Annotated in this window: 43 protein-coding genes and 1 tRNA gene (2 of these 44 running past the window's edge); 34 read left to right on the top strand and 10 right to left on the bottom strand. The window is 64.9% G+C overall.

Annotated elements, in window-relative coordinates; all coding sequences use genetic code 11:
• The 16 genes from topA to uvrB all read left to right on the top strand — a co-directional run.
• On the top strand, positions 1-1,016 hold the end of the coding sequence (topA, locus tag IPI56_08515) for a type I DNA topoisomerase (protein MBK7545767.1). The gene continues 1,171 nt to the left of window position 1, outside the view; only the last 1,016 of its 2,187 coding nucleotides appear in the window; its start codon lies off the left edge, out of view; it ends in the stop codon at positions 1,014-1,016.
• Positions 980-1,921 carry a tyrosine recombinase XerC gene (locus IPI56_08510; protein MBK7545766.1) on the top strand — a complete coding sequence of 314 codons (942 nt, stop codon included), beginning with the start codon at positions 980-982 and terminating at the stop codon, positions 1,919-1,921. The genes topA and IPI56_08510 overlap by 37 nt, the downstream gene beginning before the upstream one ends.
• Positions 1,914-2,870, top strand: a complete 957-nt coding sequence (locus IPI56_08505) for a hypothetical protein (GenBank protein ID MBK7545765.1) — start codon at positions 1,914-1,916, stop codon at positions 2,868-2,870. The genes IPI56_08510 and IPI56_08505 overlap by 8 nt, the downstream gene beginning before the upstream one ends.
• Positions 2,822-4,936, top strand: coding sequence for a hypothetical protein (locus tag IPI56_08500; GenBank protein ID MBK7545764.1), 2,115 nt, complete (start codon positions 2,822-2,824; stop codon positions 4,934-4,936). The genes IPI56_08505 and IPI56_08500 overlap by 49 nt, the downstream gene beginning before the upstream one ends.
• Before the next feature lie 140 nt (positions 4,937-5,076).
• Entirely contained in the window at positions 5,077-5,502 is a 426-nt protein-coding gene (gene mraZ, locus IPI56_08495; GenBank protein MBK7545763.1) for a division/cell wall cluster transcriptional repressor MraZ, read from the top strand.
• A gap of 57 nt (positions 5,503-5,559) precedes the next feature.
• Positions 5,560-6,399 (top strand): 16S rRNA (cytosine(1402)-N(4))-methyltransferase RsmH, encoded by an 840-nt coding sequence (rsmH, locus tag IPI56_08490; GenBank protein ID MBK7545762.1) that lies wholly within the window; start codon positions 5,560-5,562, stop codon positions 6,397-6,399.
• A 232-nt stretch (positions 6,400-6,631) separates the two neighbouring features.
• Positions 6,632-6,913: a hypothetical protein gene (locus IPI56_08485; GenBank protein ID MBK7545761.1), complete on the top strand. Its 282-nt coding sequence runs from the start codon at positions 6,632-6,634 to the stop codon at positions 6,911-6,913.
• Between the two features lie 8 nt (positions 6,914-6,921).
• The gene (locus IPI56_08480) at positions 6,922-8,634 is read left to right on the top strand and encodes a penicillin-binding protein 2 (GenBank protein MBK7545760.1); all 1,713 of its coding nucleotides are present in this window, start codon (positions 6,922-6,924) and stop codon (positions 8,632-8,634) included.
• Positions 8,631-10,130 carry a UDP-N-acetylmuramoyl-L-alanyl-D-glutamate--2,6-diaminopimelate ligase gene (locus IPI56_08475; GenBank protein ID MBK7545759.1) on the top strand — a complete coding sequence of 500 codons (1,500 nt, stop codon included), beginning with the start codon at positions 8,631-8,633 and terminating at the stop codon, positions 10,128-10,130. Before IPI56_08480 ends, IPI56_08475 begins: the two co-directional genes overlap by 4 nt.
• Positions 10,127-11,506: a UDP-N-acetylmuramoyl-tripeptide--D-alanyl-D-alanine ligase gene (locus tag IPI56_08470; GenBank protein MBK7545758.1), complete on the top strand. Its 1,380-nt coding sequence runs from the start codon at positions 10,127-10,129 to the stop codon at positions 11,504-11,506. Before IPI56_08475 ends, IPI56_08470 begins: the two co-directional genes overlap by 4 nt.
• A gap of 3 nt (positions 11,507-11,509) precedes the next feature.
• Entirely contained in the window at positions 11,510-12,598 is a 1,089-nt protein-coding gene (locus IPI56_08465; GenBank protein MBK7545757.1) for a phospho-N-acetylmuramoyl-pentapeptide-transferase, read from the top strand.
• Positions 12,599-12,614: 16 nt separating this feature from the next.
• Positions 12,615-13,973 (top strand): UDP-N-acetylmuramoyl-L-alanine--D-glutamate ligase, encoded by a 1,359-nt coding sequence (gene murD, locus IPI56_08460; GenBank protein MBK7545756.1) that lies wholly within the window; start codon positions 12,615-12,617, stop codon positions 13,971-13,973.
• Positions 13,970-15,094, top strand: coding sequence for a putative lipid II flippase FtsW (gene ftsW / locus IPI56_08455; GenBank protein ID MBK7545755.1), 1,125 nt, complete (start codon positions 13,970-13,972; stop codon positions 15,092-15,094). Before murD ends, ftsW begins: the two co-directional genes overlap by 4 nt.
• Before the next feature lie 384 nt (positions 15,095-15,478).
• A complete protein-coding gene (gene murG / locus IPI56_08450; protein ID MBK7545754.1) occupies positions 15,479-16,582 on the top strand; it encodes an undecaprenyldiphospho-muramoylpentapeptide beta-N-acetylglucosaminyltransferase in 1,104 nt (367 codons plus the stop codon).
• On the top strand, positions 16,569-17,327 hold the full coding sequence (gene surE, locus IPI56_08445; GenBank protein MBK7545753.1) for a 5'/3'-nucleotidase SurE: 759 nt from the start codon (positions 16,569-16,571) through the stop codon (positions 17,325-17,327). Before murG ends, surE begins: the two co-directional genes overlap by 14 nt.
• Positions 17,328-17,336: 9 nt before the next feature.
• Positions 17,337-19,379 (top strand): excinuclease ABC subunit UvrB, encoded by a 2,043-nt coding sequence (gene uvrB, locus IPI56_08440; protein ID MBK7545752.1) that lies wholly within the window; start codon positions 17,337-17,339, stop codon positions 19,377-19,379.
• On the opposite strand, the gene IPI56_08435 is transcribed toward uvrB, so the two are convergent.
• Complete coding sequence (locus IPI56_08435) at positions 19,365-20,543, bottom strand: HD domain-containing protein (GenBank protein MBK7545751.1); 1,179 nt, start codon at positions 20,541-20,543, stop codon at positions 19,365-19,367. The two genes, uvrB and IPI56_08435, sit on opposite strands and share 15 nt — an antisense overlap.
• 92 nt (positions 20,544-20,635) lie before the next feature.
• Here IPI56_08435 and nadC point away from each other — a divergent pair, with 92 nt between their 5' ends.
• From nadC to IPI56_08410, 5 genes are all read left to right on the top strand, one after another.
• Positions 20,636-21,496: a carboxylating nicotinate-nucleotide diphosphorylase gene (gene nadC / locus IPI56_08430; protein ID MBK7545750.1), complete on the top strand. Its 861-nt coding sequence runs from the start codon at positions 20,636-20,638 to the stop codon at positions 21,494-21,496.
• Positions 21,493-22,443 carry a biotin--[acetyl-CoA-carboxylase] ligase gene (locus IPI56_08425; protein ID MBK7545749.1) on the top strand — a complete coding sequence of 317 codons (951 nt, stop codon included), beginning with the start codon at positions 21,493-21,495 and terminating at the stop codon, positions 22,441-22,443. The genes nadC and IPI56_08425 overlap by 4 nt, the downstream gene beginning before the upstream one ends.
• 49 nt (positions 22,444-22,492) lie before the next feature.
• A complete protein-coding gene (locus IPI56_08420) occupies positions 22,493-24,052 on the top strand; it encodes a response regulator (protein MBK7545748.1) in 1,560 nt (519 codons plus the stop codon).
• Entirely contained in the window at positions 24,049-24,903 is an 855-nt protein-coding gene (gene mtnP, locus IPI56_08415) for an S-methyl-5'-thioadenosine phosphorylase (protein ID MBK7545747.1), read from the top strand. The genes IPI56_08420 and mtnP overlap by 4 nt, the downstream gene beginning before the upstream one ends.
• Before the next feature lie 155 nt (positions 24,904-25,058).
• Positions 25,059-25,799, top strand: coding sequence for a class I SAM-dependent methyltransferase (locus tag IPI56_08410; GenBank protein ID MBK7545746.1), 741 nt, complete (start codon positions 25,059-25,061; stop codon positions 25,797-25,799).
• Here IPI56_08410 and IPI56_08405 read toward each other — a convergent pair.
• Positions 25,796-27,874 (bottom strand): methyltransferase domain-containing protein, encoded by a 2,079-nt coding sequence (locus IPI56_08405; protein MBK7545745.1) that lies wholly within the window; start codon positions 27,872-27,874, stop codon positions 25,796-25,798. The genes IPI56_08410 and IPI56_08405 overlap by 4 nt on opposite strands.
• Before the next feature lie 99 nt (positions 27,875-27,973).
• On the opposite strand from IPI56_08405, the gene IPI56_08400 reads away from it, so the two are divergent.
• The 12 genes from IPI56_08400 to IPI56_08345 all read left to right on the top strand — a co-directional run bounded on the left by IPI56_08400 (position 27,974) and on the right by IPI56_08345 (position 43,816).
• Entirely contained in the window at positions 27,974-28,795 is an 822-nt protein-coding gene (locus tag IPI56_08400; protein ID MBK7545744.1) for a hypothetical protein, read from the top strand.
• The gene (locus tag IPI56_08395) at positions 28,792-29,340 is read left to right on the top strand and encodes an NUDIX hydrolase (GenBank protein MBK7545743.1); all 549 of its coding nucleotides are present in this window, start codon (positions 28,792-28,794) and stop codon (positions 29,338-29,340) included. The genes IPI56_08400 and IPI56_08395 overlap by 4 nt, the downstream gene beginning before the upstream one ends.
• A gap of 3 nt (positions 29,341-29,343) precedes the next feature.
• The gene (locus tag IPI56_08390) at positions 29,344-30,315 is read left to right on the top strand and encodes a lamin tail domain-containing protein (protein ID MBK7545742.1); all 972 of its coding nucleotides are present in this window, start codon (positions 29,344-29,346) and stop codon (positions 30,313-30,315) included.
• Entirely contained in the window at positions 30,312-31,106 is a 795-nt protein-coding gene (locus IPI56_08385) for a hypothetical protein (protein MBK7545741.1), read from the top strand. Before IPI56_08390 ends, IPI56_08385 begins: the two co-directional genes overlap by 4 nt.
• Positions 31,103-32,896: a hypothetical protein gene (locus IPI56_08380; protein ID MBK7545740.1), complete on the top strand. Its 1,794-nt coding sequence runs from the start codon at positions 31,103-31,105 to the stop codon at positions 32,894-32,896. Before IPI56_08385 ends, IPI56_08380 begins: the two co-directional genes overlap by 4 nt.
• 9 nt (positions 32,897-32,905) lie before the next feature.
• The gene (locus tag IPI56_08375; GenBank protein MBK7545739.1) at positions 32,906-34,264 is read left to right on the top strand and encodes an FAD-dependent oxidoreductase; all 1,359 of its coding nucleotides are present in this window, start codon (positions 32,906-32,908) and stop codon (positions 34,262-34,264) included.
• 64 nt (positions 34,265-34,328) lie between these two features.
• On the top strand, positions 34,329-35,429 hold the full coding sequence (locus tag IPI56_08370; protein ID MBK7545738.1) for a TIGR00730 family Rossman fold protein: 1,101 nt from the start codon (positions 34,329-34,331) through the stop codon (positions 35,427-35,429).
• A gap of 53 nt (positions 35,430-35,482) precedes the next feature.
• Positions 35,483-36,853: a TrpB-like pyridoxal phosphate-dependent enzyme gene (locus IPI56_08365; GenBank protein ID MBK7545737.1), complete on the top strand. Its 1,371-nt coding sequence runs from the start codon at positions 35,483-35,485 to the stop codon at positions 36,851-36,853.
• The gene (locus tag IPI56_08360; GenBank protein ID MBK7545736.1) at positions 36,850-37,332 is read left to right on the top strand and encodes a thermonuclease family protein; all 483 of its coding nucleotides are present in this window, start codon (positions 36,850-36,852) and stop codon (positions 37,330-37,332) included. The genes IPI56_08365 and IPI56_08360 overlap by 4 nt, the downstream gene beginning before the upstream one ends.
• A 13-nt stretch (positions 37,333-37,345) precedes the next feature.
• Positions 37,346-37,431 (top strand) — tRNA-Leu (locus tag IPI56_08355).
• 83 nt (positions 37,432-37,514) lie between these two features.
• Positions 37,515-40,532, top strand: coding sequence for an exodeoxyribonuclease V subunit gamma (locus IPI56_08350; protein ID MBK7545735.1), 3,018 nt, complete (start codon positions 37,515-37,517; stop codon positions 40,530-40,532).
• Positions 40,529-43,816 (top strand): UvrD-helicase domain-containing protein, encoded by a 3,288-nt coding sequence (locus tag IPI56_08345; protein MBK7545734.1) that lies wholly within the window; start codon positions 40,529-40,531, stop codon positions 43,814-43,816. The genes IPI56_08350 and IPI56_08345 overlap by 4 nt, the downstream gene beginning before the upstream one ends.
• A 474-nt stretch (positions 43,817-44,290) precedes the next feature.
• Here the strand turns inward: IPI56_08345 and cydB are convergent, their stop codons facing one another.
• From cydB to IPI56_08325, 4 genes are all read right to left on the bottom strand, one after another.
• On the bottom strand, positions 44,291-45,307 hold the full coding sequence (gene cydB, locus IPI56_08340) for a cytochrome d ubiquinol oxidase subunit II (GenBank protein MBK7545733.1): 1,017 nt from the start codon (positions 45,305-45,307) through the stop codon (positions 44,291-44,293).
• A gap of 2 nt (positions 45,308-45,309) precedes the next feature.
• Positions 45,310-46,713 (bottom strand): cytochrome ubiquinol oxidase subunit I, encoded by a 1,404-nt coding sequence (locus tag IPI56_08335; GenBank protein ID MBK7545732.1) that lies wholly within the window; start codon positions 46,711-46,713, stop codon positions 45,310-45,312.
• Between the two features lie 75 nt (positions 46,714-46,788).
• On the bottom strand, positions 46,789-47,130 hold the full coding sequence (locus IPI56_08330; protein MBK7545731.1) for a P-II family nitrogen regulator: 342 nt from the start codon (positions 47,128-47,130) through the stop codon (positions 46,789-46,791).
• 4 nt (positions 47,131-47,134) lie between these two features.
• Positions 47,135-48,670 (bottom strand): ammonium transporter, encoded by a 1,536-nt coding sequence (locus IPI56_08325; GenBank protein MBK7545730.1) that lies wholly within the window; start codon positions 48,668-48,670, stop codon positions 47,135-47,137.
• 231 nt (positions 48,671-48,901) lie between these two features.
• On the opposite strand from IPI56_08325, the gene IPI56_08320 reads away from it, so the two are divergent.
• Positions 48,902-53,272: an AMP-binding protein gene (locus IPI56_08320; GenBank protein MBK7545729.1), complete on the top strand. Its 4,371-nt coding sequence runs from the start codon at positions 48,902-48,904 to the stop codon at positions 53,270-53,272.
• On the opposite strand, the gene IPI56_08315 is transcribed toward IPI56_08320, so the two are convergent.
• The 4 genes from IPI56_08315 to IPI56_08300 all read right to left on the bottom strand — a co-directional run.
• Entirely contained in the window at positions 53,253-54,896 is a 1,644-nt protein-coding gene (locus IPI56_08315) for a GMC family oxidoreductase (GenBank protein MBK7545728.1), read from the bottom strand. The two genes, IPI56_08320 and IPI56_08315, sit on opposite strands and share 20 nt — an antisense overlap.
• Positions 54,893-55,339, bottom strand: coding sequence for an SRPBCC domain-containing protein (locus tag IPI56_08310; GenBank protein ID MBK7545727.1), 447 nt, complete (start codon positions 55,337-55,339; stop codon positions 54,893-54,895). Before IPI56_08310 ends, IPI56_08315 begins: the two co-directional genes overlap by 4 nt.
• On the bottom strand, positions 55,336-55,779 hold the full coding sequence (locus IPI56_08305) for a hypothetical protein (protein ID MBK7545726.1): 444 nt from the start codon (positions 55,777-55,779) through the stop codon (positions 55,336-55,338). Before IPI56_08305 ends, IPI56_08310 begins: the two co-directional genes overlap by 4 nt.
• A 278-nt stretch (positions 55,780-56,057) precedes the next feature.
• Positions 56,058-57,671 carry the 3' portion of a hypothetical protein gene (locus IPI56_08300; protein ID MBK7545725.1) on the bottom strand. It continues 210 nt past the right edge of the window, so 1,614 of the gene's 1,824 nt are visible here — the last part of the coding sequence; its start codon lies beyond the right edge, outside the window; it ends in the stop codon at positions 56,058-56,060.

The raw sequence follows: 57,671 nt of genomic DNA, 5'->3' as shown, positions 1-57,671 counted from the left end.
CCGTGTACGACACCGTCACCGCCGACATCGAAGCCAACGGTTATCTTTTCCGGGCCACCGGCCACACGCTCCGATTTCCCGGTTACCTCGCCGTTTACGGCGAAGTGGCGGACGACGACGCGGCCAAAGACGACGCCGAACCGTCCACGGCCCTTCCACCCTTGGTGGCGGGGGAAACCGTCTTGCTCAAGGAGTTGAAACCCGAACAGCATTTCACGGAACCGCCGCCGCGTTACAACGAGGCCAGTTTGGTCAAAACGTTGGAAGAGCACGGCATCGGCCGTCCTTCGACGTACGCGCCCACGCTCCAACGGATCGCCGAGCAGGCCTACGTCCGGCTGGAGGAGCGCCGGTTTTACCCGACCCTTCTGGGGCGGGCCGTGGACAAGCAGTTGGTCGAACACTTTCCCGACATCGTGGGGGTGGGGTTCACCGCGAAAATCGAGGACCGGCTGGACGACATCGCCGAGTCGAAAACGGCCTGGACCGACGTCATTCGGGATTTTTACGGCCCCTTTGAAGCGGATTTGAAGAAAGCCGAAAAACGAATGGTCCAGGTGGAAATCAAGCCGATCGCCACGGACGAGAAATGCCCCAAGTGCGCCTCGCCCATGGAAATCCGCGAAAACAAAGCGGGCCGCTACATGGCGTGTTCCCGTTACCCGGAATGCAAAACGACGTTCCCCGTGGACCGGCAGGGAAAAAAAGTCGTTCCCCAGCCCACAAACGAAATTTGCCCCAATTGCGGCAAGCCCATGCTCATGCGCACGGGCCGTGGTTTTGGCCGCCGCCCCACGCGTTACCTCGCCTGCTCGGGGTACCCCGATTGCAAGACCACGTTTTCCGTCGATAAGGATGGCAACAAAATCGTCCGGCCCAAACCCGAGCCCACCGAGTTCAAGTGCCAGAAGTGCGAGCGCATGATGTGGAAGCGCGTGGGCAAACGGGGGCCGTTCCTGGCCTGTTCCGGGTTCCCCAAATGCCGGAACATCAAACCCTTTCCGAAAAGCGAATGAAGGCCGACGAGGCCCTCGAGCGGTTCGGGATGTACCTCCGGGCCGAGCGGAACCTCGCGCCGGCCACCTGCCGCGCCTACCGGGCGGACGTCGCCGAATTCACGGCCCATTGGCGCGAGCGCGGCGACCGCTCCCTGGCGGAAGTCGACCGCGCCGCCTTGCGGGCGTTTCTGGCCGCCTGGGGCCGGCGGCCTTGGCGCCGGGCGACGTTGCTGCGCAAAGTCGAAGCCCTCTGGGCCTTTTTCCGGTTTTTGAAGCGCCAAGGGTTTCGGTCCGACAACCCGACGGACGGCCTGCCCCGCCCCAAACCCGAGCGTCGATTGCCCCGCTTTTGGTCCGAAGCCGAGGTCGAACGGGTTCTGGGCGACGCGGCGGCGCCGCGTCCCGATCCCGTGCGCGACGACCGCGACCGGGCCGTGTTGGAGTTGTTTTATTCCGCTGGGATTCGGGTGGGAGAATTGGTCGCTCTCAACGTGGGGGACGTGGACCCCTGGGAAGGCACGCTTCGGGTCTTCGGCAAGGGTCGGCGGGAGCGTGTGGTTCCTTTGGGGGAACGCGCGCTTGGGGCTCTGCGCCGAACCTTGTCCCGCCGGGGCGTGGACCTGTTGTCGCGGACGTCCACCGGTTTGGCCGCGGCGCTTTTCGTGGGCCGCGCCGGCCGCCGCCTGGAGGTTCGCACCGCGCGCCGCGTGGTGGAGCGCGCCGGACGCCGGGGCGGGGTGACGGGGGCCCACCCCCATTTGCTTCGCCACTCTTTCGCGACGCACCTCTTGGACCGCGGGTGCGATTTGCGCTCGGTCCAGGAAATGCTGGGCCACAAGAATTTGTCAACCACACAAATCTACACGCACGTCACCCCCCAACGCCTTCGGCGGGTTTACGACGACGCCCACCCCCGTGCCTGACCGGGTCCTTCACGACAAGATTCAATTGCTGATGGATGAAACCGGCTGCGAGCGCGGCCAGGCGGAATTGGCCATGTCCCTCGCGGGGTTTGATTTGGAAAAAGCCGTCCGGACCATCGGCACGCTGTTGCGCGACATCGTGGTCGTGAAAGGAAAGTTCGCCCAGGGCGCCCGCCACGAATACGGTCTCGTGCTCTTGATCGCCGATCGCCGGCGCGAACACCTTTTCCGGGCGCGCGCCGTTCTCTCCTACAACCCGGCCCTGTACGAAACGCCCCTTGCCGAGCCCTGGCACGAATTCGAGCGGGCCCTCTACGCCGGGCGGCTTGCCGAAGGCACGCTGCAACAGGCCAGCCAGGATCTGGAACGCGCGCTGGTCGGCCGCGTGGAAAGCCAACGCCAACGCCTGTTCACCGCCTTGCGCGATGAAAGCGCCGGCGCGTTGTCGGGTTTCTTGGACGAAATGCTCACCGCCCATTTCGGGCGGGCCGCGCTCACCACGGCCACCGCTGTGGACGTCGTGGACGTCGATCAGTTTCGCCGCCTGCCGTTGAAAAGCGAGGCCGCGGTGGAGGCGCCCGTCGCCCCGCGGGAGGCGCCCTTGCGGCTCGCCCTGGAGGCGGTCGACGACGGCGACGGCCCCGCGGCGGAGGCCCTCGGGCCGGGGGACGCCCTCTGGGTCCGCGTGGTCGACCCCCGCGACATCGGTCAGTATTTGGCCCGTTTGTTGGGGCCCGTGGACGACGCCGGCCCGCGGCCTTTTGAGGCGCCGATCGAAGAATCCTTCACCCACGAAGGTCGTCGCGTCCTCCACGTCCGTTTGACGCCGTCCGTGAGCGGTGTCGTCGCCGTGTCCCCGGATCGACGGCTGAAAGCCCGTCTTCACGGCGCGGAGCGGTGGTGGCGGCGTCTTTTGCCCGAACGCCCCGGCGCGCGCGCCGGCGACTGAACCCCGGCGCCGGCCCGATGGCGAAGCCCCCGTCCTCCCCTGGGTTTTTCACTTGGCGGGATTACGTCCTCACGCCTTTGGTGGAACTGGCCCTGCTCGCCTTATCGGCGGGCGCGGCGATCGCCCTTCACCGTTGGCGGCCCTCCGAATTTTTTGTCTCCGCCGTCGTGTTTTACGGGACGCTGATGGCCTCCACGGCGGCGTTCCTGGCCGCGTTGCGGCGCGGGTGGCCTTTTGAAGAAGGCCGATTTCCTGTTCGTGAGCGCCCTTGGATTTTTTATCGTTGGAAACTCCACAATTTCCTTTGCATGACCAATTTGTTCCTTCACTATCAAAACAGCTTGTTGCCGCCCCCCGTGCGAAAGTTTTTTTCCCGCTGGCTCGGCGCCCGCGTCGGCAAGGGGTTGATCTCCATCGGCGGGTTGACGGTCGACCCGTATCTAATCGATATCGAAGAAGGCGCCTTGATCGGCCACGAGGCCCTGCTGATCCCCAACGAAGTCTCGGCCACGCACCTCACCCTTCGCCGGATTCGCGTGCAACGGGGCGCGGTGGTCGGGGCGCGGTGCGTGGTGGGGCCGGGGGTCGAGATCGGGGCCGGCGCGATGGTGAAGGCGATGTCGTGGGTCCCGGAAGGAACCCGAATCCTGCCCGGGGAGGTGTGGGGTGGCGTGCCCGCCAAGAAAATGGGGGAGGGGGCGCCGGGGGGAGACGAAGGGTCCTGTTTTTTCACGGGCTGGCGGGATTGGGTGTTGACCCCGCTCGTTGAAACGGGCTTGCTGATCCTCGCCGGCACCGGGGCTTGGGGGGTCGCCCGGCTCGGGGCGGGTGTTTTCATCACATCGATTTCGTTTTACGTTTTATTGGTGGCGGCCACCCTGGCCTTTCTCGCCGGCCTGCGCGCTTTCTTTCCGTTCCGGGAAGGGGCCTTTCGTTTTTCCGAACATCCGTGGGTGTGCTACCGGTGGAACCTGCACGGTTTTTTGTGCATCACGAATCTCTTTCTCCAATACCAAAACGGTCTTCTGCCGGCGCCGGTTCGCCGGTGGTTCTGCCGTTTGTTGGGCGCTCGCGTGCGCGCGGGGGGCGGGATGCGGTCCATGAGCGGCCTGATCCAGGATCCTTTTTTCGCCGCGCTTGGGCCAGGCAGCGTCATCGCGCACGACGCGCTCCTTCTGCCCCACGCCTTGACGAGCGACACTCTTCACCTGCGGCGCGTGGTGGTGGAGGAGGGCGCGGTCATCGGACCGCGGGCGTTGGTCATGCCGGGCGCGCGGGTGGGCGCGGGCGCACGGGTGGGCGCGCTGTCGTTGGTGACCACCGGCACCGAAATTCCCCCGGGCGAAATTTGGCGGGGCATTCCAGCGCGCCCCAGCGGGCAGGCGCGACCGGGGGCGGCGACGGGCGTGTTCCGGACCGAAGGCCGGGATGTCCTGTGGTCCGCGGGTCTTCTGGTGGGTTTGATGGGCGCGGCGGCGGGGAGCGCGTTCGCGGTGCGGGGAATATGGGCCCCGGACCCCTTCGCGGGGCTTTTGGTATTTTACGCAGGGCTTGTTGTCCTCACCTTGGGGGTTTTGAAAATCATGCGGACCGTTTGGCCGGTGCCCATCGGGGTTCACGATTCCCGGGGGGGAGCGGTCGCCGTTTTCCGCTGGCGCCTCTACGGTTTCCTGTGTGTGACGGTCCTTTTCCTGCATTATCAGAACGGGTTGTTGCCCCCGGTTTTTCGGAAGGTATTTCTCTGGACCCTCGGGGCCCGGGTGTCGTTGGCCGATGTTTTGTCCGTGGGCGGGACGGTTCTTGACCCGCACCGCGTCTCGCTCGGGCGCCTGGCCATGTTGGGGCTCGACAGCCTGGCCTTGCCCGTCGACGTGACCGAGGAAGGCATTGTGGTCGGCACCGTCGACATCGGCGCCGGGGCCGCCGTGGGGCCCCGCAGCGTCGTTTCCCCGGGGGTGGTCATCGGCGCGGGCGCCACCATCGCTCCCCTTTCCCACGTCGAACGGGGCACGCGTGTGCCGCCCGGGGAAACCTGGGCGGGCGTGCCCGCCCGCCGCGTTTCGTAGCGGTTTCCGACCGTTTTCGACCGACCACCATCCCAATAAATTTTTCTTGACAAACGTCCGGGGCTTCACTATGCTTGAGCGCGGTGGGAGAAAGTGGAGTCAAGTGGTGAAGTGTGTGGAAAAGTGGAGAAAACGGGCGAATGTTCCTCGGCGGTGAGCACCGACACACGTTGGACGAAAAGCGCCGCCTGGCCTTGCCCGCGCGGCTGCGCCACGGCGTTCGGCAATTTGTCCTCGCGCGGGGATTGGAAGGGTGCATCGCCCTCTACACGGAGGTCGAATGGCGGAAACTTCTAACGAAACTGGAAGGCCTGCCCGTTGCGGACAAAACCCACGCGCGCGCTTTCAAGAGGCTTTTGATTTCGGGAGCGATCTTGTCGGACGTGGATGGACAGGGGCGCCTCTTGGTCCCCGAATCGCTCGGGCGCTACGCCGGCATTCGCCGGGATGTCACGGTGGTGGGAATGGACTCCCGGATCGAACTCTGGTCTTCGGAGCGTTGGGCGCAATATAGAAAGCGCGCCGAACGCAGCGCGGCCAAAATCGCCGCGGACATCGATTTGTAAGGTTGTCCCGCCCCGCGCGGGACCGGTTCTTTGAGCGACGCGATTCATCGGCCCGTGATGTTGCGGGAAACCGTGGGGGCCTTGAACCCCCGGTCCGGGGGCCTCTACGTGGACGCCACCTTGGGTTTGGGCGGTCACACGGAGGCCCTGCTCGCGGCCTGCGCTCCCGACGGGCGCGTGGTCGCGGTCGACCGAGACCCCGAAGCGCGGGCTTTGGCCCGCGCGCGATTGGCCCACGCGGCCGATCGTCTGACGGTGGTGGAGGGGAATTTTGACCGCTTCGACGAGCGCGCGGGTCTGGTCGAAGGATCGGTGGACGGCGTTCTGGCCGATTTGGGGGTGTCTTCCTTGCAGCTCGACCGGGCGGAGCGGGGTTTCAGTTTTCGCCGTCCCGGTCCCCTGGACATGCGGATGGACCCAACACAAGGACCGACGGCGTCGGAAATGTTGCGCGCGGCGTCATTGGAGGATTTGGAAGGTTGGTTGCGGAGGGCCGGGGAAGAGCGGTTTGCGGGAAAATTGGCACGCCGGTTGAAAGACCTGGCGCCCGGCCTGGGTTCGACCGCGGATTTGGCGGAAGCGGTGGCCCGGTGCGTGCCCCGGCGGGGCAGAAGCCACCCGGCCACGCGGGTCTTCCTGGCCTTGCGGATGGCGGTCAATCGCGAGATGGAAAGTTTGGATGATTTTTTAGCGCGCGCGGCGCGCGTCCTGAAGCCGGGGGGGCGGTTGGCCGTCCTGACCTTCCACTCGGAGGAAGACCGGCGGGTGAAAGAAGCGGGCCGCGGCGGCCCCCCGTGGCGGGCCGTCACAAAAAAGCCCCTGGCCGCGTCCGGGGTCGAGCGGGCCGAAAACCCGCGCAGCCGCAGCGCAAAATTGCGCGTGCTCGAAAAAATTTGACCCCGCGGGCGGGGGCCGTTCCGCCCGCCGACGATTCAGGGGTCCGGGTGTCTTCTCTCGGCGGAGGCACCCGCCCTTTTGCGACAGGCCGGGATCCGTCGCACGGATTGGGGGGAGGGTGTCTCTCTCGGCGGGACACCCTGCCTCTTTTGACACCACGAGCGGCAAACCCGGGGGGGAGAGGCGACTCTCCTCCCCGGAAAATTTGGGAAGTCCATGAAGGGGGCGCGACGTGCGGTCTTGGCGGCCGGTGTGGAAACGGGTGGTCTGGGCGGGGGGCGGGTTGTTCGGCCTGCTGGCCCTGTCGGCTTGGCTGCAGGTTCAGGCTGTGCGCCTGTCGTACCGCTCCCACGCGCTTCGCCAGGAAATCGCCGCCCTCGACCGGCGCGAAATCGCCGCCCGGAGGCGGCTGGACACCGCCCTCGCGTTGCACCGCTTGGACGACCGCGGCCGAGCGCAAGGCCGGCTCGGCGTGCCCCGCCCGGAACAAGTCCGGCTCCTCTCGGAAGTTTAACCCCCCGCATGATTCGACGTTTTCGCGTCGCGTTGGGCCTCCTCACCGTGGGCTTCGCGGCGGTGCTGACACGCCTGGCCTATTTGCAAATTTGGTGCCACGCCGATTTGACGGCCCGCGCCGCCCAACAGGCCCACCGTTGGGTGCGGGAGGCGCCGCGTCGCGCGGCCATCGTGGACCGCCACGGCGCGCCCCTGGTCGAATCGGTGGCGAGCGCGTCCTGCTACGTCGACCCGACCCTGCTGGGGCACCCCCACACCGCCGCCGCGCGTTTGGGCGCCGCCCTCGATTTGGATCCGGCCCGATTGGCGCGCGCCTTCCAGGAAGCGCGCGGTTCCTTCCTGTGGGTCCGTCGGCAACTTACCCCGGAGCAGACGAGCGCGGTGGAAAAAGAGAATTTGAGGGGTGTCGGTCTCGTTTGGGAGTACCGTCGGATTTACCCGAACGGGGATCTGGCCGCCCCTCTGCTCGGCCGCGTGGGGGAGGACGGCCGGGGCCTTTCCGGTTTGGAACACGCGTTCGACGAGGATCTTTTGGACCGGCGCCCCGCGCGCCGCGCCTTGCGCGACGGCAAAGGGCGTCGTCTCGCCGTGGATTCGCTCGATACCGAAATCGATGGAGGACGCGGCCTGCGGTTGAGCCTCGACCGCACCCTTCAATACATCGCCGAACGCGAATTGGATCTCGGCCTACGGCGTTCCCGCGCCAAGGGCGGGGCGGTGGTGATCCAGGACGTGCGCACGGGGGAAATCCTCGCGTTGGCGGGTCGACCCCGTTTTTCCTTTTCGGACCCGACGGTCGACCTGGAAGACCTTCAGGTGCGCGCCACCCAGTGGGTTTTCGAGCCGGGGTCCACCTTCAAGCTGATCACCGCCGCGGCCGCGATCGACCAGGGCCGTGTCCGCACCGATGAGCTGTTCAATTGCGAAGGGGGCAGCTGGAAAGTGGCGGGCGTGGAAATCAACGACCACGAACCCGAGCGCGTGATTTCCTTTGCCCATGTGATGGAGGTCTCTTCCAATATCGGTTTTGCCAAACTCGGTCTTCGACTTGGAAAAGAAAGCCTCTACGATTTCACCCGCGCTTTCGGTTTCGGCACGCGGACCGGCTGCGAACTGCCGGGCGAGAGCCCGGGTTTGCTCCGGCCGCCCGCGCGGTGGAGCGGAACCAGTTTGCCGATTCTCTCTTTCGGCCAGGAAATCGGCGTCACCGCGTTGCAATTGGCGGGGGCTTACACCGCCGTCGCCAACGGGGGGCTTCTGCTTGAGCCCCGCCTCTGCCTGGACGCCCAATGGCCCAACGGCGGCCAACAGCGTTGGTCGTTGCCCGCGGTCGTGCGCCGGGTGATCCGCCCGGAAACCGCCCGGATTTTGACGCGGGTGCTGGAAGGCGTCGTGACCCGCGGCACGGGTCAAGAGGCCGCCGTGGCCGGTTGGACCGTGGCGGGGAAGACCGGCACCGCCCAAAAAATCGATCCTTTGACCCGCGCCTACTCGCCCGATAAGAATGTCGCCTCGTTTTGCGGGTACGTGCCCGCGCGCCAGCCCCGCCTCACAATCGTGGTGGTTTTGGACGAGCCCACCGGAGTCACCTGGGGCGGCTACAACGCGGGGCCGGTGTTCCGCAACATCGCCGCGCAGGCGATGACGCGCCTGGCGGTGCCTCCCGACCCGCCGCCGTCCCTCGTGCGCGCGCCCGAAAAGGGCCGGGGCCAAACGTGATCACGCTCGACGCCCTCCTCGCCGGCATCGCCCCCACCAACGCGGGGGTTCCGTGCGTGCCCCTCACCGGATTGACGGTGGATTCCCGCTCCGTAAAAAAGGGGGACCTGTTCATCGCTTTGCCCGGCACGCGGACCGACGGACACGCCCACGTCGCCGCCGCGGCCGCGGCCGGGGCCGCGGCCGTCCTCGCCGAACGTCCCGTGGCCGCCACGGTGCCGGTGGTGGTCCTGCCTTCAACGGCGAAAGCCTTGTCGACGCTCGCCGCCCGTTTTTACGGCCGCCCGTCGCAACATCTCGAGATCATCGGGGTCACCGGCACCAACGGCAAAACGACCATCACGTACCTGTTGGAGTCCGTGTTGCAGGCCGCGGGAAAATCCGTCGGGGTGGTCGGGACCATCGATTACCGCTGGCCGGGTCACCGCGAAACAGCGCCCAACACCACGCCCCACGCCGCCGATGTTCAACGCCTTCTGGCGGCCATGCGCGACGCCGGCGTGAGCCACGTGGCTATGGAAACCTCGAGCCACGCCCTGGCGCTCGGGCGCGTCGACGACGTGGATTTCACGGGCGCCGTCTTCACCAACCTCACGCAGGACCATTTGGATTTTCACAGGGACATGGAGCGTTATTTCGAAGCCAAGGCCGGACTCTTCGACCGGCTGGATCGCTCCGGCCGTCCCCGTCGACGCGCCGTGATCAACCGCGACGACCCCTGGGCGGAACGCCTTTTGTCCCGGGTCGCCTCCCCCGCGTGGACCTACGGCATCGATAAAGAATCCGATTTCCGCGCCACCGACCTCGTTCTTTCCGCCGAGGGCTCCGCGTTCCGTCTCCTCACGCCTTTTGGGGAACGCCGGGAAAAGTTCAGCCTGGTGGGGCGGCACAACATTTACAACCTGTTGGGCGCGCTCGGCGCGGCCCTCGGGGCGGGTGTGCCTTTGGACACCGCCATCGCCGGGCTCGCCCAAATGCACGGCGTGCCCGGCCGGTTGGAACGGGTGACGGAACGACCCGTCGGAACCACGGGCACGGACCTTCCCTTCGACCTTTTTGTCGACTACGCCCACACGGACGACGCCCTGGTGAACGTGATGCAAACCCTTCGCCCCCTCACCCGCGGGCGCCTGATCGTTCTTTTTGGTTGCGGCGGCGATCGCGACCGCACCAAGCGTCCGAAAATGGGCGAGGCCGCCGCCCGGTTGGGCGACCGCGTCATTGTGACGTCGGACAACCCGCGTTCCGAAGATCCGGAGGCGATCGCCCGGGAGGTGGAGGCCGGGGCCCGTCGCGTGACGGGACGTTCGGTCGAGGTTGTTCTTGACCGGCGGGAGGCCATCGCCCGCGCGGTGTCGTTGGCGGGACCCGGGGACGTTCTTCTCCTTGCCGGTAAGGGCCACGAAACCTACCAGATTTTGCGTGACCGCACGGTGGATTTTGACGACCGCGCGGTGGCTCGGTCCCTCCTGGGGGAGCGGGCGAGGCGCGGATGAGCTTGATCGACTCTTGGCCCGCTTTGGCCGAGCGCGCGGGGGGGCAATTGATCCGCGCGGGCGTCGGCCTTCCCGCGCGGGTGGTGACCGACTCGCGGTCCGTGGCGCCGGGGGATTTTTTCATTGCGCTTAAAGGCGAGCGTCGGGACGGACACGATTTCTTGAAAGAAGTCGCTGGGCGGGGCGCCGTGGGGGCGTTGGTGGGCCGGCCGACCGAGGAATTGCCCGAGGGGTTCGGTCTCGTGCGCGTGGACGACACCCTGGCGGGTCTTCAGTCCTGGGCCCGCGCCCATCGGCAAAAACTCAGTCTCCGCGTGATCGGCGTCACCGGCTCCAATGGCAAAACCACGACCAAAGAAATGATCGCCCACCTTCTGCGGGCGGGGGGTAAAACGGTTTACGCCACGCGGGGCAACCTCAACAGCCAGGTGGGCCTGCCTCTCTCGCTTTTGGAATTGCGGCCCGAACACACCCACGCCGTGATTGAAATGGGCGCCTCCGCCAAAGGGGACATCGCGCGGCTCGCGGCCCTGGCCCGGCCGGAGATCGGGGTATTGACGTCGATCGGTCGGGCCCATCTGCAAACTTTCGGTACCTTGGAGGGGGTGGCCCGCGCGAAATGGGAACTGGTGGAGGCTTTGTCCGCGGAGGATTTGGCGTTTCTCAACATCGATGACCCCCTCCTCGCCGCGCGGCGGAAAAGCGCGGCCTGTTCCGTCGTGACCTACGGTCGCGACGAGACCGCCAATGTGCGCGGGATCAATGTGCGTCAGGATCCCCACACGGCCTTCGATTTGGTGGTGGCGGGCGCGCGCCGGGCGGTGCGCCTGCCCGTGCCGGGTCTGTTCAATGTGACGAACGCCTTGGCCGCGGCGGCCGTGGCCCTCTGGGAGCGCATGAATCTGATCGACGTGGCCGCGGCGTTCCCGTCCTTCGCGCCGCCCGCCCAGCGCATGCAGATGAAGCGCCGCCCCGACGGATCCCTCTTTTTGATCGACGCCTACAACGCCAACCCCGACTCGATGGCGGCGGGTTTGGAGAGCTTTGTTTCCGCTTTTCCCCATTGGCCGCGCGTGGCCGTTGTGGGCAGTATGTTGGAACTCGGCGAATCGGCCGAGGCCGAACATCGCGCTCTGGGTGAAAAGCTCGCGGCCCTGCCCTTGGCCGCCGCCGTGTTCGTCGGCCCCGAGCACGCCTGGGTGCGCGAGGGGTACGAGCGTTCGGGCGGGAAGGCCCCCTTGACGGCCACCGAAGACCGCGCGGCCGCCCGCGAGGCCCTGACCCAAAGCCTCACGCCGGACACGTCCGTGTTTTTCAAGGGGTCGCGCGGCGCCCGGCTGGAAGAAATTTATGAGCCGTTCTTAATGAAGGAGTGACGGATGCTTTATTCCCTTGTTCAATGGCGGGAGGTCTTCTCCCCCTTTAACGTTTTTCAATACATCACCTTTCGGTCGGGGGGGGCCTTCCTCACGGCGTTGGCTCTGTGCCTGTTGTTCGGCGGGCCTTTCATCGCCGCGCTCAAACGCGCGCGCATGCAGCAGTTCATTCGCGAATACGGTCCGGAATCCCACCTCAAAAAATCCGGCACGCCCACCATGGGCGGTCTCTTGATCCTTTTCGCCCTGTTGGGATCGACCCTCCTATGGGCGCGGCTCGACAACCGTTTTATCCTGCTCGCCATCGGGACCTGCCTGTACCTGGGGGCCCTGGGGTTTTTGGACGACTACCGCAAGTGGCTCAAGCGGCACCCGGCCGGCGGCCTATCGGAAAATCTCAAGATGGGCGCCATGGTGGTATGGGCCCTGGGCGTGGGCAGCTATTTCTATTTCGCGCCCCCCAACGCGGAATTCGCCCACCGGGTCTTCATTCCGTACGCCAAGGGGGTCTCGATTCCCCTTCACGGCTTCTATCTGTCCTTCGCCTTGATCGTGTTGGTCGGCGCCTCCAACGCGGTTAATCTTACCGACGGATTGGACGGCCTGGCCCCCGGCACGTTGGTGGTGAGCGGTCTCTCCTTCGCGGTGTTCGCTTATTTGGCCGGCCACGCCAAACTCTCGGCCTATTTGCGCCTGGTGTCCGTGCCCGGGGCGGGGGAATTGACGGTGTTCCTGGCGGCGCTCGGCGGTGCGTGCCTGGGGTTTCTGTGGTTCAACGCCCACCCGGCGGAAATTTTTATGGGCGACACGGGGTCCTTGCCCCTCGGTGGCGCGCTGGGGCTCGCGGCCTTGAGCTTGCAACAGGAATTGATCCTCGTCGTCGTCGGCGGCGTTTTCGTGGCCGAGGCCCTGTCGGTCATCCTGCAAATCGGCTCGGTGCGCCTGCGCAAGGGACGGCGGGTGTTCCGCATGGCGCCGCTTCACCACCATTTTGAAGTCGGCGGTCTTCCCGAGACCAAAGTCACCATCCGTTTTTGGATCGCGGCCATCGTGTTGGCGTTGATCGCCATGACCTCCCTCAAAATCCGGTGAGGGTGTGACGCCAAAGATCGAAACATCGCCCGGCGCGCGCGGCTGGTTCGACGACCGCCGCGCCCTGGTGATCGGCCTGGGCAAGTCCGGGGCCGCCGCCGCGCGTCTTCTGGAGCGCCTGGGCGCCCGCGTGTCGGTGACCGAGTCCCGCTCCCGGGAATCCCTGGGCGAGGCGTTGCGGGGTCTGCCCCCCGCGATCACCGTTGAAGCGGGGAGTCATCACCTGTTGGGGAAACGTTGGGACCTCGTGGTTCCCAGCCCCGGGGTGCCCGCCTCGACTTGGGAGCCCCTCCGCGCGCGGGGCGCGTTGGTGTGGGGCGAACTGGAACTGGCTTACCGCGCACTGTCGCTGGCCGGCCGCTGGCCGCGCTGGTCGGCCGCCGTCACCGGCACCAACGGAAAAACCACCACCACGGCTCTCCTGGGCGCGATTTTTGAGGCGGCGGGACGACCCACGGTCGTCGCCGGTAACATCGGAACCCCTCTGTCGGATTGCGTCGATCGCGTGACCGCCGACACCGCCCTGGCGCTCGAAGTGTCCAGCTACCAGCTGGAAACGGCCTCGGCGTTCCGCCCGACGGTGGGGGCGCTCCTCAACGTCACGCCGGATCACCTAAGTCGCCACGGCACGCTCGACAATTACGCCCGCACCAAATTCAAATTGTTCCAGGAGCAACGCGGGGACGAGACCGCCGTATTGAACGCCCGCGACGCCCTCTGCCGCGCGCTGCGCGGCCTGGCGCCGGCCGGGGTCGCCTGGTTCGGGGACCGCCTGCCCGGCCCGGGACTGCGTTGGTCGGCCTCGGGGCTGGTTGGTTTCGGCGGCCGATGGGCCCTGCCCGCGCATCTGCCCGGCCGCCACAATGGGGAAAACGCCGCCGCCGCCGTGGCCTGCGCGCGCGCCCTCGGCGTGCCGGGCGCCGCCGTGCGCCAAGCGCTGTCCGCTTTCCGGGGCGTGGCCCATCGTCTGGAATTTATCCGGGAACGGCGTGGGGTGCGCTTCATCAATGACAGCAAGGCCACCAACGTGGATTCGACCCGCGTGGCCCTGGAGGCTTTTCCCGGACGATTGCGGTTGATCCTGGGCGGACAGGACAAGGGGGCGCCCTACACGCCCCTCGCCGGGCTCGTCCGGCGAAAAGTGAAGGAAATTCTTTTGATCGGGGAAGCCGCTCCTAAAATCGAAAAAGACCTGGCGGGTGCCGCGGCCTTTTTCCGCGCCGGCGACATGGCCGGGGCCGTCCGCCGCGCTGCCGAAACGGCGACGGCCGGGGACATCGTTCTTTTGTCGCCCGCCTGCGCTTCCTTCGATCAGTTCGAAAATTTTGAACACCGGGGCCGCGTGTTCCGCGCGCTCGCCGAGGCCCTGCCGTGACCGCGCGCGCCGAAACGCCCAAACGCCCCGTGGATGTGGCCCTGCTGTCGTGGACGGCCGGGCTGACCGTGTTCGGCTGGTTGGTTCTGTATTCCGCCAGCGCGCTCCTGGGCGACAGCCGTTACGGCGATCAATATTTCTTCCTCAAGCGGCAAATGATTTGGACCGCGCTTGGCATGGTGGGCCTGGGCGTGGCCGCGTTGACACCCCTGTCGTGGGTGCAACGGATGGCGCGGCCGGTTTTGATCGCGACGGTGGTTTTGTTGGTCCTCGTCTTGGTGGCCGGGCACGAAGTCGGCGGGGCCAAACGGTGGTTGCGGGTCGGCGGCCTGGGCGTTCAGCCGTCCGAGTTCGCTAAGTTGGCCGTGGTGCTGGTGTTGGCCGATTACCTCGACCGCCGGCAAAGCCGTCTCACGCGTTGGTCGGGTTTTTTGCCGCCGTTGATCGTGACGGGGTTTGTGCTGGGGTTGATCTTGTTGGAGCGGGATTTGGGCACGCCTTTCCTCATCGGCTGCGTGGCTTTCAGCCTCATCGCGATGGCCGGGGCCAAGTGGCGGCATCTGTTCCTGGTCGGACTGGCGACGATCCCGGGTTTGTTTCTGGCGCTGTCGGTGCCCTATCGACGTCAGCGCCTGCTCGCTTTTTTGGATCCCTGGAAGGAATCCCAAGGCGTCGGCTACCAACTGGTGCAGTCGCTGATGGCCCTGGGTTCCGGCGGGTTTTGGGGTAAGGGTTCCGGCGAGTCGACCATCAAAATGTATTACATGCCGGAGTCGCAGACGGACTTTATCTTTCCCATCTTCGGGGAGGAATTCGGCTTTCTGGGGACGTCGCTTTTAACGACCGCTTATTTCGTGCTTACCTATCTTTGTTTCCGCGTGGCCTTCCGCGCCACCCATTGGTTCCACGCCCTGCTGGCGGCGGGCGTCGCCCTCACCATCGGCGGGCAGGTGTTGCTCAACCTCGGCGTCGTGACGGGTTTGTTGCCCACCAAGGGCATCCCATTGCCGTTTCTGTCTTTCGGCGGGTCGTCGCTTTTGGTGCTCATGACGTCCATCGGGCTCGTCTTGAACGTCTCCCGCCACCGCGGCACCCCGGTCCTCTCTCCCCGGGGACGATAAGTTTTCCCCTCCGCGTTCCGCCGGCCACCGCTTCTTTCAAGATCGGGACAATCGGCTCTTTGGTTTACCGTTGGCGCCATTTTTGAGCCTCCGTTGGGTCTGTTCCAGACCCCGGAAACCTTATTGCCTCTGGCATGAAAAGCGGGGGAACGTCGAAGCCACAGCAATTCAATTTCTCGCCCCCGGCCCCTTTCTCAAAGTTTAATGAAAACACGGGCTGGCCGACCCACATTCTCCCTCTCCGGGGACCGGGCCGGCGTTCCACTGCTCTGCCGCCTGTAACTTTGATAATATGAAAACATATCACCTCGCTCGGCAAGCGGCTACGGTTTGAACCCAAAATTAAATGACCCAAATTCTTTCCAAAATCGTGAAGAAAACCCCATGCGCGTCCTGATCGCCGCGGGAGGGACGGGGGGACATTTGTTGCCCGGCGTGGCGGCGGCCAAGGCCCTGCGCGCGCGCGGTCACTTGGTTCATTTCCTGGTCAAGCAGGACGGTCGCTCCCCCGAATACCTGGCCCGCGAGGGCTTCCCCTCGACGGCGTTCCATTTCGAAGGTTTTCCCCGCGGGCTCAACCCCGCTCTCTTCACCTACCCCTTAAAATTGATGACGGCCTGGGGCGCCGCGCGGCGCACCGTGCGGCGGGAGCGGCCCGACGTGTTCCTCGGCATGGGCGGCTATGTGTCGGCCCCGGCGGGACTGGCGGCCCGGGGGGCGGGCGTGCCCATCGTTCTGCACGAGCAAAACACCCGGGCCGGTCTGGCCAACCGCGTACTCTCCCGTTGGGCCCGGGTCGTGGCCACCAGCTTTGAGTCCACCGAAGGCCTTTCGCCCCGGGCGGTCCGCCGCGAATGGACGGGGTTGCCGCTCCGGCCCGACCTGGTGCCCCTGGACCCGGCGGAGGCGCGCCTCTCTCTGGGGCTGGACCCGGAGGCGCCGACGTTGTTGGTGTTCGGCGGCAGTCAGGGCGCGCGGGCTCTCAACCGCTGGGCCGTGGAGGCCCTGAACGCCTTGCCCGCGCAACCGCGGTGGCAGGTGATCCATTTGACCGGACCAACGGACGAGGAACCCATGCGCGCCGCCCACGAACGCGCCGGTCGGCGGGCGTTCGTGAAAGGCTTTTGGCCGGGCATGGCGGCGGCCTATTCCGCGGCCGATTACGTGATCGCCCGCGCCGGGGCCAACACCGTCATGGAACTGTGGCGCGTGGGTCGGCCCGCCCTCCTGGTCCCTTTTCCCTTCGCGACGGACGACCACCAAACCCACAACGCGGCTTTTTTGGCCGAGCGGGGCCAGGCCCGGGTTGTGGCCGAACGGGCCCTGCGGCCCGACACCCTGTCTTTGGCCTTGGCGTCCCTGCCGCCCCTGGCGGCCCTGCGCGCCGACAACGCCGCCCGCGCGAAGGCCGCGCCGCCCCTCCTCATGAACGCGGCGGAGCGGTTGGCCGACGTGGTGGAAAGCGAGGGAACCCGTGCCCAAAAATAAACCCCAGATCCTGGTCGTGAACGACGACGGTGTCTACGGCGGCGGCCTGCGTCCGCTGGCCAAGGCGCTGGCGTCCGTCGGCAATGTCACGGTGGTGGTGCCCGAGCGGGAACGATCCGCCGCGAGCCACGCGATCACCCTGCACAAACCGATCCGCGTGCGTCGGTTGGAAAAAAATCTCTTGATCATGAACGGCACGCCCGCCGACTGCGCGCGCTTTGGGGTCATCTCCGTTATGCGGGAGCGGGTGGACCTGGTGGTGTCGGGCATCAATCACGGGGCCAACCTGGGGGCCGACACCATGTACTCCGGCACCGTGGGCGCGGCCAAGGAAGCCTGCATGCTGGGCCTGCCGGCCTTCGCCATCTCCGTGGCGAGCAAAGACCCGGACGTGCACTACGCCACGGCGGCGCGTTTCGCGCGCACCGTGGCCCGGCGGCTTCTGGAGCGACCCCTGCCCGGCAACACCTGTTTGAACATCAATGTGCCCAACCGCCCCTGGACGCGGTTGAAAGGCGTGGCCGTGACCACCCTGGGCCGGCGCATCTACGGCCGGGCCCTGGCGTCCCGGGTGGATCCCCGGGGCCAGACGTATTTTTGGATGGCGGGCGCCGTGCCCCGGGGCGTGCCCGAGCCGGGCTCCGACATCGAGGCCATCCAGGACGGAAAAATATCCGTCACGCCGGTCCGGCTCTACGAAACCGACACAAGTTTCCTTCCCGTCCTTCGCCACTGGCCTTGGTAAAATAAGCGGATGGACCGCTTTGAAGTCGTTTCCGATTTCCAACCGGCGGGGGACCAGCCGGAGGCCATCCGCCAACTGACCGAGGGGCTCGCCCGAGGAGATCGCCACCAGGTGCTGCTCGGGGTGACGGGCAGCGGCAAAACCTTCACCGTCGCCAACGTCATCGCGGCGGTGAACCGACCGACGCTCTTGATCTCACCCAATAAAATCCTCGCGGCCCAGCTCTACGCCGAGCTCAAAGCCTTTTTCCCCAAAAACGCCGTCGAATATTTCATCTCCTATTACGACTACTACCAGCCCGAGGCCTACGTCCCCCAGAGCGACACCTACATAGAAAAGGATGCCTCCATCAACGACCACATCGACCGTTTGCGGTTGAAAGCGACGACCGCCTTGCTGGAACGCCGGGACGTGGTGGTGGTGGCCTCGGTGTCCTGCATTTACGGGTTGGGCAGTCCGCGGGAGTACCGGGACCTCTGCGTGGGCGTGGAACGCGGCTCCACGGTGGACCGGCGGGACTTCCTGCGCGCGCTGGTGGACATTCAATACGAACGCAACGAAGTCGATTTTTCGCGCGGCCGGTTCCGCGTCAAGGGCGACGTGGTGGAAATATTCCCAGCCTATCTGGAAACCGTCCTGCGGGTGGAGTTCGATGGGGACCGTGTGGCGCGCCTGCGGCGCGTGCACCCGTTGACGGGGGCGGTGCTGGAGGAAAAAGAGCGCGCCTACGTTTACCCCGCCAAACATTTCGTCACCACCCGCGACATCATCGACCGCGCCGTCGTCGACATCGAAATGGAACTGGCCGACCGCTTGACTGTTTTGCGGAGTGGGGGGAAGTTGCTGGAAGCCCAGCGGCTCGAACAACGCACGCGCTTCGATATGGAAATGATGCGCGAAATGGGTTTTTGCCACGGCATCGAGAACTATTCCCGTCCCCTGTCGGGCCGCCCGCCGGGCGAGCGGCCGGCCTGCCTGTTCGACTATTTTCCCAAGGATTTCCTGGTGGTGATCGACGAATCCCACGTGACGGTGCCGCAGATCGGCGGGATGTACGAGGGCGACCGCGCGCGCAAGCAGACGCTGGTGGACTACGGGTTCCGCCTGCCCTCGGCCCTGGACAACCGCCCGCTCAAATTCCCGGAATTCGAATCGCTGGTGCCGCAGATCATCCACGTGTCGGCCACGCCCGGGCCCTACGAGCTGAAAAAAACCGGCGGCGCCGTGATAGAGCAGGTCATCCGTCCCACGGGATTGGTGGACCCGGAGGTGCGGTTGCGGCCCTCGCGCGGCCAAGTGGACGACTTGATCGCCCGCATTCAAGAGCGGGTGAAGCGCAGGGAACGCTGCCTCGTCACCACGCTCACCAAAAAGACCGCGGAGGATTTGGCCGCCTACTTGAGCGGAAAAAAGCTCAAGGTGAGGTACCTGCACTCCGACATCGACGCCCTGGAGCGCGTGGAAATTTTAAAAGACCTGCGCCGGGGGACCTTCGACGTGCTGGTGGGCATCAACCTGTTGCGGGAAGGGCTCGACCTGCCGGAAGTGTCCCTGGTGGCGGTGCTCGACGCGGACAAAGAGGGTTTTTTGCGATCGGAAACGACGCTCATTCAAGTCTGCGGTCGAGCCGCCCGAAACGTCAACGGCGAGGTGGTGCTCTACGCCGACACCATGACGGGTTCCATGCGCCGCGCGATCGATGAAATGGACCGCCGCCGGGAAAAACAGGCCGCCCACAACCGCGCCCACGGCATCACCCCACGGACGGTCGTGAAGGCGGTGCACGACCTGGAGGAGTTTCAGGTCAAGGCGAAGGAGGCGGGATTGCCGCTCCTCGTCCGCGACGGGGGAGAGCGCTATTTGACGCGCAAGGAACTCCCGGGGCTGATCAAAGCCCTTCAGACGCAGATGCGCGAGGCGGCCGATGCCTTGGACTTTGAAATGGCGGCCGTGTTGCGGGACAAAATCAAAGAAATCCAGGACATGATGGTCCCCGGGAAAGGAACCCGCGAGGGCGCCCGGACCGGGCGGGCCCGTTCAAAGCGCGTTTGAAATTTCGGGCGGGGCGGGATCGGCGAACTCCCGCTGAATGGACAAAATTTTCGGCAGACAACGGTGGAAGGCTTCGACCAGGCGCGGGTCGAAATGTTTGCCCGCGCCCTCGTCAATGAGGCGCAGGGTGTCTTCGAGTGTGAAGGCCGGTTTGTAGGGGCGGCGTGTGGTGAGGGCGTCGAACACGTCCGCCAGCGCGACCACCCGGGCCTCGAGGGGGATGTCCTCGCCGGAAAGCTTGGCCGGATAGCCGCTGCCGTCCCATTTCTCGTGGTGGCAGCGCGCCACGCGTTCCGACATGCGGATCACGTCGTTGGAGGCGTTCCCCAAAATCTTGGAACCGTACAGGGGGTGCTTGCGCATCTCCACCCATTCCTCGTCGTTCAGCTTGCCGGGCTTGCGCAACACGGCGTCGGGCACGCCCAGTTTGCCGATGTCGTGCATGGGGCTCGCCAGGCGGATCAGCCGCCGCCATTCCTCCGAAAGTCCCAGTTCCTCCGCCAAAACGCCGCTGTAGCGGCTCACGCGCTCCAAATGGTTGTGGGTGTCTTCGTCTTTAAATTCGGCGGCCGCCGCGAGGCGGAAAATCGTGTCCTTGATCGCGGCCTGGAGTTCATCGTAGAGCCGGGCGTTCTCGAGGGCGGCGCCCGCCTGTTCGGCGAATAGCACGAGCATGCGCTCGTCCTCGCGGGTGAACCGCCCGCCCCGTTTGTTGAGCATCTGGAGGGCACCCAGGGGGCGGCCCTGTGCGTCGGTGAGGGGCGCCGTTAACAAGCTGCGGGTTCGGTAGCCTGTGGACTTGTCGACGTCGGGGTTGAACCGGCGGTCCGCGTAGGCGTCGGGGATGTTGATCACCCGGCCCCGGGCGATGGCCTCGCCCACGATCCCCCGGTCGGCGGGCACGCGGAACACCTCGTTCGTGGAGGTGGCCCGGGACCACAGTTCGTTGGCGGCCGAGTCGAGCAGAAAGACGGTTGCGCGTTCCGCCCTCAGGATTTTGCAGGAGGCGTCGACCAACAGCCGGAACAGCGATGGAAGATCTTTGTGGGTGGAAATGGCCCGGGAATAATTGAGCAATAGGCTCAGTCGCCGTTGCCATTCCCGTAGGCGCGCCAGTTCCCCTCGGGCGGGCGGCGGGGCTTTCTTTTTTCGATTCGCGGCCATGGTTTGCCTTAAGCCTAGAGCGAGAAAGGCGGTTTTTCCACGGGATTTTTCGCCCCTGGACAGGGCCCCCGAGGGAAGGCTACAATGCGACCATGGATTTCCGACGATACGCCCGCGCCGCCCTGGCGGAAGACCGCGCCCGCCGCGACATCACGGGGGCCGCTTTCGTGCCCGCCGCGGCCCGGGGGCGGGCCTTTCTGGTGGCCCGCGCTCCGGGTGTGTTGGCGGGTTTGCCCCTGTCCCAGGCTGTCTTTCGGGAAATGGACCGGCGGGTGCGCGTTCGTCCGTTGGTTCGGGAAGGGGCCCGCGTCCGGCCCGGCCAGCGCGTGCTGGAGGCGCGGGGGCCTCTGCGCTCCCTCCTGTCGGCCGAACGGTCGGCTTTGAACTTCCTCACCCATTTGTCCGGCGTCGCCACCCAAACGCGGCAATTCGTAGACGCCGCGGGGCGACGGGGGCCCGCGGTTCTCGAAACCCGAAAAACCCTGCCCGGCCTGCGGGACCTTCAAAAATACGCGGTGCGCCTGGGCGGGGGAACGAACCATCGGCGGGATTTGGCCGACGCCTTTTTGATCAAGGAAAATCATTTGTCTTTTTACCGGAGCGCTCCGGGGCGGGCCGAATTGATCCGCCGCGTGGCGCGGGCCCGCGGGTCGGGGCGGCTCGTCGAAATGGAGGCCCGCGATCGCGCCGAGGTCCTGTGGGCCTTGGAGGCCGGGGCCGATATCGTTCTTTTGGACAACATGCCCCGGGCGGGTTTGCCCGGCGCGGTGCGCTGGATCCGTCGCTGGTGCGCCGCGCGGGGACGGAAAGCACCCTTCTTGGAAGTCTCGGGCGGGGTGACCTTGGCGGCGATGCCGGCCCTGGCCCGCGCTGGGGTCGACCGCGTGTCGGTGGGGCGGCTCACCCACTCCGCCCCGGCCTTGGATTTCAACATGGACGTGGTGGCGTTGTGAAGACCGACGGCGCGCGCGCGCTGCTGGCGTTGTTGCGGAAGGCCCCCGGCCCCCTGTCGGGGGCGGACCTGGCCCGCCGCTTTGGAATATCCCGGGCGGCGGTTCACAAACGCATCGAAAAACTGCGCGCCGTCGGTCACCGGGTCACGGGCACCCCACGCATGGGCTATCGCCTGCGGGCGGGGGCCGATGGGTTCGACGCCGTGCCGCTTCATGGTTTCGCGGGGCCGCTCCTGCACCGCCCGGTGGTCCCGTCGACCCAGGACGAAGTCAAAAACCGAGCCGCCCGGGGCGCGCCCGAAGGTCTGATTGTGGTGGCGGACCGCCAACGCGCCGGCCGGGGTCGCCGGGGTCGGGTCTGGTCGTCCCCCGCCGGGGGATTGTGGTATTCGATTCTGCTTCGGCCCGCGGCCGCTCCCGCCCACGCCCCCTCTTTAGCGCTGGTCGCCGCCCTCGACTGGGCCGACACCCTGCGCGCCCGCGGTGTGCCCGCGGGGGTCAAATGGCCCAACGACGTGTGGGCGGACGGGAAAAAAATCGGCGGTGTCCTTACGGAAATGGCCCTGGAGCCGGACCGCGTGCAATGGATGGTGTTGGGCATCGGCGTGAACGTGAACAACCGCGCTCCGGTCATCCCGGGCGTGGGCACCGGGGCCGTGCGGGACTGGGCGGGTCCCACCCCCCGGGGGGAATTGTTGTCGGAATGGTTGGCCCGGTTCGCCCGCTCCTACGTCCGACACGCGCGGGGGGGGTTCGCGCCCTTCCAGCGGGCCTACAACACGCGGTCGGTGCTGAACGGCTGTTGGGTGACGGGCGTGGGGCCCGACGGTCCGGTGCGCGGGCGCGCCCTGGGCGTGGACCCGGCGGGACGCCTGCGCCTGTCGGCCGCGGGGCGGACCATCGCGGTGGTGGGCGGCGACGTGGTTCTCTTGCGCCCCGCGCGGTGACGCCGCCCATCTTGCCAAGGCGCACCGATCCCTTTATACTGAACCCTTCATGAGCGCCGAAGACCCTTTTGATTCCGCCGAACCCCCGCTTCGGGTTTTGATCGCCGACGGCGATCCCACCGAGCTTCGCACGCAGGTGCGCCGCATGGAGTCACTCCCCGGGTGGCGCATCCGCGTGGACACCTGCGAATCCGGGGCGGATTTCCTGCAACGCCTTTACGCCCAACCCTACGATCTCGTTTTCCTGGACATGAACCTGCCGGACACCCCGGGGGTGGAGCTCTTGGCCCGGTTGGGCCGGATGTCGCTGCCCCTGCCGGTGGTCGCCCTCTCCGCCCGGGAGGAGGCGCGCGCCGCCGTCGAAGCCATGAAGCACGGCGCCCTCGACCATTTGATGAAGGAGGATTTCGTCGCGCTGGATTTGTCGGGCCTGCTCAAGCGGCTCCTGATGACGTTCCGCTTGAAGCGTGAAAACGCCGAGCTCCACCAAATCAGCCAGATGAAGAACGACTTCCTGGCGACGATCTCCCACGAGCTGCGCACGCCGCTGACCTCCATTTTGGGCATGAGCGAGCTGTTGCTCGCCGCCCGCATGGGCCCGGTGACGGACAAGCAATCCGACAGCCTGAAAAAAATCATCGAACAGTCGCAAAACCTCTCGCGATTGATCAACCAACTGCTCGACGTGCAGGACACGCTGAAGGACCGCCCCCGCGTGGACGCGCGGCCCCTGTCCCTGGCCGACACGGTGACCCGCCAGGTGGAGGCGGCCCGCGCCCTCTTCGAGAAAAAAGGGGTGCGTTTGACCCTGGCGCCCCCGCCGGAAAATTTCCGCGTCAAAGGCGATGAGTCGGGCCTCGGCAAAGTGGTCGAGCACCTGTTGCTCAACGCCCTCAAATTCACCCCCGCGGGCGGGCACGTGGAGGTCGGCCTGCACGGGCTGCCTTCCAAATCGGTGTTGTTGTCCGTGCAAGATTCCGGCCAGGGCATTCCCAAAGAGGCCCTGCCTTTCGTGTTTCAGAAATTTTTTCACGCGGACCCGACCCTCACCCGGTCCTACGGCGGGCTGGGTTTGGGGTTGGCCTATTGCCAACACGTCGTCGAAAGCCACGGGGGCCGTATTTGGTTGGAGTCCCCCGGTCCGAATCTGGGCACCACCGTCAACGTCACCTTGACCCGCGTCGACGGCGACGCGGGGGGCGAGACTTTTCCCGCGCCCGTGGGGCGTCGTTCGGCGCTGTGGGTCGACGACAACCCCAACATGCTGGAATTGGTCGAGGTCGGGTTTTCCTCCCTCGGGGGGGACGTGGACCTCGTCACCTGCGCGCGGGGCCGCGAAGCTCTGGAAGAAGTCGAGCGGCGGGGCTTCCACTTGATCGTTCTCGACATCATGATGCCCGACATGAACGGGTTGGAGGTGTTGTCCCGCCTGCGGGCCAACCCGCGCACGCGGTCCATCCCGATTTTGGTCGTCTCGGGATACAGGGAGGCCGCCGAAGAAGCCATGGAACGGGGCGCCACGGCGTATTTTCTTAAACCCTTCCGCGTGCCGGAAATGCTCGAGAAAATCCGGGAATTGCTTCGCTTGGCCAAGCCGGCCCGCGAATGAGCCGCGAACGCGTCGGCGTCGCGGTCATCGGCGGCAGCGGTCTCTACGACCTCCCGGGCGTCGAGCGTCTGCGTTGCGCGCGGCCCCGCACGCCTTTCGGTTTTCCCTCCGATGAGATTGTCCTCGGCACCCTGGCGGGGGTGCGGTGCGCCTTTTTGCCCCGGCACGGCCGGGGCCACCGCCTGCTGCCGTCCGAGATCCCGTCGCGGGCGAACATTTACGCTTTGAAATCCCTGGGCGTCGAGCGGATCGTCGGCGTCGGGGCCGTCGGCAGTTTGCGGGAGGACGTGGCCCCCGGGGATTTCCTTGTGCCCGACCAAGTGGTGGACCGCACCCACCTTCGCCCCGTCACCTTTTTCGGCGGGGGCATCGTGGCCCACGTGGCGCTCGACCGACCGCTCTGTCCGTCCCTGGCCGAAAAGATCGCCGCGGCGGCGCGTAAAACCGGGGCCGTCACGCACACGGGCGGCACCTACGTGTGCATGGAAGGGCCGGGGTTTTCCACAAAAGCCGAGTCGAAATTCCACAAGTCCCAGGGGTTTTCCGTCGTCGGCATGACCCTCGCGCCGGAGTACAAACTCGCGCGGGAAGCGCGGATGTGTTACGCCAGCGTGTCCCTCGTCACCGATTACGACGTCTGGAAAGAGGGCGAGGAGGTGTCCGCCGGGAAGGTGGTGGCGACGTTGAGCGCCAACGTCGAGCGCGTGCGGACCCTGTTGCCCTGGCTTTTGCCCCAATTGACGGGGCCGCGCGAATGCGGCTGCGGCCACGCCTTGCGGGACGCGGTCTTCACGGCCCCCGCGGCCCGTTCCGCCGCCGCCCGGCGTCGGTTGGCGATATTGCTCAAGTGACCCCGGGCCCCGCCGACCGAGAATGTCTTGTGTGTCGGACGGTGGCTCCCCCCCGGGAGACAGCGACGGTTCGCTGCAACGTGCGGCGTTATCGGGATCAACGCTTCGGGTTGTGGCGCTGTCCTCATTGCCAATCCTTGCACACGGAGAAATTCGTGGATCTGTCGGCATACTACGAGGGATACCCCATTCGCCGGCAAGGCCTGGATTACTTGTTGCGCGTGTTTTTTCGTGGGTTGGCGAAGCGACTCGCCCACGCCGGTTTCACCCGGGGGGAGCGGTTGTTGGATTACGGGTGCAACACCGGTTTGTTCGTCGATTATTTGCGTGGCCGCGGCTTCAACGCCGCCGTTGGGTACGATCCTTACGTCGACGCCTTTAAAAGGCCGGAGTTGTTGAAGGAAAAATACGATGTTGTTTTCAGTTCCGATGTCCTGGAGCACGATGACGATCCCCGCGGGCATTTTGCGCGACTGGTGGGTTTGTTGTCCCCCGGCGGCCTGCTGGCCGTTCAAACCCCCAACGCCGAAGGCATCGATCTTTCCCGGCCTGAGGAACATCTTCATCAAATTCACGTGCCCTACCACCGCCACATCCTCAGCCTCAATTCCTTGGTTGCGCTGGGGGGGGACCACGGTCTTTACCCCATTCGGGTTTACAACCGATGGTACATGGATTCCTTTTGGCCGGGCTGTTCGCGGCGGTTTCTTGAGAGTTGGCTGAAAACGCAGGGCAATTTGATTGACGCGGCCTATGAACCCCCCCGGTACGGCCTCTTTTTCAAACACCCCGTTTTGTTATGGCTTTTTTTCTTCGGGGGTTTTCCCTCCTCGCCCAAAACCGACCACGTCATGGTGCTCTTCCGAAAAAACCCGGGGACCGCGATTCCGAATTAGGGCGGTTTGGGCCGCTCGAACACCGCCCACATCCACACGTTTTTCCGAAACAGCCCTCCGAAGAAACCGTTGAACAGAAGCGCCGGCCAATGCCACCAGCGGCGGAATTTAATTTCCGACAGAACGATGGTGCTGTCCAAGGATCGATCGGTCATTCGGCTGAGAGAATGGACGGTCCGGATGTTCACAAACGGGAAAAGCGTGTCCCAGAAATGCCGCCATTGAAGGTCCACGAGTTCCAAACCGGCCTCGCGGGCCAAACGAAAAAGGATGATTTTTGAAAACACGTGGAGGTGATAGGGTTGGTGAAGGTCGTGGCGGTGCGCGTTCACCCGGCTTAAATCAATGCGCCCGGCGTCCGGGCATTGGAGGAACACCCGTCCCTCTGGAGCCAAGGACGTTGCCGTTTGACGCAAGAGGGCCCCGGGGTGGTCGATGTCTTCCAGGGTTCCCAAGAACACCACGGCGTCGTAAGCCCCCAAGGGGAGAACGGGGGGGGGCTCCCCGGGTTTTTGTCGTGGCAAAACCGTGATTGACTCAAACCCCTCCCGACGGAGGATCTCCGCGTGCACGCCAACGAAAGGGGCGCTTAGAAGAAGGCGCGCGTTTTTCTTAATTCCGTAACGGCGGAGGAGACGTGACAGGTTGCCGACCGCTCGCTGGATAAAGGGGTTGCTGCCGATTTGATCGTAGGGATAATCGGCGTAATAATCCGTCAAGTCCATCGTGCGGAGGGAGTGAATCGCCGCGCAGGCGCCACACCGCCAAACGGTGAAAAACTCATTGGCGTATCGCCTCACGTCGCTGGGCACATTGGCGATTTCGCGGCTGCCTTCGTAAGTGCCCCCGCGGCAAAGACCGCAGTGGGTTCTCTCGTTCAAGTGAAGCAGGGTTTCTCGGAACCGCCGCTGGGTGGACTCGAGGCTGATTTTTTGAGAGAAACGCTGATATCGTTCCCCTTCAATCCGTTTTCGATCGATCCAATAACGGATTTTTCCGAGCAGTTGATGGACCGGCAGAGGAAAGCGGAGGGCTTCCCCCAGGCCGAGGCGGGCGACGCGCTCGAGACTCCAGGTTTGCTCCCCTTGAAAGGGCAAGCCGAGGAGGGGCGTGCCGTGAGCCACGCATTGGTAAACGGTGGCGTCGCCCCCGTGGCAGATCACCAAGTCCGTGCGGGGCAAAAGGGCTTCGAGATTGATGAACGGTTTGACGACAACCGGCGGAGCCATAGAAACGCCGGGTTTCCCCGCCAACACCACGTTGTACGATCGAAACGCGGGGTCGTTGAAGAGCGTGTAGAGTTCGTCGCTTTTCCAAAAAGTGCCGAGGGTGATCAAAACGGTTTTTTTACCTGGATCCAACCGTTCAAGGACATCGCTTTCGGGGGTGGGGTCGCGGTGGAAAATCGGACCAATATAAGTGAAATTTCCCGGCAGATTGTTCATCGGAGAAAAATCTTCCACGTCGGTGATAAGGTTGTGGTCGCCCTCGATCTCGTCCAGATAATGCGCCCGGGATCGGAGTTGGTGTTTTTTTCGAATCGCGCGCACCCCGCGGTGCATGATTCGAAACTCCACTTTCTCCCCGAGCGTTGTCAGCGCCGTTTCCAGGGGTCGGGGGCAATGGAGACGGCGGAGCCATTTGATTCCGGGATGGGCCGCTGGTCCGGGGCGTGCGAATCGGTAGTGTTGCGACAGATGACCGACCATCAACGTGACGCACGGGGTGTGCGTCAATTCGGCGGCCATGGGGAGTGTGATGGAAAAATCGCTGATCACCAGATCCGGTTTCAGCTCACGAAGGACGCGCACTTGGTCGAGAAAAATTGGCTCCAATTCTTCCTGGCGCATCCACGAATGGTCGAGCCGGCTCTCGAGCACTGACATTCGTTCCGCATCGATGCTTTGGCAGGCCACCAAAGAATAACCGGCGCCGCGCACGCGTTGGTTGGCCCCTTCGTGTCGGGAGGCGGTGAAGTGAATGTCAAAATCGTTTCGAACGGCGTCGGCCAAGGGCAAACAGCGCAGGTAATGTGAAAAAAGGTCGAAAGGAAAAAAAATCAGTCGGCGTTTCACGCGATTAAACGATACCCCCCCGATTCTTCGAAGTCAAGAGCCGGTGCCGTTCCCGCGGCATAAGACAAAGCGCGCGGCCTTGTGTCATAATAAAGCCCCATGAGCGCCGATGTCCGGCAGTTTATCCCCCTGTTCTCCAACATGGCCATGCCCCTTCTGGCGGGGCTCATTTATTTCGCCCTGGCCAAATACGTCCGCCAAATCGGCCCTCTGCGCACCTTGATCACGGGAGAATTGACTTACAAAGGGGCCTATTTGGGCTTCCTCTTCTTCGGCATTTATCTCGCCTCCCGACCCTTCCAGTTGTTGTTTCCGCACCCCTGGCCGTTGATCGTGAGCGGTCTGCGGGAGTTTTGCATGATCGCCGTCTTCGGCCCCGCCGTGTTTTTGGCGATGTTGAGCCTGGTCTTCGGCGCGGAAAACATTCCCCGGCGCGTGATCCAAGCCGTCGTTGGCCTGGGGATCGTGCTGGGGTTTGTGTTCATCGGCGTCAATATTTTCGCCATCGGAGGATCGGAGCCGATTTTCCAGGTCGGCCGCCTCACGGCCCACGACGGGCTGTGGTTCAAGAACCCCGACGCGGCACACCGGGGCCTCATGTGGATTTTGTTCGCGATCCGTTTCATCAATCCGGTGTCGCTGGTCTTTTTGGCGGGCACGGTGGTGTTGTGGCACGCGCGCAATTACCCGGTTGAGAAACGCATGCTTTACGACAACATGCCCGTGAAACTGTACCTGCTCGGCGCCTCCTGCTACGCGTTCGCCTTTTCCATGTTGATGACGGGGCTGTTGTACGTCGTGAACGGCCTGCCGAACCAATGGTGGGTCTACTACGCCGGCGCTCTGCTGGCGGGCTTCCTGGAAACGGCGTCGCTCGCGTTGCCCATGAAGAAGCATGTCCAAGTCAGCGAACATTTATGAACCGCTGGGTCGAGCGCCCCCTGCGTCGCCGTCGCGTCCACAGGGGGCGCGCCGTTGATTTTTGGGTGGACACCGTCCGCCTGCCGGGGGGCGGCGAAGCCACCCGCGAGTACCTCGGCCACCCCGGGGCCGTGGCCGTCATCGCCGTGGAAAACCCCCGCGACCGCGACCCGGAGGTGTTGTTCGTCCGCCAATACCGGTACCCCGTCAAGGAAGTGACGCTGGAATTGCCCGCCGGGAAAATCGATCCCGGGGAATCCCCCCGTTCCTGCGTAAACCGGGAGTTGGAAGAGGAAACCGGGTTTTGGGCCCGTCGCGTGCGCCGTCTTTTATCTTATTGGCCGACCCCGGCCTTCGCCAACGAAGTGATCCATATTTACGAGGCCGCCGGTTTAACCCCCGGGACGTTCTCCCCCGACGCGGACGAAAACATCCGCCCGGTGCGCCTGCGGCTGAGCCGCGCCCTGGCGTTGATCGACCGGGGCCGCATCCAAGATTCCAAAACCCTCGTGGGCCTTTTGGCCTACGCCCGCGCCCGGCGGTAAAATATGGCGCGAAGGGGGTTGTGGACGATCGCCCTCCTCGCGTCGCCCCTGACCGCCGGGGTCCTCATCAACGAAGTTTCCTTCGACACCTCCCCCGGTCCCGACTGGGTGGAACTTTTCAACGCCTCCACCGCCCCGTGTTCCATCGAGGGCTGGTCCCTGGACGACAGCGACACCGCTTCGGGAAACCACGTGAGCTTGTCCGTTTCCACGCCCCTGCCGGCCGGCGCGTTCTTGGTCGTTTATATCGAGGCGGTCGGCGTCGACGACACGGATTTTAGCGACGGAAAAGGAGTGTACCACGCGGGGACCGGGCCGACGGTGGCCCTGGCCGCCACCGAAGACGAATTGAGTTTGTACAACACCACCGCCCCGATCCCGGTGGGGTTGGTGGATTTCGTGGCCTGGGTCACCCAGCCGCCCTACGGGGGCGCCTTGGACGCTTCCACCGCCGCGGCCCGGGGTCTCTGGCCGGCCGAGACGGCCGTGGATTTGGAGGACGTGGGGTCCAACTACGCCCTGGGGCGCGCCCGAGACGGACAGGACACCGACACGACGGCGGAGTGGCGGGCTTTCTCACGGCCGACGCCCGGGGAACCGAACCAACCCCCGCCGTCGACCTATTCCGAAGCCTTGCGGGCGGATCCGCGCCGGCGGGCCTTCTCCCCTTTGGACGGGGATCCGTTTTATCAAACGACGGCCTTATTCTTCGACGCCGGCTCTTCCGGGGCCGTCAAGTCCCTTCGGGTTTTCGACGTCAGCGGCCGCTCCGTACGGCGTTTGGTCGAGCACGACCGCGTCGTCGATGGAACCGACCTGTCGGGGTTGGCGTCGGGGTCCGTGGTCTGGGACGGACGCGATGACGAAGGCACGGTGGTGCCCGTGGGGCTCTACGTGGCCGTCTTTGAGGCCGCGGACCCGGGCGGGTCCCAACGGCGGGGACGGGCGGTTGTGGCGGTGGGGCGACCGCGGTGAAAAAATGGGTGTTCGTGTTTTTGGTCTCCCCCCTTCCTCTGGGGGCGTTGTTTGAGGACAAGGCCTTCTCGGCCCGCTCCGCGGCCCTGGGCGGCGCCTTGGTCGCCGCCCCCGACCCGGGCGGCGCCACACCGGCCAATCCCGCGATGTTGCCGTTCTTGGAAGAACGCCGGGTTTCGGCGGGGCGGGGCGCCGTGGTCGGTTTGGAAGAATTGGACCGGACCACCTTGGGGGCGGTGTTTCCGCATCGACCTCTTTCCTGGGCGGTCGGCCTCGCGGAGTTCGGCGGCGCCCTCTACCGGGAGCGGGAAATCACGGCGGCCGGGGGCCTGGTCGTGGGGTCGAATTTTTCCGTCGGCGTCGCGTTGAAGGGGCGCGCTTTGGACATCGCGCGTTACGGCGGGGCCCGGGGCGTTCAGGGGGATGTGGGTGTGGGCGGGCGGTGGAACGAACGGGTGCGTCTGGGGGTGTGCCTGCGAAACATCGGCGGGTCGCGGTATTTCGGCGAAGCGCCGCCGATGATTTTGACCGCGGGGTTGGCGGGCCAATTCGGACGGGGCGCGACGACCGCCTTGTCCATGGAACAGGACGACGCCGGGCATTCCACTTGGCGGTGGGGGCAGGAAATGGCGTTCGGGCCCCTCGCCCCCCGGCTGGGTTTCCAATCGGATCCCGCCCGGCTGTCCTTCGGTTTGGGATTCCTTTGGGACGCGGCACGCCTGGACTACGCGCTCGTGACCCACGCGGTCCTGGCCGACGAGCATCGGATTGATCTCGGGTGGAAGTGGTGACGGCGCGCGCCGGTCTTTTGTGCGTGCTTCTGGGCACGGCGCCGCTTGGGGCGGTGGAGGAAGACAGCCTGTCCTTTGAGGAAAGGCTGTTGGAGGACGGGGACGACCCGCCGGAGCGACCGGAATTCTTTGAAACCCGCCTCCGGATGCGGGAGGTGCGACCTCCGGGCAGCACCCACGCCGCGGCGCCCCCGGAACTTCAGCACAACCTTTATTTCCTCGGCCGGGTGCGGGCGGGGCGCGGACCCGTCGAGATCGGACTTTTGGCCAAACGCGCGGCGGTGGGACCGGCCCTTTCCTGGGAAAACCTGGCCGACCGGGGTGTCCTCAAAGCGGTCGTGGCCGTGGGGCGGGAGGGGGATCCCTTCCGCGCCTTGGCCGGGAATTTCCGCCACGCCTTCGGGCAAGGTTTGTTGATGTACGACGGCTTCGGCGAATTTGTCCGCCCGCTGGAAGTCCGGGACCGCGGGCCACGGCCGGACTATTCCTCGGGTCTGAACGACCATCTGCAAGGGGCGGCTGTGCGATGGACGACCGGCCGCTGGTCGCTCGATGGGCTGGCGTCCGACAAGCCCCTCGATTTCCCATTAAACCCCGATGGCTCCGTGGACGGGAATCTGGACGATTTGCACGAGACCACGGGCGATGTCCAAACCGCCGCCGGCTTGGCGAACGACGATTCCGTCCGGGAGCGGGTCGTCGGGGGACGGGCGCGGTGGGGAACGGCGGGGTCCGGCGTGGCGGTCAACGGTTTGTCCATCGATTACAGCCGGGCCTTCGACCCCGTCGACCGGGATTACGCCGACGCCCGCGCCTTCCGCGGGAACCGGATCCGTCTGGGCTCCATCGACGCCCGGTGGGAAGGCGCGGACGCGGTTTTTTTTGGCGAAGCGGCGCGTTCGCAGACCGACCGGGGCCTGGACGGAACGGCTTGGATCGCCGGGGGGTGGACCGGGCCCGCCGCGCGGCGTTTTTGGGCGTGCGTGTTCGATTACGACCCGGACTTTGTCTCGCCCCACGGCAAGGCCCTCGCTTTTTCCGTTTCCGGCGCTCCGCAGAACCTGCCCCGCAATCAGCGCGGGGCGGCCGTGGGCGCCGAGGGAACGGCCGGCCCCTGGCGGGGACGGGCTCAACTGACGACGGCCCGGTTTCCGGCGGCGGTGGGGGACGGGGCCGACAGCGGCGCTCTTTTTCCGTCCCAGGGGCGCTATTTTCTCTGCGACCAATGGTGGGACGCGGGCGGGGGAAAACTCCTTCGACTTTCCTATCAAGAGGGCGACGAAGAGAAAAGGGAGGACGGGAGCGGTCCCGCTCAAACCGTCCGGGAAAAAACCCAACGCGCGCGCATGGGTCTTCAATGGAAAGCCTCCCCCCGCTGGACCTGGGGTTTGCGTCGCGACGTGCGGTGGGAAAAGACGCCCGCGTTGGGCGCGCGACACCGCGGTTCGTTGTGGGCGGTGGACACGGTCGTCGCGCCCGACCGCAAAACGTCGATCAAAGCCCGGATGTACGTGTTCGACTCGCCCGCGGCGTTCCTCACCACCGGACCGGAAGAGATATGGGACGGCGTTGTGTACGACCGCCTCGCGGGCAACGCGGGCCGGTTGCGGGGGCGCCCGGGCACGCGCCTCACGGTCATCGCCCGTCGGGATTGGGGCGGCCTGCGCCTGTGGGCGAAGTGGGAGACGACCCGGCGGAGCGCCGACGCGGAGGGCCGCGCGGGCGACGGCGACCCGCCCCGCCGCGCCTGGCACCTGCAAATGGAAACCCGGTGGGGTCGAAATTTATAGAATGCCACCGTGACCTACGACGCGATCGTCATCGGCGGCGGGATCACGGGCGCGGGCGTGGCCCGGGATTTCGCCCTGCGGGGATGGAAGGCCCTTCTCCTCGAACGGGGCCGCTTCGGCCGGGCGACCACGGCGGGATCAAGCCATTTGATCCACGGCGGCCTTCGCTATCTCCTCTACGACCGTCTCACGACGCACGAAACCTGTTGGGATTCGGGTCACATCGTGCGCATCGCCCGCCCCCTGTTGACCCGCTTGCCGATCCTGTGGCCCGTCTACGGCGACCACCGCCGGGGGTTGGAAACCGTCGAAACCCTGCTGGAGTCCTACGACCGTTTCCAACCGTTGAAGGGAGGGCGTCCCCATTTGCGGTTGAACCCCGCCGAAACCCTGCGCCTCGTGCCCGGTCTGAAACCCGTGGACCTGCGGGGGGGGCTTCTTTTTGACGAGTATTGGGTGGAAGCCGCCGATCTGGTGGCCGCGAACGTCGCCGACGCGCGCCGGGCGGGGGCGGACGCTTTCGAGGACACGGGGGTCGAGGCGATCACGCGGGAAAACGGGCGCGTGACCGGGGTCCGGGTCATCGGCGGAAAAATTATTCAAGCCCCGGTCCTGGTCAACGCGGCCGGCCCCTGGGCGGCGCGGGTGGCGGCCTTGGCGGGGGCGGCGGTGGATCTTCGCCTGCAAAAAGGGACGCATTTGGTGTACCGCGGTTCAGTGCCCGCTTTGGCGGGCCCTCGCCCCGTGGGCCTTCTGCTCGAAGCCGCCGACCGGGAACGGTATGTGTTCGTCCTGCCCGGGCCGGACCGGACCCTCGTCGGTCCCACGGATTTGGCGGGGGGCGACGACCCCGACGCGCTCGCGCCGACCCCCGAGGAAAGCGCGTATTTGCTCGACTCCTGCCGGCGCTATTTCCCGATTTTTCCCGACCGGTGGGACGCCCTCACCGTGGCGGCGCGGCCGATTGTGGGGCAACGCGGATCGGAAAAACGGCTGTCCCGCGGGTTCCAAGTGATCGACCACGCCGACCGGGGGGCCGAAGGATTCTTCTCGGTGGTCGGGGGGAAAATGTCGGATTTCCGCTTGATGGCGGAGGCGACGGCGGCGGTTGTTCACCGCCGCATCGGGCGCGGCGAATTTCGCTCCGTCAGCGCGGGGCGCGATTTGGCGGGCCAGCCCCTGGGGGAATGGGAGGGGGGGGCCGCGCCTTCGGCGCGCCTGAAACGAATTTTGGATCGACACCCCCGCGTTCGGGAAGCCCACGCCCTGGCGCACCTCGCGGCGGCTTTCGTTCGGCACGCGGCGCTTCGCCGTTTCCGCCCGGTCTCAACGGCCACCCTGGAGGATGTTTTACGGCATTATCAATGATCCCTTGAAAAACACCGGGTTCCCCGGCATCCTATTACCGAAGGTCAACTTAAGGACGGACACCATGAAACAGGAACCCACGAATTCCCAGCCCTTTGCCAACGAGACGCGTTATCCGAACGACGCCCGCACGGAGTCCTTCGACGCCTGGGACCCGGAAATCACACGCCAAATCGACGCGCTCGTCGAACGCGCGAAGTCCAACGAAGCGTCCGAAATAGAAATCAGCGATTTGGTCCGGGAAATCATCGTCACCGCGCTCAAAACCCAGCACTCCCAACTGGCCCGGGGGGATGTAAAGATTTTAAGCCGCGCGGTGCGGGAACTGCGCTACGGGTTTCGCGTCTTTCAACCCTACCGGAACCGACGCAAGGTCACGATCTTCGGTTCGGCCCGGACGAAACCCTCCGAAATGGATTACAAACAGGCGCGCGCCTTCGCCCGGAAAATCAGCCAGAAAGGCTACATGGTCATCACCGGGGCGGGGCCGGGCATCATGCAGGCGGGCAACCAGGGCGCCGGGCCGGAAAACAGTTTCGGCATCAACATTCGATTGCCCTACGAACAGGGGACGAACGAATTCGTCGCCCGCGACGAGCGGTTCATCGACTGCCGGTTCTTTTTCACGCGCAAGTTGATGTTCATCAAGGAGACGAGCGCCGTCGTGTTGTTCCCCGGCGGGTTCGGCACCTACGACGAAGGCATGGAGGTCCTGACGTTGGTCCAGACCGGCAAGGCCGATCCCATGCCGATCGTCTTCGTCGACACCCCCGGCGGAACGTATTGGTCGGATTGGGTCAAATACCTGAAAAAACACCTGCTCGGGAAGAAAAAGATTTCCGAGGAAGACTTGAATTTGTTCTGCGTGACGGATTCCGTGAACAAAGCGGTGGAGGAAGTGACCCACTTTTACAGCAATTACCATTCCTTGCGGTATGTGAAAGACCGCATGGTGATCCGTCTCCAGCGGGCGCCCGACGCGGCGCGTCTCGCCAAACTGAACAGTACGTTCAAGGACATCGTCCGTCCCGGGGCCGCCTTCGCGATTTCGGGGCCCCTTCCGGAAGAGCGCGAGTGGAGCGAACTGCCTCGGATGGTGTTCCCTTTCAACCGGTTCAATTTCGGCCGTTTGCGCCTCCTCATCAACGCCCTGAACGAGTTTTGACGCCCCTCCGACTGTAGTAGAATAACCGTCTAATCTCCGGGGAGGGTTTTTCGATGACCAACACCGTCAAATACCTTTTGGACGAAAGCCGATTGCCGAAGTTTTGGTACAACCTCGCGGCCGACCTGCCGACTCCGCCGCCGCCGGTTCTCCACCCGGGCACGCACCAACCGGTCGGTCCGGCCGATTTGGCCCCGCTTTTTCCGATGGCGCTGATCCAGCAGGAGGTCTCCACCGAGCGCGAGATCGAAATTCCGGAGCCCGTGCGGGCCATCTACCGTCAATGGCGACCGAGCCCCCTCTTTCGGGCGCGACGCCTGGAGAAGGCCCTCGGGACCCCCGCGCGCCTTTACTACAAATACGAAGGCGTGAGCCCGGCGGGCAGTCACAAGCCCAACACCGCGGTCGCCCAGGCCTTTTACAACAAGGAGGCGGGCACAAAACGAATCACCACGGAAACCGGGGCCGGCCAATGGGGTTCCTCCATGGCCTTCGCGGGGGCCCTCTTCGGTTTGGATGTCCAGGTTTTCATGGTCCGCGTGTCGTTCAACCAGAAACCCTACCGCCGGGCTTTGATGGAAACCTACGGCGCCCGGTGCGTGGCGTCCCCGTCCAACGAAACCGCGGCGGGGCGGGCGATCCTCGCCAAGGACCCCAAACACCCCGGCAGCCTGGGCATCGCCATTTCCGAAGCGGTGGAAATCGCCGCCCAGCGGGACGACACCCATTACGCCCTCGGTTCGGTGTTAAACCACGTGCTCCTGCACCAAACCGTGGTCGGCGTGGAAGCCATCGCGCAAATGGAGATGGCCAACGATTACCCGGACGTGGTGGTGGGGTGCACCGGCGGCGGATCCAATTTCGGCGGCATCGCCTTCCCGTTCATCGGCGCCCAATTGCGCGGCGGAAAAAAAATTCGGGTCGTGGCGGTGGAGCCCGCGGCCTGCCCCAGCCTGACGCGCGGTCCCTACGCCTACGATTACGGCGACACGGCGCGGCTGACGCCCTTGACGAAAATGCACACGCTCGGCGCGGCCTTCACCCCGCCGGGTTTTCACGCCGGCGGTTTGCGCTACCACGGCATGGCCCCCTTGGTGTCCCACTGCAAAGAACTGGGGTTGATCGAGGCCGTCGCGTACCATCAGAACACCTGTTTTGCGGCGGGAATCCAGTTCGCCCGGGCGGAGGGCATTTTGCCCGCGCCGGAGGCCAACCACGCCGTCAAAGGCGCCATCGACGAGGCCCTCCGGTGCAAGGCCGAAGGTCAGAGCCGCGCCATCCTGTTCAACCTCTGCGGCCACGGCCATTTCGACATGCAAGCGTACATGGATTACAACGCGGGACTTCTCCAGGACGAAAACGTGAACGAATCGGAGTTGGCCCTGGCCCTGGCCGGGTTGCCGGCCGTGGCGGCCCGTCCATGAGGCTTCGCCCTTGGGTCGCGGGGGTTTCGCTGGCGGCGCTCGGCTTCGTCGCCCGGGCCGAGGCCAACCCCCCGCCGTTCGAGGGGCAGGTGAAGTCCATCAGTTCCGGGGACGCCATCACCCTGCTGGTCGACGGGCGATCCGTTCGGGTCCGTCTGGCGGACGCGCAGTGCCCGCGCCCCCACCAGCCTTTTTTTAAATTCGCCAAACGGCACACCTACGAATTGCTCTTCGGCACACCGGTGCGGGTGGAGGTCGTCAGCGTCGGAAAAAACGGCGTCGTGGTGGGGCGCGTGAAGACCTTGCGGGGTCATTCCCTCAGCGAAAGTCTTGTGAAGGAAGGGTTGGCCTGGTGGGATCGGCGCGGCGCCCCCGATGATCGGCGGCTGGAAAAGCTGGAATTCAAAGCCCGCAAAGCCAAACGCGGCCTCTGGTCGGACGACAACCCCACGCCGCCTTGGGAGGCGTTGAAGAAATAACTTTCGCCAGAGGGCCCGGGTGGTGGAACTGGCAGACACACAGGACTTAAAATCCTGAGGGCCGCAAGGCCCGTGCGGGTTCGAGTCCCGCCCCGGGCAGGATTTTAACAGTCTCTTTTGTCATTCAAACGGCCGCGATAGCCATCTTAATAACGGGCGGCGCCGGCCATTCCTTTTTAACCATGCCTCTTTCTCTCCTCTGCGGGCCCTTTCAGCCCGCGCTCGAAGACGCGTTCACCGAGCACCTCGCCCGTCAACCCCCGGGCCCGGGGCGCCGCGTCACCGTCGTCACGGCTTCCCAGCGCATGGCGGAACGGCTCCAGCGTTTGATCGCCCAGGAGCGGGGCGCCGCTTACCTCAACATTCGGTTTGCGACGTTCCATGGCTTGGCGTTGGACATCCTCCGCGCGGCCGGGGGCGACCTCCCCACGATCGTCAACGACGAGCTTTTCCATGAGAAATTGGTGGAAGGTTTGCTGCGGGCCGAAGGGGCCTTCCCTCCGGAACGCGCCCGCGCCCTGGCGGGGGCGCACCGCGCGACCTTGAGGGATCTGGTGGAGGCCGGCCTCGATACCGCCGCTTTCCGCGAACATTTCGCCGATTTGGAAATCCCCGCCGAGGGCAAATTGCAGAGGCTGTTGGATTTGGCGGACCGTTACCGCGACCGCCTGGCCGAATTGAACATCGCCACGTCGGCGGATTTGGCCCGTCGGGCGGCGCGGTGCGTGGAGGAACAGCCGGCTCTTTTGGAGGACACCGCCGAATTCCTCTACTACGGGTTCTACGATTTGAACGGGGCCCAGGCGGACTTTTTTGCCGCCGTCGCCAAAACCGCGGCGGTGACGGTTTTTTTCCCGAGCGTCAAGGATCACCCCGGATGGGTCTTCGCCGAACGGTTCTTGGATTTGAAGCTGCGGGTGGGCGGGGCGGAGGCCCGACGCTTGTCCGCCGACGTGCCGGGCCCGGCGCGGAACGTCTTGCCCCGGCTGTTCGATCCGGGACCGCCCGCGCCGGGAGGCGCCCCCGATGCCCGCGTGATCAGCGTCTCCGGGGAGCGCGACGCGGTTTGGCGGGTCGCCAAGGAAATTCTGTCCCTGCGGTCCGCCGATCCCTTTTTGTCCTGGGGGCGGATCGGGGTGGTGGCCCGGACCACCGAGCCCGTCTGCGCGCTTGTCTCCGAAATATTCAACGACAACGCCATCCCCTTCTCGCTGTCGGACGGGGGCCCTTGGTTGGGCCATCCGGCGATCCGTCTCGCGCTGGACCTTTTGCGGTTGCCGGACCGGCCCGACCCGCGGGACGCGTTGCTGGACATCCTTTCCTCCCCGTGTTTTTCCTCCACTTTCTTTACGGCGGTCGAAAAGGACGCCGTCCGCGATTATCTACGACGTTCGAGCCCGCGCGCGGGGCGACCCGTCTTGGCCCCCCCCGGGGTCGGGCCCGCGGACGACGATTTCCCGGCGGACCTGGGGCCCGCCCCGCGGCCCGACGCTCTCCGCCGGCTGGAGGACCTTTGGGCCGTTGGGCCGGATTCTCGGACTTGGTCCGAGTGGACGGGGTGGGCCCGGCAACGCGTCGATGCCCATCTCGCCTCGGACGCCGCCTTGGAGCCGGCGCGCGACGCGTTGCGGGAAATCGGCGAGCGGCTGTCTCGTCTGGATCGGATCTCTCCGCCGGTGGGATTGCGGGATTTCCTCGATGCGTTCGCCGGGGCCTTGGCCCGGGAACGGCGACCGGGGCCCTCCATCGCCGACGGCGTGCGGGTGCGGGGCGTCATGGACGCGCGGGGGGAAAGTTTTGACGTTTTGTTTTTGATTGGATTGAACGAGGGCGGCTTTCCCCGCTCCGTTCGGGAAGATCCCCTGCTGGGGGATGAAACCCGGCGGCTCCTCCGGGACCCCGGGGGGTATTGGATCCTCCCCAAAATGGAAGGTTACGATGAGGAAAAGCTGTTGTTCACCGCGGCCTTGGCGTCCGCCCGTTCGCGCCTGTATTTGGTGTACGCGCGGTCGACCGAGGACGGACGGACGGGGTCCCCCTCGCTCTATTTGCGGGAATTCCTTCGCGCCGCGGGACGGGGATTCGAAGACGTCGAGCGGCTGCCTCGGTCTCCCCTTGAGAAATGGAACGCCGTCCCGTCGTCGGCGTTGACCCCGCTCGAAGCGGGGTTGGCCGACGTGTTGGAAAAGCGGCGCCCCCCCCGGGAATGGGCGCCGGTCTTGCTCGCCGGGGCCCGCGCCCTCGGGACCGCCGCGTCCGCCGCCTTTCACGGCGACGTCCAACCCCCGACCGCCTATTTGGACCGCTTGCGCGCGCGCGGCCTTTCCCCCAGCGCCCTGGAGACCTACGCCCTTTGCCCCTTTAAATTTTTCCTGGCCAAGGTCCTGGGGATCAACGTCCCCCGCCCGGCCTTCGACGGAGAATCCGTCGACCCCCGTTTTTTGGGCCGCGCCCGGCACGAAATCCTTTGTCGCGTTTACGGCGTGTTCCTGGGGCAGGACCGTCCCGAACCGGAGACCGTCGTCGCGCGCATGCGCGAAGAGACCGCCCGGGTCTTCTCTTTTATGGCCGACCCGGGGGGCCCCCACCCGCGGCTGTGGTCCGCCCTGAGCGCGCGCACCGCGCTGGAACTGGAGGCTTTTGTCCGACGCGACCTGGCGCGGTTGGCCGCCGAGGGATTCCGCCCCGATCGTTTGGAGTGGACCCTGCCCCCGACCCCCCTGGAAGGGATCCCTTGGGCGGGGCGGTTGGACCGCGTGGACTGGAACCCCCGCGAACGGACGTACCGGGTGGTCGATTACAAAACAAAAATCGGCGCGACCTCGTTGCGTAAATCGGTGGCGGAGGGCTGGGCCCATCAGATCCCGGTGTACATGGATTTGGTGGACGCCCTGGCCCCCTGGGGGCCCGGCGCGCGGGGGGGCGGCGCCCGGCTCGAGGCGTTGTCGGAAAACGAAACGGATGAGATGACGGGGGAGTCTTGGGTGGAGCTGAGCGAGCGGGTTCGGGCCCAACGGCGACGGCAGGTGGCGCTGCTCGCCGCGGGGCGGTTTCCCGTCCGGGCGGGGGACGAACGTCATTGCCGGTTTTGCGATTTCGCGCGGGCGTGCCGCAAGGCCCACCCGGCGAGCCGCGCCCGCGGGGACCGGGACGCCCGCGCGGACGAGACCCTCCCGGCCCCGGCGGCGGTGACGTTGTGACCGCGGATCTCGACACGCGCGCGCGCGCGCGCAAACGGCTCGACGTGAACATCGTCGTCGAGGCGGGCGCGGGGACGGGCAAGACCACCCTGCTCACGGACCGTCTGTTGTTCCTCCTCCTGGCCGGGGGCCCGGAACGGGAAGGCCTCTCGATCACCCGCGTGGTGGCGTTGACCTTCACCGAAAAGGCCGCCGGCGAAATCAAGGCGCGTTTGGCCGAACGCCTGGGGGACCTTTTGTCCGCCCTCGATGGCCGGACGTTGCCGCCGGAACGCCACGCGCTGATGGAGGCCTGGCGGCGCGAAGCGCGGGACGATTTCGGTGCGACCGATGATCGTCTGCGGCGCGTCGCCCGCGACGCCCTGCGCGATCTCGACCGGGCCCCCATCGGCACCATTCATTCCTTTTGCAAAACGCTCCTGCAACTGTACCCCGTCGAGGCGAATCTGAACCCCGGCGCGCGGGTGGACGAAGGCGCCGGCTTCGACGGCGTCTTCGAGGCCGAATGGGCCCGCTGGCTGGAGACCGAACTGGGGTCCGGGGCGCCGGGCTCGGCGGACTGGGACGATGTCTTGCCCCGCGTTTCCCTGGCCGATTTGAAGTCCCTGGCCCGGGAGTCCGCTGTTCGGGAGGCGCCGGCCGCCGACGGAGCTTGGGCCGTCGACCGGTTGAGCCGCCTCCGCGAAGCGGTCGAGCGCCTCCCCCAAGGGCAGACCAAGCCCGCGCGGGGAAAAATCCTTGAATCGTTGGGGCGTCTGGCGGACCGGTTGGGTGCCTTGGAAAGGACGGCGCGCGACCCCCTCGGTCCGGTCCCCCCCGACGCGCCGTGGACGGAAAACGACAAAAAGTGGCCTTCCGAATGGGACCCCGCGGGGGAGGCCGTTTACCAAGAGGCCCGCGCGGTCGCGAACGCCGTCTCCCCCGCCGGAGAGGCCCTGCTCGCGCGGGCGCGCCGCCTTTTGGAACCCTTTGTCGCCGTCTGCCGGACCCGGTACCGGGCCGAAGGGTGGGTGGGCTTCGACGATTTGCTGCGGGGCGCCCGGGATCTTTTAATTCACCACCCGGAAGCGCGCCGGGAGCTCAAGGCGCGGTTCGCCGTCCTCCTCGTTGATGAATTCCAGGACACCGACCCCCTGCAAGGGGAAACCCTGCTCCTGTTGGCCGAGGGCCCCGAGGGCGAGGCGGGGGCCTGGCGCGACGTCGTCCTCGCCCCGGGGCGCTTGTTTATTGTGGGCGATCCCAAACAATCGATTTATCGTTTTCGCGGGGCCGACATTCGCGCGTACGAGGCTTTCGTGGACCTTGTGCTGTCGCAGGGGGGCGAGCGTTGCGATTTGCGCCGGAGTTTCCGAACCCACGCGGGAATCGTCGAGCCGGTGAACCGGTTGTTCGAGGACCTGATGCGGGAGAGCCCGGGCCTGCAGCCGCCCTACCGCGCCCTGTTGCCGCGGCCCGAAGGCGGCGACGGCGCGGTCGAGTTGGTTTTGGTGCGGGGTGGGACGGGGGACGCCGCGGAAAGGCGCGCGGTGGAGGCCCGGTGGATCGCCGGATGGATCGCCGACCACTGCGGTTCCCCGGGGGAAGGCCGGCTCTGGCGCTGGGGGGACGTGGCGCTCCTGTTCCGATCGGCCTCTCCGCTGACCGTTTATATGGAGGCCCTCAAAGCGGCGCGCGTGCCTTACCTCGTTGAAAGCGATCGGGATTTTTATCGCACGCCCGAGGTGATCGATTTCCTTAACGTGCTGCGCGTGATCGATGATCCGGGCGACCGGGTGTCGATGCTCGGCTTGTTGCGTTCGCCCCTGGTCCTTCTGGAGGACCGCGATTTGATGGCGCTCGCGGCGGCGGGGGCCTTGGATTTTCGTCGGGATCCTCCCCCCGGGTTGCCGGAGGGCGCGCGGAACCGTCTGCGGGTTTTTTACGATCGCCTGGCCCGGTTGCGGGCCGCCGCCCGGGGGGACACTCTGCCGGAGGCCGCCGCGCGGATCCTGGGGGAGACGTTGTTGTTGCCGTCCGCGGCGGCGTTCTATCACGGCGAGCAGAGCGTCGCCAATTTGTTAAAGGTGGGCCGCCTCGCCGCCGAAGCCCACCGGGACCGGGGGGACACCCTGGGGGCGTTCGCCCGCCGTTTGTCGGAGGCCGTCGGACGGGGCGTCGAGGAGGGGGAGAGCCCTCTGGGCGAGGAGCGGGTCGACGCCGTGCGCCTGTCCACGATCCACAAGGCCAAGGGGCTTGAATACAAAGTGGTGCTCCTGCCGAACCTCGCCGCGTCGGTCCAAAACGGAGACCGTCGCCCCGTGGCCCTGCGGCGCGACTGGTCCGAAGGCAAGGTGGGGCGGCGGTTCATCGAGCGGCAATGTCCGGACGCGGCCATGGCGTTTTTGGAAGCCGACGAAATCCAGCGGGAGGAACGGGAGGCCATTCGCCTTTTTTACGTCGCCGCCACCCGGGCCCGCGAGCACGTTGTGTTGGTGGGCCAGGAAAAACCCGCCCGGGGATCGTTCCTGGACATGTTGAAGAGCGCTTCCCGTCCGGTGGAAAAGGGCTGGGAACTGAAGGACGGTTTGGTGATTCCGGTGCGCGCGATCGAACCGGGGGACGCGGCCGCCCGCCCTGTTCCGCCGCGCCCCCCCGCGGGGCGACGAAAAGCGACGGCCGCCCACGGGCGCGCCTGGTCGGAGCGCCGCGCCGCTCCCGGGGCCGGGGGGCCCGCTTTGTTCGCGACGCCGTCCAGCCGGACGGCGGACGACCCATCAAAGAATTTTTCCGGCGAGCGCCCGGGCGGGCCCACCCCGGCGGAGGCGGCGCTGTTGGGCCGGTTGTGCCACGCGGTGTTGGAACGGGGGCCTCTGGCGCCCCTGGAGCTGACCTCCCGGGTGGACGGGGCGGTGCGCCGTCTGCGGGCGGAATACCCCGACGCCTATTGGTCGGTCATCGCCGGGGAAGCCGAAGGGATTTTGGATGGGTTTTTGCGGGGCGACACCGCGACCTTGTTGAACGAAGGGGAAATCCTGGCGCGCGAGGCCCCTTTCGTTTTTGCCCGGGAAGGGACGGTGGTGCGCGGGGTCATCGATTTGTTGTGCCGTCGGGCGGGCCGGCTCTGGGTGGTCGATTACAAGACCGACCGCTTGTCCCCCGGGGAGGAAGAGGCCCGGGCGGCGGCCTACGCGACGCAGGGCGACGACTACCGGGAAGCCGTGCGCCGCGCCCTGGGGGAACCCTGCGGGTTCGAAGTGGTCTTTCTGCGCAGTGGCCGGCGGGTCCCGGTGGGCGAACTTCCCTAGCCCGAATTCCCCCGTTGCGTCGCGGGATTCGTCCCCGCCGCAAAAAGTCACGGCGGGAGTGTCCTGACCATTCATTAAATTGTCAGACAGGACGACGGAAAATCCGGCCCTTCCCCTCGTGTGCCACCGGCACACGGCACCCTTCACAAAAAAGGTTGTCCGTAGTCCCCGCGACCGCGCGAGCGGAATTGCCGCAAGGGAGCGGCCTACGGCGGGCAATTTTTTGTTCGTAAAAAAGGCGGTCTTTTCCGTCTCGCCTCAGCGGCTCTGCCGCCCCGCGTCAGCGCCTCTGGCGTCCCAGGTGTCACGCGCTCTGCGAGTGACCAGGTGCCGGGAGCTCTGCGACCGGCCGGTCCTCGCGATCAACTGGGGAATCCGGGCTAACAGGGGCGGACGGGTTCCTGGCGATGACCTTCCGGTCTGAAGATTGATGGGAAGAAGGGAAGCGGTTGTTGCCCGGGTTGCCCTTGAAAATCAGTAGCTGAACTTGCCGATTTCCACTTTTCCCCGAAACACCCAGTAAATCACCGCCGTGTAGGCCAGGACGAAGGGCATGCCCAGGAAAGCGATGAGGCGCATGATCTTGAGGGTTTTTTCCGACGAGGCGGCGTTGTAGATTGTGAGGCTCGCCGCCGGGTCCAGGTTCGAGACCGCCAGGTTCGGGAAAAGCGCCAACCCGAAGAGGAAGACAAAGGCGGCGATGGCCCCGGCGCTGGAGAGGAAAGCCTCGAGCGGTCGGTTCTTGAAAACGGACCGGGGGATGTTGGCCACCGCCAGGGTGTTCAGCACCACCACCCCCCAGGCCCAGGGGTGGTGTTTGAAATTTTCAACGGCGCGGGGGAAGGCCACCAGCGTGAAAATGGTGGTCAACAAATAGGTGATCAGGAAAAAACCGAAGAGTCGCCAGGTCCAGCGCCGAATCCGCTGTTGCAGGTCTCCGTCCGTCTTGAGCCCCAGGTAAAGCGACCCGTGCATGGCCGCCGTCGCGATGGTGAACACCCCCACCAAAACGGAATAGGGGTTGAGCAGGCTCAAAAAGCCGATCCGCAATTCCCCGTCCGACCCGATGGGCAGGCCGCGCAGGCAATTCCCCACGGCGGCGCCGAAAAGCAATATCGCCGTCAAACTGGAACCAAAAAAACACCAATCCCAAAAAGCCCGCCACGCGGGGCCCGCGCGTTTGCTTCGGAACTCCATGGAGACCGCGCGCAGGATCAAACAGAGCACCAAGAGCATGAAGGCCGTGTAGAGGCCGGAAAACATCGTGGCGTAGGCGCGGGGGAAAGCGGCGAACAGGGCCCCGCCGAAGGTCACCAGCCAGACCTCGTTGCCGTCCCACAGGGGTCCGATGGCGTTCATGAAAATCCGCCGTTCTTGGTCGGTTTTGGCCATGGGGTGGAGGATGCCCACCCCCAGGTCAAAACCGTCCAAGATGGCGTATCCCGCCATCAAAACGCCCAAGAGAACAAACCAGAAAATATTGAGGTCCATAACTACTCCTTGGCCTCGGTCATTGACCCCTTGGCCTTCAGACCGCCCGCCGTTTTCAGAAATCCGCCTTCGGATCGTCCGCCCTCGGTGCCGATTTCAGGGCCTTCTTTGATCTTGTGGTCCGTCACCATGATCCACACCGCGAAGAGCAAGGCGTAAATAAGACCGAACATGACGATGGAAGCCATGACTTGGTGGGCTTGGACGACCGGGGACAAGGCGTCGGCGGTCCGCAACATTCCGTAGACGATCCAGGGTTGGCGGCCGACCTCCGCGGCCACCCACCCCAGTTGGTTGGCGGCGACGGGCAACAGGACGGCAAAAACAAAGGCCCACAACAGGCCGCGCTTATCGAAGAGGCGCCCCCGCCAACGGAGGAAACCCGCGATCCCGGTCAATGCCATCATCAAAAACCCCGTCCACAACATGATGTGATAGGAATGGAAAGTGAGGGCGACGGGGGGGCGGTCTTCCTTGGCGAATTGGTCGAGCCCCGGAACGGGTGTCGCCCTGTTCCCGTGAATCATGAAACTTAGAAGGCCGGGCACCGCGATCCCTTTCGTGGTTTCGGTCGCCGCGTCGGGGTGGCCGATCAAATACAACGGGGCGTTGGCCCCCGTCTTGAAGTGCCCTTCCAGGGCCGCCATTTTGGCCGGCTGGTGTTTGGCCACCACGCGGGCCTGGTGGTGACCGGAAAACAATTGGGCCCAACTGCAGAGGAACCCCAAAACCAGGGCGACGGTGAAGGACTTTTTGGAGATATCGACGTGGCGTTTCTTTAGGATGTAGTAGGCCGATACGCTCATGACGAAAAAGGCCCCCATGGCCCCGGCGCCGAGCCAGACGTGGACCAAGCGGTCGACGCTGGACGGGTTGAAGACCACGGCCCAGAAGCTGGTGATCTCGGCCCGGGCGGCCAACCCTTCGCCGACGATCTTATAGCCCGCCGGGGTCTGCTGCCAGCTGTTGGCCACGGTGATCCAGATGGAGGAAAACACCGAACCGAGGAAAACCATGATGGTCGAAAAGAAGTGCATTTTGGCCGACACGCGGTCCCAGCCGAAAACCAAGACGGCCAGGAACCCCGACTCGAGGAAGAAGGCGAAAATGCCCTCGGCGGCGAGGGCCGAACCAAACACGTCGCCCACGAACCGGGAGTAATTGGCCCAGTTCGTGCCGAACTGGAACTCCATGGCGATTCCGGAGGCCACCCCCACCGCGAAATTGACGGCGAAAATCTTCGTCCAGAACTTGGCCATGGCCTCGTACTGGGGGTCCTTGGTTTTCATGTACATGCCTTCCATGAAAACGAGGATCGCGCCGAGCCCGATGGTCAGCGGGGGGAACAGGTAATGGAACATGATCGTCAAAGCGAACTGCAACCGGGAAAGAAGGAGGATGTCCATGGACATAGGATGCAAAAAAAAACTGACGGGCGTCCATGACGCCCGTCAGTTTTTAAACTGCCGATGAATCGCGGGTTAGCCGATGGCGGCCGACCCTTTCTCGCCCGTGCGGATGCGGACGCATTGCTCCAAGGGCACCACGAAGATCTTGCCGTCGCCGATGTTGCCCGAGCGGGCGGCCTTCGTGATCGCGCCGATGGCGGGTTCGACGAAGTCGTCGTTCACGGCGATGTCGAAGCGAACCTTCTTCAGAAGGTTGACCTCCATCTTGGCGCCGCGGAAGCTCTCCGTGTAACCTTTTTGCCGCCCCGAGCCGAGCACGTTGGTGACGGTCATCAGGTGGATGTTGGCGTCGTCCAGGGCTTTTTTCACCTCCGCCACTTTGTGCGGTTGAACCATTGCGATGATCAGTTTCATGGAATTACCTCCCCGCCTTCGCCGGCTCGGGTTCGGAGTCTTTGCCGCCCACCGGAGCGAGGCCGTATTCGGTCATATAGATCTGGAAGCCCGCGTAGGCTTCCATGCCGTGTTCGTCGATGTCCAACCCGCGGATTTCTTCGTCCCGGGTGACGCGCATGCCTAGGGTGGCTTTGATGACCGCCCAGAAGAGCAAGGACACAACCAGGGTGAAGAGAATCACCGAAGCGGACCCCAGGGCCTGAATTCCCAGAAGCTTCAATCCGCCGCCATTGAACAACCCGTTGCCGGTGGCGACGCCGGTGATCCCGTCCTTGGCCCACAGACCCACCGCCAGGGTCCCGAACACGCCGTTGCACAAGTGCACGGCCAGGGCGCCCACGGGGTCGTCCAATTTCAACTTGTCGAAGAACATCACCGCGAACACCACGAGCACGCCCGCGATGGCGCCGATCACCAGGGAGGCCGGCAGCGTCACGAACGCGCAGGGCGCCGTGATGGCCACAAACCCGGCCAAGCAGCCGTTAATGGTCATGCCCAAGTCGGGTTTTCCCATCAGCATCCAAGCGGTGATGGTGGCGGTCAAAAGGCCGGCCGCGCCCGCGAGGTTGGTGGTGTTGGCGATGTGGCCGATGGCCGCGGGATCCGCCGCCATGGTGGAGCCGGGGTTAAACCCGAACCAGCCCAACCAGAGGATCAGAGTGCCCAGGGTGGCCGAAGTCATATTGTGGCCGGGAATGGCGTTGGGGGTGCCATCGGCGCGGTATTTGCCGATGCGGGGACCGAGAAGCATGATGCCCGCCAGGCCCGCCACGCCGCCCACGGTGTGCACCGCGGTGGAGCCGGCGAAGTCCCAGAAGCCCATTTTCGCCAACCAGCCGCCGCCCCAGATCCAGTGGCCCGTGATGGGGTAAGCGAATCCCACCAGGAGGAAGCTGAAGACGATGAAGCTGACGTATTTGATCCGCTCGGCGACGCAGCCGGAGACGATGGTGGCCGCGGTGCCGGCGAAGACCAATTGGAACAGGAATTTCACCGTCAGGGGAACCCCTGTCCAGTTGATGGACCCGTAGACCCCGGAGTAGGCCGCTCCTGTTGCCGGGCTGTTGTCGGGCCCGGTCACCATGAACAAGCCTTTGAGACCCATGAAGCCGTTGCCGTCCCCGAACATCAGGCCCCATCCCAACACGTAAAAGGCGAGGGAACTGATGGCGAAGACGATGAAGTTTTTGGAGAGAATGTTCACGGCGTTCTTGGCGCGGCACATGCCGGACTCCACCAGGGCGAACCCCGCGTTCATCCAGAAGACCAGGAAGGCCGTGACCAACACCCACAGGGTGTCGGCGGCCACTTTCCGGTCGACGAGGCCTTTTTCAAGGACCGCCAACTTTTCAGCGATGACGTCTGTGGGCGCCTGAACCGTCGCGGAAGCAACCGTGGCGTCCTCCGCGTGAATAAACGAGGGCCCGAAGCCCCCGCTCAAGGCGAGGAACGCGATGAGGCCCCCGCCCCTCAAACAACGTTTGATCCGTGACAACATGACATCCTCCTGAGATCGCGCAAGGCGCGTTTATTTTTTTGGGAGACGTCGCTGTCCCAGGGTTACCGGAAAATAAAGAAGCCCTTTCCGCAAAAGCGAAAAGGACTTTCGTTGTCCGTTGAAACACCGGCACATCACCGTGCCGGAATGGCAACAGAATACCATAATGCCGGGAAAAGTCAAGGGGGGGGAGGATTATTTAAAAATCCATTGTTGTAAAATGGCGACGCAATGCCAGAGACCATTTTCGCGCGGGTCCTCTTTTTTTCCGAGGCCGTCACACTCGCCCACCTGGTCCGCCCCTTGGCCCTCGCCGAGGCGTTGGCGGCCGCCGGCTGCGAAGTCCATTTCGCCAGCGCCTACCGTTTTGAAACCCTCTTCAAGGACAAGCCGTCCTTGTGTTATTGGCCCATCGAGAGCATTTCCTATGACGCCTTTATTTCCTCCGTCAGCGGGGAACGCTCGGCTTACAACGACGAGCAAGTGGCGTCTTATATTGCCGAGGAAGAGGCCTTGATTCGGGATGTGATTCCCGATTTGATCGTGAGCGACGCGCGGTTGAGTTTGTCGGTGACCGCCCCGGCCTTGGGGATTCCGTTGGTGAATTTAAACAACGCGTACTGGAGCCCGCACCGCGCGGACAAGCAGGACCCTGTCCCCAATTACAAACGGTCCGCCCTTTACCGGTTGCTCCCGCCGGGGTTGGCCGAATTGTTTTTCCCCTTCCCGGTCGTCAAAGTCCTGCACCGCGTGATGAAACCGCTTTACGAAAAACGATTCTTGGCCCCCTTCAACCGCGCTCGGCGCCGGAGGGGATTGCGGCCCTTTGGCGATTTCCGAACGTTTTACACTTTTGGGAATTGGACCCTGTACGCCGATACCCCGGAGTTGATTCCGCTGAAGAACCCGCCCGCGGCGCACCGTTTTTTGGGGCCCGTCCTCTGGTCGCCGTCCTCCGCCGCTCCCCTTCCCGCGGGGGACAGCGATCGCCCGGTCCTTTATGTCAGTTTCGGGTCTTCCAACGACGTTCCCGATTGCCGGGGCATCGTCGATGAACTCGCCCGTCTGGAGGTGGACCTTTGGGTGGCCACGGCGGGGCGATTTTCCGTCCCCGCTTCGGCGCGTGTGCGTGTTTCGGATTTTCTGCCCGGTCTGGAGGCGTCCCGCCGCGCGGCGGTGGTGGTGTGCAGCGGCGGGAGCACCGCGGCCTATCAGGCGTTGGCGGCGGGGACCCCCGTGGTGGGTATCCCGTCCAACAACGACCAGCACTTGGCCATGGCGGCCATCGAGCGAAGCGGGGCGGGCCTCTCCCTTCGGAGCGATCACGTCACCCCCGCGGCGGTTCGTGACGCGGTGAAAAAAATATTGGAGGAACCGCGTTACCGCGAACGGGCCCAACGTCTTTCCGAAAGTTTCGCCGCCCACGACGCCCCGCGGCGGTTCGTGGACTTTGTCCGGGAAGCGGTCTCCACAAAAACAACACCCGGGGCCCGCGTTCCGCCCGCTCAAACATTGACGGAACGGTTGCGCCGGCAGGCCGAACGATCGCCCGACCGCCCCGCGCATTGGGGCTGGCCCCAGCGTCAAAACGGGGAGCCCCCCTTGTCCTACGGCGATCTCTGGGGCCGCGTTCAATCGCTCGCCGCGGCCTTGAGCGATCGCGGGTTACAAAAAGGAGAACGTGTCGGGTTCCTTTCCGGTGTGGATCCGGCCTGGGAGAGCCTGCACATGGCGGTCTTGTTGGCCGGCGGCGCGGTGGTCGGGTTGGATATTAACGACGCGCCGGATCGTTTGCGCGCCGCGGCCCGCCTGGCCGATGTCCGCGCCTGGGTGGTCCAGGACGCGAAGACGTTGATGGAATTTCGGGACCTCATCCCCGAGAGGGGGAACCGGTTTGTGGTCCTGATCCGCGCGGACGAACCGGCGGGCCCCGGGCAGGGGGCGGAGGCCTTTGTATCTCTTCTCAACGCGTACCGGGGGCGGACCTTCGCGGGAGCTCCCCCCGCGCCGGGGGATTTGGCCACGGTGATTTTCACGTCGGGAACCACCGGGGAGCCGAAAGGAATTCCCTACACCCACCGGCAACTGGTCCACGCGGTGCGGGCCATCGCGCGGGCTTTCCATGTCTTGCCGGTCGGGTTTGAATCCCTTTGCTGGTTGCCGTTGTCCAACTTATTCCAACGGATTGTGAATTTGTGCGCCGTGGAACGGGCCGCGCTTCTCACGTTTATCCCCTCTCCCCACCAGTTGATGGAGGCGGTGCCCGCGGTGCGCCCCACCCTGTTGATCGGCGTTCCCCGTTTTTTTGAAAAGGTGGAGGCCGGGGTTCAAAAATCGATCGCGGAGAGGCCGCGGTGGGTTCGGGCGCTGTTTCGAGCGGCCCAGGCGACCGGAACGATTTATCAAAGGAGCCGTTCGTCCGGCCACAAGGCGCGTTTTGTCCTTTGGCCTCTTTTTGTCATTCTGGATTGGGCGGTGTTGCGCGCGGTGAGAGAGCGCTTTGGGGGACGCCTGCGGTTTTTGGTTTCCGGTGCCGCTCCGCTGGGGCTTAAGACCATGGAGTTTTTCGAGGGCCTGGGGTTGCTGGTTCTGGAGGCCTACGGAACGAGCGAAAACGCCATCCCCCTGGCCATGAACCGGCCCTGGTCCTTCCGCTTCGGGACGGTGGGCCGGCCCCTGGGCCCCAACGAAGTCGAAATCGCTTCCGACCACGAAGTGATGGTGAAAGGCCCCTCCCTCTTCGCCGGTTATTGGGCCGGGGCCACCCCCCCCCCGCGTTTCGAAGGCGCTTTTTACCGGACCGGCGACGAGGGCCGATGGGAAAACGGGGGTTTTCTGCGGTTGATCGGTCGGCGATCGGAGTTTCTAAAAACCTCCACGGGTCGTCGGGTGACCCCGGGGCCCATCGAGCAGTGGTTCAAGGAGTTGCCCTTTGTGGACCAGGCGGTGGTTTTGGGGAACGGCCGCAAAGGCCCCGCCCTTCTGGTGACTCTGGACGCGCAAGCCCTGGGCGCCTCCGGAACACAGCTCTCGTCGGATCAGGAGGCGAGGGCCGCCGAAGTTTTGCGGGCGCACGCCGCGCGGTTACCTCCCCTCGCCCGCCCGTTGGGAATTCTGGCGCTCAACCGGGCTTTCTCGGTGGTCCGCGGGGAAATCACCGCGAACCTCAAGCTGCGCCGGGGGATCATCGAAGACCATTACCGCACGGCACTGGATGACCTTTACGACCGGGCGGTCGTCGACGCTCCCGAAGGCCCCCCCTTGTTCTTCTTGTCCGCCGCGGACGTGCGCGCGCGGGCGGTGCAATCCTTCACGCCCCTTCGCCGTCTGCGCACCTGGGCCCCCGCGCGGTGGTGGGGCTTGGGGAGGTTTTTCCTTCAGGCGGGGGCGGCCTACGGGCGGTACGCGGTCCGCTTGTTAAGGCGGCCCTGGGAATACCGCGAACTCCACAAGGAGTTGTTTGGCGTTTTGTTCCGATCTTTTCGCGACGCGGTGGGGCCTTTAAAGGGGCCGCTGATTAAAATTGCCCAGACCTTGAGTTACCTGGACATGGACTTGTCCCCTTCCGCGCGCGGGCTCTTAACGGAACTTCAGCATCGCTCCCCCCCGTTGGCGGCGGATAAAATCCGCGCGGTGGTTCGCCGTTCGTTGGGTCAGGACCCGCGCGACCTTTTTGCCGAATGGAGCGACGCCCCCCTGGCCGCGGCGAGCGTCAGTCAGATTCATTTGGCTCGTTTAAAGGAAGGCGCGCGGGTGGCCGTGAAGGTGCGCTACCCCGGGATCGACCGAATCGTGAAATCCGACTTGAGGGCGGTTCGCGCGTTCCTTCCGTTGCTCGCTCGGGCGACGGGGGTTCGAAACGTTCGGGAGAATTTTGAGGAGGCCAAGAAAATGCTTTTGGCCGAATGCGATTTTCGGCGGGAGGCCGCGTTCATGGACCGCTTCCGCTCGATCTTTGCCGAGGACCCGGTCATCTCCATTCCGGCCGTTTATCACGGGTATTGCTCCGAAAGCGTCCTGACCATGGATTACGTCGACGGACAGACCTACGCGGAATTTAAGGCCACCGGAACCGGCGCGGATTTCGACAGGGCGGGCCAGGCCCTTGTCCGGTTTTTCGACAAGGCGGCCCTTCAGCACGGCCTGTTCAACGCCGACCCGCATCCGGGAAACTATTTGTTCAAGAACGGCCGTGTTTACTTCCTGGATTTCGGTTTCTGTAAAGAGTGGACGCCGGAATTCATCGGTTTTTGGAAGGCGCAGACGCGCGCGGTATTAAAGAACGATTTGCCCGCTTTTGCCGAGGCCACGAAGGCCATGGGAGTGACAAACACCGATGGGACCTTCAATTACGGTGAACTGCTGGCCGGTTATCGCGCCACGTTGGAAAAAATGTTGATTGACAGAAAGCCGTTCCGCTTCACCCCCGCATTCGTTCGGGAGGAGGGCCGCGTCATTTTTAATAAGCAATTGGGCGGCGGCAAGGCGGTCAACCCGCCGGAAATCCTGGCGTTCAGTCGGTTGTTCTGGGGCCAGCACGCGGTGTTGGCGGACCTGGGGGCGCGCATCGATTACAGCGCGTTCAACACTTTTCTTGAATGAGGCGCTCGGCCACCCGCAGGGCGTTGGCGGCGATGGTCAAAGACGGGTTAATGCCCCCGCTGGAAGGGAAGAAGGACGCGTCGACGATGTAAAGGTTTTCCACTTCGTGCGCCCGGTTCCATTTGTTCAACACGCTGGTCGCCGGGTCGTCCCCGAAGCGGGCCGTGCCGCAGGCGTGGGCCATCATTTTGCACGTTTCGGCCATGGGAAAGCGGATCGTGGGGTAGGGGAAGAGGGCTCGCCCGATCATGCGTCGGAATTTCTTGAGTCGGGTCCGGTCGTAGGCGCTGATCCGATAGTGGACGGCGACGCGTTCCCGCCCGTCCGGGCCGGCCGGCATCTCCTCCACCCGGTTCTCCTTCTGGGGAAGGTCCTCCATAATGGGGGCCGCGCATCCCGAATGGGCGAACAACTTTTCGAGGGCGAAAGAGAGCCCCGGCCGGAGGAGGTTCAAACCGCGCATGGCCCAGCCGGGGATATTTTGTTTCATTTCGAAGAGAAGGTCGTCCACCGCCAGGCCCCCGGGGGGAAACTTCCCAAAGGGTTGAAAGGTGCCGTATTTGACCCCGTCCACCTCGTAATAGTCGTTCCAGGCCAGCTCCTTGAGATTTTGGGGGGCTTTTCGAAAATTCCAAACGCTGGGAAGAAAATAGATGTCGATCAAATGCCGCATCAAATATCGGCCGACCGTTCCGGACCCGTTCGCCAGACCCCGCGGCCAATGTTCGGAGCGGGATCGCAAGAGGAGCAAGGGCGTGGCCAGGGCGCCCGCCGCCAAAACCACCCGTCGCCCACGGAACCGGTGTTCGCGCCCGTCCGGTCCCCGGCCGTTCACCGCGGTGACCCGACCCCGGTCCGCTTCCAATCGGTCCACGGTGAACCCGCTGAGCAACGCGGCCCCGTGGCTCGCGAGGGCCGGCCGCAAGCACACCCGGGCGGCGTCGTTTTTGCAGTCTTTGTCGCAAAGCATGCTTTGGCAAAACCGGCATTCGTCTTTCCATTCGCAGGCGAACGCCGGGGTGTAGACGCCGATTTTTTTCCAGCGCAAAAAGCGCTCAAAATGGCGCGTGGCGAGATGGTGTGACCGGGCCTTTTGAATGTGGCGCAGGGCCTCTCCCCGCCGACAAGGGTCGGGGATTTCCGACTGCAATCGATAGAGCTCTTCGGCTTTTTCGTAGTGGGGTCGCAGGTCCTCGTAGAGGATGGGCCAACGGTCGGGGAGGTCGCTTTCGGTGTCGGCGGCGTGAAAGCGGCGGGGCGTGAAATCCGAGGGAAAGAATCGCTCCATCAACATGCCGTAAAGCGCCGAGCCGCCCCCCGCTCCGGCGCCCAGGAACGGACGAAAATAGCGGTTTTGAGCCGCATCGAAAATTTCGCCCCGCCATCGCCCGCCGTTGCGGAAATTGTCCTCCTCGGAGGAGTCGGGGGCGGACGCCGCCAGCGTTTCCATGTAGTCGCCCCGGAGGGCCCGGGGGTTGCCGAGGTAATTTTCCCCGCGCTCCAGGAACAGCACGCGCTCTCCCGCGCGGGCCAGGGCGTACCCCAGGGTGGCGCCCCCCACGCCGGTGCCGATCACGACCGCGTCCCATTCGACTTTGGCCAATTCCTCGGGCGGCGGGGTCATGGGCGTGCGAGCCGCTCCGCTTCCTGCTTTAGCCGGGGGTCCATGGCCAACATCCCTCGGCGGATGTAGGTGGTCGTGAACCAACCGAGGAAGGGAAGCAGGGCGCCCCGAAAATCCTCTTCGTGGGACACCGTGGTTTCCGATGGGCCCCGCGCCGCGAGTCGAAAACGATGGTGTCCATCAATAAGGCCGGGGGTGTTGAGGAAATGTCCCAACCAAGCGAATTCCCGTTGGGGGTCGATGGTGAGAACGCGGGTTCGCGCTTTGGTGGACCAAGCCCCCGGGAGGGAAATCTTAAACTCCAAATCGGCTCCCTCTTGGACGGCGCCTCCCAGATAGGTGAGAAACGGGTTCCATCGGTTGTACCCCGGGACGTCGATTAAAACGCGCCAAACCACATCGACCGGTGCCTGGATGGCGATCTCGGTGCGCACCGATCTCATTGTGGGGGCGGGAGATTTTTAATTTTGCAGGCGGGAGAACCTCCCCACAGTTCAAAGGGAGGGATGCGGGTGCCGTTCAGGACCACCGCGTTGGCGGCAATGATCGACCCGCGACCAACGAAGACGTCGCCCTGGAGAACAGCCCCGACCCCTACCGTGGACTCCGCCTCAAGACGAACGCGTCCCAGGATTAAACGGTCCCCGGCTAAAAGATGGGGGGAGAGCACGGCGTTTTGACCGACCACGACATCCGATCCTATTTCCGTCAGATAGGGGTCCACCAAATCGCCCGCGATGGCCGTTCGGCGCCCGATCTTAGCCCCGAAAAGGGCGTAGAGCGCGGGTTTAAAGAAAACGAGGGTGAAGGGGGCCAGTGCCCATCGACCGAGTTCCGAAATCGTTTTTACAACAATCCATCGTTGCCCGACTCGGTCGCGCAATCGGAATTCCCCCGATGGGAGGGGTGTTGTTATTTTCAAAAGTCGAACAAGGGCGGCGGCTCCCAAGGCAAAAAGCATTAAGAAGAGGACGACGCCAAGAATGGGAATATAAATATAGGGCGACAAACCGAGCCGGAGGCGCGCCCCCTCCAGGAGGGCCAAAGGCCCTGCGGCCAGAATCGTCGCGCCTAAGTACAAAAACGCCAAAACTCGAACGCTGATACGCATCTTCTATTCGACGGCCTCCGCTAAATCAAACTTCCAGCGCCTCAACGGTGTCAGTGCAACCAGGGCAGCAGCAACCCTTCGCCGTAGACAACGATGGTCATCCAAACGGCGATTTCGAGGATCACGGGCGTCATTTCTTTGATCCACTGAAAAGGGGTGAACCGGGGGTTCACCTCTTTTTGAATGAAGGCGTAGGCCACCACCGATTGGGCCGAGCCGATGTGGGTCCAGCAGCCTCCCAGGGCGTAGCCGGCGATCTGCGCCATGGCGAAAAGATGGATGAGTTCCACCTTGAGCCCCAGCAGGGCGCGGCCCGCGAAGTCGGCGACCACGTTGTTGTCCAGAAGAGCCGACAGCACAGTGCAGAAAAGGAACTGGGCGTAGCCCACCGTGGCGGCACCCAGGCGTTCGATGCCGACGTGGAGCAAGTTGGAAAGGAGATCGAAAAATCCCGTTTTTTGGAGTAGGGTGATGGACAGGAACAACGGGAACAGGAACAGGTATTCCTTGTATTCATGCCAGGCCTCGCGCAGGGCGAGTCGGCGGGTTTTAGGTAGGGCGGCGATGCCCAAAAACGCCGCGGCAAACCCCGCGAAGGAGGCGACGAAGAGGGGGATGGCGTGATTGACGGCGTGGGCGATCAAAAGGCCGATGAACGGGAGGAAGGAAAAGAGGCCGACCCGCTGGGCAAAACGGCGTTCCCCGGCCACCCGGTCCATGGTGCGGGCCAGTTGCACGGCGGATTCGTCGGCCTTGTGGTCGTTGCGGCCGAAGACGTGAACGTAATAGTCGTCCAGCGTGTCGGCCAGGCCCGCGTCCAAATATTTGTCCAGAAGTCGGATGCGTTTTTCCCGGGGGAAGTGCTCGTTGACGAGGGCCTCGCCCAGGGGCACGCCCTGGTGCAGGCGCTTGATCACCGCGTCCTTGTGCGAGCCCAAATCCTCGGCGTGGGCGAGGGCGAACTCCAGGGGGGTGATCATCTCACCGTGGCGGCTGACCTGGAGGAAGCGCACGTCGGCGGTGTGACGATCCAATAGGTCAAGTTTGGCCAAGTCGACTTTTTTCCCGGCCAGGCGCTTCTTCACGTTCCAGAACACGATGAAATAGGCGCCCACGGCCGCGGGCGCGCAATAACGAAGGAAGAAGGCGTTGTCCAAATGGGGGTGCAGGTTGGCCTTCATGATGAGGTTCGGGGGCTCGCCGTAGGCCAGGTACATGCCGCAGACCGTCGTCACGACGGTTGACACCATGACAGCGTAGATCACCGCGTCGTCTTTCGCTTTCGCCAGGAACAACAAAATGACCAACGTGCGGATCATGAGGCCGATCATACTCACGCCGTCCAGCACGCCGGAAGCCAGCGCGACCACGGCGGTGAGGAACGCCACCGTGGGCACCAGCCGCCCCCGGGATTTGGTAAGCACCCCGAAGCTGATGGTTTCTAAAAGGCGTGTCTGCGCGATCACGGCCACGAAGAACGTCAGCCCGAGGATGAACAGCATGGTGTCCAAATGCACCAAATGGTTGATGCCTTCGAACGTGAGCGCGTGGTGGCGGATCGCGTGCCAGAGGGCCTCGCCGAAGGATCCCCCCTCGGCGGCCACGGCGGCTTTCTTAAGGGGGCTCCAAAAAGTCCAAAAGGTGGCGGTGATCACGAGGCCCGC

It is taken from the genome of Elusimicrobiota bacterium (genome assembly GCA_016706425.1).
Classification (GTDB): Bacteria; Elusimicrobiota; Elusimicrobia; order FEN-1173; family FEN-1173; genus JADJJR01.
This window is presented reverse-complemented; position numbering and strand designations above follow the sequence as displayed.

What these genes read in the sequence shown, in the direction of transcription:
- IPI56_08510 (MBK7545766.1), top strand. Translation starts at nt 980, where the DNA reads ATGCCGGAACATCAAACCCTTTCCGAAAAGCGAATGAAGGCCGACGAG.
- mraZ (MBK7545763.1), top strand. Translation starts at nt 5,077, where the DNA reads ATGTTCCTCGGCGGTGAGCACCGACACACGTTGGACGAAAAGCGCCGC.
- rsmH (MBK7545762.1), top strand. Translation starts at nt 5,560, where the DNA reads ATGTTGCGGGAAACCGTGGGGGCCTTGAACCCCCGGTCCGGGGGCCTC.
- IPI56_08480 (MBK7545760.1), top strand. Translation starts at nt 6,922, where the DNA reads ATGATTCGACGTTTTCGCGTCGCGTTGGGCCTCCTCACCGTGGGCTTC.
- IPI56_08470 (MBK7545758.1), top strand. Translation starts at nt 10,127, where the DNA reads ATGAGCTTGATCGACTCTTGGCCCGCTTTGGCCGAGCGCGCGGGGGGG.
- IPI56_08465 (MBK7545757.1), top strand. Translation starts at nt 11,510, where the DNA reads ATGCTTTATTCCCTTGTTCAATGGCGGGAGGTCTTCTCCCCCTTTAAC.
- murG (MBK7545754.1), top strand. Translation starts at nt 15,479, where the DNA reads ATGCGCGTCCTGATCGCCGCGGGAGGGACGGGGGGACATTTGTTGCCC.
- uvrB (MBK7545752.1), top strand. Translation starts at nt 17,337, where the DNA reads ATGGACCGCTTTGAAGTCGTTTCCGATTTCCAACCGGCGGGGGACCAG.
- IPI56_08435 (MBK7545751.1), bottom strand. Translation starts at nt 20,543, where the DNA reads ATGGCCGCGAATCGAAAAAAGAAAGCCCCGCCGCCCGCCCGAGGGGAA.
- nadC (MBK7545750.1), top strand. Translation starts at nt 20,636, where the DNA reads ATGGATTTCCGACGATACGCCCGCGCCGCCCTGGCGGAAGACCGCGCC.
- IPI56_08420 (MBK7545748.1), top strand. Translation starts at nt 22,493, where the DNA reads ATGAGCGCCGAAGACCCTTTTGATTCCGCCGAACCCCCGCTTCGGGTT.
- mtnP (MBK7545747.1), top strand. Translation starts at nt 24,049, where the DNA reads ATGAGCCGCGAACGCGTCGGCGTCGCGGTCATCGGCGGCAGCGGTCTC.
- IPI56_08400 (MBK7545744.1), top strand. Translation starts at nt 27,974, where the DNA reads ATGAGCGCCGATGTCCGGCAGTTTATCCCCCTGTTCTCCAACATGGCC.
- IPI56_08395 (MBK7545743.1), top strand. Translation starts at nt 28,792, where the DNA reads ATGAACCGCTGGGTCGAGCGCCCCCTGCGTCGCCGTCGCGTCCACAGG.
- IPI56_08390 (MBK7545742.1), top strand. Translation starts at nt 29,344, where the DNA reads ATGGCGCGAAGGGGGTTGTGGACGATCGCCCTCCTCGCGTCGCCCCTG.
- IPI56_08370 (MBK7545738.1), top strand. Translation starts at nt 34,329, where the DNA reads ATGAAACAGGAACCCACGAATTCCCAGCCCTTTGCCAACGAGACGCGT.
- IPI56_08365 (MBK7545737.1), top strand. Translation starts at nt 35,483, where the DNA reads ATGACCAACACCGTCAAATACCTTTTGGACGAAAGCCGATTGCCGAAG.
- IPI56_08360 (MBK7545736.1), top strand. Translation starts at nt 36,850, where the DNA reads ATGAGGCTTCGCCCTTGGGTCGCGGGGGTTTCGCTGGCGGCGCTCGGC.
- IPI56_08350 (MBK7545735.1), top strand. Translation starts at nt 37,515, where the DNA reads ATGCCTCTTTCTCTCCTCTGCGGGCCCTTTCAGCCCGCGCTCGAAGAC.
- cydB (MBK7545733.1), bottom strand. Translation starts at nt 45,307, where the DNA reads ATGGACCTCAATATTTTCTGGTTTGTTCTCTTGGGCGTTTTGATGGCG.
- IPI56_08335 (MBK7545732.1), bottom strand. Translation starts at nt 46,713, where the DNA reads ATGGACATCCTCCTTCTTTCCCGGTTGCAGTTCGCTTTGACGATCATG.
- IPI56_08330 (MBK7545731.1), bottom strand. Translation starts at nt 47,130, where the DNA reads ATGAAACTGATCATCGCAATGGTTCAACCGCACAAAGTGGCGGAGGTG.
- IPI56_08325 (MBK7545730.1), bottom strand. Translation starts at nt 48,670, where the DNA reads ATGTTGTCACGGATCAAACGTTGTTTGAGGGGCGGGGGCCTCATCGCG.
- IPI56_08320 (MBK7545729.1), top strand. Translation starts at nt 48,902, where the DNA reads ATGCCAGAGACCATTTTCGCGCGGGTCCTCTTTTTTTCCGAGGCCGTC.
- IPI56_08315 (MBK7545728.1), bottom strand. Translation starts at nt 54,896, where the DNA reads ATGACCCCGCCGCCCGAGGAATTGGCCAAAGTCGAATGGGACGCGGTC.
- IPI56_08310 (MBK7545727.1), bottom strand. Translation starts at nt 55,339, where the DNA reads ATGAGATCGGTGCGCACCGAGATCGCCATCCAGGCACCGGTCGATGTG.